General features: G+C 72.2%; 46 protein-coding genes, 5 tRNA genes and 1 other RNA gene (1 of these 52 running past the window's edge). 25 read left to right on the top strand and 27 right to left on the bottom strand.

The features are described 5' to 3' along the window. From ACL03H_RS07550 to ACL03H_RS07520, 7 genes are all read right to left on the bottom strand, one after another. Nucleotides 1-88, bottom strand: partial view of an LGFP repeat-containing protein gene (locus tag ACL03H_RS07550; protein ID WP_412810374.1) — the 5' end (the start) only. It extends 884 nt beyond the left edge of the window; only the first 88 of its 972 coding nucleotides appear in the window; its start codon is at nt 86-88; its stop codon lies beyond the left edge, outside the window. Nucleotides 89-366: 278 nt separating this feature from the next. After that, a complete protein-coding gene (locus ACL03H_RS07545; protein WP_412810373.1) occupies nt 367-1674 on the bottom strand; it encodes an LGFP repeat-containing protein in 1308 nt (435 codons plus the stop codon). Nucleotides 1675-2252: 578 nt separating this feature from the next. Beyond that, nucleotides 2253-2759, bottom strand: coding sequence for a DUF4232 domain-containing protein (locus ACL03H_RS07540; RefSeq protein ID WP_412810372.1), 507 nt, complete (start codon nt 2757-2759; stop codon nt 2253-2255). A 164-nt stretch (nt 2760-2923) separates the two neighbouring features. Beyond that, nucleotides 2924-4810, bottom strand: a complete 1887-nt coding sequence (locus ACL03H_RS07535) for a S9 family peptidase (protein ID WP_412810371.1) — start codon at nt 4808-4810, stop codon at nt 2924-2926. Nucleotides 4811-4909: 99 nt separating this feature from the next. Further along, nucleotides 4910-5410, bottom strand: coding sequence for a DUF1648 domain-containing protein (locus ACL03H_RS07530; protein ID WP_412810370.1), 501 nt, complete (start codon nt 5408-5410; stop codon nt 4910-4912). Between the two features lie 410 nt (nt 5411-5820). Continuing rightward, nucleotides 5821-6585 carry a hypothetical protein gene (locus tag ACL03H_RS07525; RefSeq protein ID WP_412810369.1) on the bottom strand — a complete coding sequence of 255 codons (765 nt, stop codon included), beginning with the start codon at nt 6583-6585 and terminating at the stop codon, nt 5821-5823. Nucleotides 6586-7447: 862 nt separating this feature from the next. Further along, nucleotides 7448-7597, bottom strand: a complete 150-nt coding sequence (locus ACL03H_RS07520) for a hypothetical protein (protein ID WP_412810368.1) — start codon at nt 7595-7597, stop codon at nt 7448-7450. 158 nt (nt 7598-7755) lie between these two features. Here ACL03H_RS07520 and ACL03H_RS07515 point away from each other — a divergent pair, with 158 nt between their 5' ends. Next, nucleotides 7756-8208: a tyrosine-type recombinase/integrase gene (locus ACL03H_RS07515; protein WP_412810450.1), complete on the top strand. Its 453-nt coding sequence runs from the start codon at nt 7756-7758 to the stop codon at nt 8206-8208. Nucleotides 8209-8239: 31 nt separating this feature from the next. On the opposite strand, the gene ACL03H_RS07510 is transcribed toward ACL03H_RS07515, so the two are convergent. The 4 genes from ACL03H_RS07510 to ACL03H_RS07495 all read right to left on the bottom strand — a co-directional run bounded on the left by ACL03H_RS07510 (nt 8240) and on the right by ACL03H_RS07495 (nt 11440). Beyond that, a tRNA-Arg gene (locus ACL03H_RS07510) sits at nt 8240-8312 on the bottom strand. 39 nt (nt 8313-8351) lie between these two features. Continuing rightward, nucleotides 8352-8441 (bottom strand) — tRNA-Ser (locus ACL03H_RS07505). Nucleotides 8442-8518: 77 nt separating this feature from the next. Continuing rightward, entirely contained in the window at nt 8519-10504 is a 1986-nt protein-coding gene (locus tag ACL03H_RS07500; RefSeq protein WP_412810367.1) for an acetoacetate--CoA ligase, read from the bottom strand. Between the two features lie 231 nt (nt 10505-10735). After that, nucleotides 10736-11440, bottom strand: coding sequence for a dienelactone hydrolase family protein (locus ACL03H_RS07495; RefSeq protein WP_412810366.1), 705 nt, complete (start codon nt 11438-11440; stop codon nt 10736-10738). Between the two features lie 492 nt (nt 11441-11932). On the opposite strand from ACL03H_RS07495, the gene hisC reads away from it, so the two are divergent. After that, nucleotides 11933-12991, top strand: a complete 1059-nt coding sequence (hisC, locus tag ACL03H_RS07490; RefSeq protein WP_412810365.1) for a histidinol-phosphate transaminase — start codon at nt 11933-11935, stop codon at nt 12989-12991. Between the two features lie 67 nt (nt 12992-13058). Next, a complete protein-coding gene (locus ACL03H_RS07485; protein ID WP_412810364.1) occupies nt 13059-13820 on the top strand; it encodes a hypothetical protein in 762 nt (253 codons plus the stop codon). 308 nt (nt 13821-14128) lie between these two features. On the opposite strand, the gene ACL03H_RS07480 is transcribed toward ACL03H_RS07485, so the two are convergent. The 3 genes from ACL03H_RS07480 to ACL03H_RS07470 form a co-directional block, all read right to left on the bottom strand. Beyond that, nucleotides 14129-14857 (bottom strand): hypothetical protein, encoded by a 729-nt coding sequence (locus ACL03H_RS07480; RefSeq protein ID WP_412810363.1) that lies wholly within the window; start codon nt 14855-14857, stop codon nt 14129-14131. A gap of 88 nt (nt 14858-14945) precedes the next feature. Beyond that, the gene (locus ACL03H_RS07475; RefSeq protein ID WP_412810362.1) at nt 14946-15455 is read right to left on the bottom strand and encodes a hypothetical protein; all 510 of its coding nucleotides are present in this window, start codon (nt 15453-15455) and stop codon (nt 14946-14948) included. Between the two features lie 149 nt (nt 15456-15604). After that, nucleotides 15605-16324 (bottom strand): L,D-transpeptidase, encoded by a 720-nt coding sequence (locus ACL03H_RS07470; RefSeq protein WP_412810361.1) that lies wholly within the window; start codon nt 16322-16324, stop codon nt 15605-15607. A 1216-nt stretch (nt 16325-17540) separates the two neighbouring features. On the opposite strand from ACL03H_RS07470, the gene ACL03H_RS07465 reads away from it, so the two are divergent. Further along, nucleotides 17541-18296, top strand: a complete 756-nt coding sequence (locus tag ACL03H_RS07465) for a S1 family peptidase (protein WP_412810360.1) — start codon at nt 17541-17543, stop codon at nt 18294-18296. A gap of 137 nt (nt 18297-18433) precedes the next feature. Next, nucleotides 18434-21766: a DUF4132 domain-containing protein gene (locus ACL03H_RS07460; RefSeq protein ID WP_412810359.1), complete on the top strand. Its 3333-nt coding sequence runs from the start codon at nt 18434-18436 to the stop codon at nt 21764-21766. Between the two features lie 381 nt (nt 21767-22147). On the opposite strand, the gene ACL03H_RS07455 is transcribed toward ACL03H_RS07460, so the two are convergent. The 3 genes from ACL03H_RS07455 to ACL03H_RS07445 form a co-directional block, all read right to left on the bottom strand. After that, a tRNA-Ser gene (locus ACL03H_RS07455) sits at nt 22148-22232 on the bottom strand. A 55-nt stretch (nt 22233-22287) separates the two neighbouring features. Further along, nucleotides 22288-22722, bottom strand: coding sequence for a MarR family winged helix-turn-helix transcriptional regulator (locus ACL03H_RS07450; RefSeq protein WP_412810449.1), 435 nt, complete (start codon nt 22720-22722; stop codon nt 22288-22290). A gap of 164 nt (nt 22723-22886) precedes the next feature. Further along, a complete protein-coding gene (locus ACL03H_RS07445; protein ID WP_412810358.1) occupies nt 22887-24356 on the bottom strand; it encodes a M28 family metallopeptidase in 1470 nt (489 codons plus the stop codon). A gap of 139 nt (nt 24357-24495) precedes the next feature. Here ACL03H_RS07445 and ACL03H_RS07440 point away from each other — a divergent pair, with 139 nt between their 5' ends. Continuing rightward, nucleotides 24496-25476 carry an NAD(P)H-quinone oxidoreductase gene (locus ACL03H_RS07440; protein WP_412810357.1) on the top strand — a complete coding sequence of 327 codons (981 nt, stop codon included), beginning with the start codon at nt 24496-24498 and terminating at the stop codon, nt 25474-25476. 101 nt (nt 25477-25577) lie between these two features. On the opposite strand, the gene ACL03H_RS07435 is transcribed toward ACL03H_RS07440, so the two are convergent. Continuing rightward, nucleotides 25578-26777: a cysteine desulfurase-like protein gene (locus ACL03H_RS07435; protein ID WP_412810356.1), complete on the bottom strand. Its 1200-nt coding sequence runs from the start codon at nt 26775-26777 to the stop codon at nt 25578-25580. Between the two features lie 92 nt (nt 26778-26869). Between ACL03H_RS07435 and ACL03H_RS07430 the strand changes: the two genes are divergently transcribed. The 6 genes from ACL03H_RS07430 (at nt 26870) to ACL03H_RS07405 (ending at nt 34419) form a co-directional block, all read left to right on the top strand. Then, entirely contained in the window at nt 26870-27406 is a 537-nt protein-coding gene (locus tag ACL03H_RS07430) for a bacterial proteasome activator family protein (protein WP_412810355.1), read from the top strand. A 242-nt stretch (nt 27407-27648) separates the two neighbouring features. Continuing rightward, nucleotides 27649-28521 (top strand): galactan export ABC transporter permease subunit Wzm/RfbD, encoded by an 873-nt coding sequence (gene wzm, locus ACL03H_RS07425; protein ID WP_412810354.1) that lies wholly within the window; start codon nt 27649-27651, stop codon nt 28519-28521. 13 nt (nt 28522-28534) lie between these two features. Next, on the top strand, nt 28535-29356 hold the full coding sequence (gene wzt, locus ACL03H_RS07420; protein WP_412810353.1) for a galactan export ABC transporter ATP-binding subunit Wzt/RfbE: 822 nt from the start codon (nt 28535-28537) through the stop codon (nt 29354-29356). Continuing rightward, complete coding sequence (gene glfT1, locus ACL03H_RS07415) at nt 29353-30285, top strand: galactofuranosyltransferase GlfT1 (protein WP_412810352.1); 933 nt, start codon at nt 29353-29355, stop codon at nt 30283-30285. Before wzt ends, glfT1 begins: the two co-directional genes overlap by 4 nt. Nucleotides 30286-30700: 415 nt before the next feature. Next, a complete protein-coding gene (locus ACL03H_RS07410) occupies nt 30701-34009 on the top strand; it encodes an arabinosyltransferase domain-containing protein (protein ID WP_412810351.1) in 3309 nt (1102 codons plus the stop codon). Between the two features lie 143 nt (nt 34010-34152). After that, on the top strand, nt 34153-34419 hold the full coding sequence (locus ACL03H_RS07405; protein ID WP_224957152.1) for a hypothetical protein: 267 nt from the start codon (nt 34153-34155) through the stop codon (nt 34417-34419). Between the two features lie 15 nt (nt 34420-34434). Here ACL03H_RS07405 and ACL03H_RS07400 read toward each other — a convergent pair whose 3' ends face one another. Further along, nucleotides 34435-34872 carry a GtrA family protein gene (locus ACL03H_RS07400; protein ID WP_412810350.1) on the bottom strand — a complete coding sequence of 146 codons (438 nt, stop codon included), beginning with the start codon at nt 34870-34872 and terminating at the stop codon, nt 34435-34437. A 168-nt stretch (nt 34873-35040) separates the two neighbouring features. Here ACL03H_RS07400 and ACL03H_RS07395 point away from each other — a divergent pair, with 168 nt between their 5' ends. From ACL03H_RS07395 to ACL03H_RS07385, 3 genes are read left to right on the top strand one after another with little or no spacing between them, the layout of a single operon-like run. Then, entirely contained in the window at nt 35041-36423 is a 1383-nt protein-coding gene (locus ACL03H_RS07395) for an FAD-binding oxidoreductase (RefSeq protein WP_412810349.1), read from the top strand. Nucleotides 36424-36449: 26 nt separating this feature from the next. Next, nucleotides 36450-37784, top strand: coding sequence for an FAD-binding protein (locus tag ACL03H_RS07390; protein WP_412810448.1), 1335 nt, complete (start codon nt 36450-36452; stop codon nt 37782-37784). After that, on the top strand, nt 37781-38536 hold the full coding sequence (locus ACL03H_RS07385; RefSeq protein ID WP_412810348.1) for a decaprenylphospho-beta-D-erythro-pentofuranosid-2-ulose 2-reductase: 756 nt from the start codon (nt 37781-37783) through the stop codon (nt 38534-38536). Before ACL03H_RS07390 ends, ACL03H_RS07385 begins: the two co-directional genes overlap by 4 nt. A 103-nt stretch (nt 38537-38639) precedes the next feature. Here the strand turns inward: ACL03H_RS07385 and ACL03H_RS07380 are convergent, their stop codons facing one another. After that, nucleotides 38640-39824, bottom strand: coding sequence for a cytochrome P450 (locus ACL03H_RS07380; protein WP_412810347.1), 1185 nt, complete (start codon nt 39822-39824; stop codon nt 38640-38642). Nucleotides 39825-39851: 27 nt separating this feature from the next. Further along, complete coding sequence (locus tag ACL03H_RS07375) at nt 39852-40544, bottom strand: TetR/AcrR family transcriptional regulator (RefSeq protein WP_412810346.1); 693 nt, start codon at nt 40542-40544, stop codon at nt 39852-39854. A 255-nt stretch (nt 40545-40799) separates the two neighbouring features. Here ACL03H_RS07375 and ACL03H_RS07370 point away from each other — a divergent pair, with 255 nt between their 5' ends. After that, nucleotides 40800-40988 carry an antitoxin gene (locus ACL03H_RS07370; RefSeq protein ID WP_412810345.1) on the top strand — a complete coding sequence of 63 codons (189 nt, stop codon included), beginning with the start codon at nt 40800-40802 and terminating at the stop codon, nt 40986-40988. 198 nt (nt 40989-41186) lie between these two features. Here ACL03H_RS07370 and ACL03H_RS07365 read toward each other — a convergent pair whose 3' ends face one another. Together ACL03H_RS07365 and ACL03H_RS07360 are read right to left on the bottom strand one after the other, a co-directional pair. Next, on the bottom strand, nt 41187-42386 hold the full coding sequence (locus ACL03H_RS07365; protein ID WP_412810344.1) for a thiolase family protein: 1200 nt from the start codon (nt 42384-42386) through the stop codon (nt 41187-41189). Between the two features lie 52 nt (nt 42387-42438). After that, nucleotides 42439-43410, bottom strand: a complete 972-nt coding sequence (locus tag ACL03H_RS07360) for a prephenate dehydrogenase (protein WP_412810343.1) — start codon at nt 43408-43410, stop codon at nt 42439-42441. Between the two features lie 136 nt (nt 43411-43546). Here ACL03H_RS07360 and ACL03H_RS07355 point away from each other — a divergent pair, with 136 nt between their 5' ends. From ACL03H_RS07355 to ACL03H_RS07325, 7 genes are all read left to right on the top strand, one after another. Next, nucleotides 43547-44035 (top strand): tRNA adenosine deaminase-associated protein, encoded by a 489-nt coding sequence (locus ACL03H_RS07355; RefSeq protein ID WP_412810342.1) that lies wholly within the window; start codon nt 43547-43549, stop codon nt 44033-44035. Continuing rightward, the gene (locus ACL03H_RS07350) at nt 44032-44490 is read left to right on the top strand and encodes a nucleoside deaminase (protein ID WP_412810341.1); all 459 of its coding nucleotides are present in this window, start codon (nt 44032-44034) and stop codon (nt 44488-44490) included. The genes ACL03H_RS07355 and ACL03H_RS07350 overlap by 4 nt, the downstream gene beginning before the upstream one ends. Nucleotides 44491-44565: 75 nt before the next feature. Next, nucleotides 44566-44802 carry a CsbD family protein gene (locus ACL03H_RS07345; RefSeq protein WP_412810340.1) on the top strand — a complete coding sequence of 79 codons (237 nt, stop codon included), beginning with the start codon at nt 44566-44568 and terminating at the stop codon, nt 44800-44802. Between the two features lie 44 nt (nt 44803-44846). Further along, nucleotides 44847-44931, top strand: a tRNA-Ser gene (locus ACL03H_RS07340). Nucleotides 44932-45831: 900 nt separating this feature from the next. Continuing rightward, the gene (locus tag ACL03H_RS07335; protein WP_412810339.1) at nt 45832-46050 is read left to right on the top strand and encodes a hypothetical protein; all 219 of its coding nucleotides are present in this window, start codon (nt 45832-45834) and stop codon (nt 46048-46050) included. Nucleotides 46051-46254: 204 nt separating this feature from the next. Continuing rightward, entirely contained in the window at nt 46255-48120 is a 1866-nt protein-coding gene (gene asnB, locus ACL03H_RS07330) for an asparagine synthase (glutamine-hydrolyzing) (RefSeq protein ID WP_412810338.1), read from the top strand. A gap of 103 nt (nt 48121-48223) precedes the next feature. Beyond that, a complete protein-coding gene (locus ACL03H_RS07325) occupies nt 48224-50029 on the top strand; it encodes an endonuclease/exonuclease/phosphatase family protein (RefSeq protein ID WP_412810337.1) in 1806 nt (601 codons plus the stop codon). Between the two features lie 618 nt (nt 50030-50647). Here ACL03H_RS07325 and ACL03H_RS07320 read toward each other — a convergent pair. From ACL03H_RS07320 to ACL03H_RS07310, 3 genes are all read right to left on the bottom strand, one after another. Then, nucleotides 50648-50733, bottom strand: a tRNA-Ser gene (locus ACL03H_RS07320). 141 nt (nt 50734-50874) lie between these two features. After that, on the bottom strand, nt 50875-51267 hold the full coding sequence (locus tag ACL03H_RS07315; protein ID WP_412810336.1) for a VOC family protein: 393 nt from the start codon (nt 51265-51267) through the stop codon (nt 50875-50877). A 190-nt stretch (nt 51268-51457) separates the two neighbouring features. After that, nucleotides 51458-52102: a superoxide dismutase family protein gene (locus ACL03H_RS07310; RefSeq protein ID WP_412810335.1), complete on the bottom strand. Its 645-nt coding sequence runs from the start codon at nt 52100-52102 to the stop codon at nt 51458-51460. Between the two features lie 106 nt (nt 52103-52208). On the opposite strand from ACL03H_RS07310, the gene ffs reads away from it, so the two are divergent. Together ffs and ACL03H_RS07300 are read left to right on the top strand one after the other, a co-directional pair. Continuing rightward, an RNA gene (gene ffs, locus ACL03H_RS07305) (signal recognition particle sRNA small type) lies at nt 52209-52305 on the top strand. 99 nt (nt 52306-52404) lie between these two features. Then, nucleotides 52405-54627 carry a DNA polymerase III subunit gamma and tau gene (locus ACL03H_RS07300; protein WP_412810334.1) on the top strand — a complete coding sequence of 741 codons (2223 nt, stop codon included), beginning with the start codon at nt 52405-52407 and terminating at the stop codon, nt 54625-54627. Between the two features lie 560 nt (nt 54628-55187). Here ACL03H_RS07300 and ACL03H_RS07295 read toward each other — a convergent pair. Then, complete coding sequence (locus ACL03H_RS07295; protein ID WP_412810333.1) at nt 55188-56999, bottom strand: alpha/beta hydrolase family protein; 1812 nt, start codon at nt 56997-56999, stop codon at nt 55188-55190. Nucleotides 57000-57289: the final 290 nt, after the last annotated feature.

The following is a 57289-nucleotide window of genomic DNA, read 5'->3' as shown; positions in this document are numbered from 1 at the left end:
CCGGCGCCGCGGCGGCGGTGGCCGGACCGGCGAGCGCGATCGGCACGACGGCCGCAGCGAGCATGATTCCCCAGCGAGTGGTCTTCACGACGATCCCCTTTTCTGTTGCCCCACAAGGAATTCTGTCGATGTGGAACACGTCCGACGTCGTCCGCCGGTTGCCGGGGACGGCGACGTTCACCGGTTCGGCCGTACCCGCCGGGGACATCTCACTCGAACGCCGCCACGGCCGATCTCGTGAAACCCGCGTGGTGCGGCGACCCGACGTGGCAGAAAGGAAGAGGTGCGCCTCACGGACCCCACTCCGTCAGGCGCACCTCAGCTCGTCGCGGCCCGCTTTCCGGGCCGCACAGCGGACAACTCGACTCACTTCGGGAAGTCGAAGAACTCCCCGGTGTCGCGGTGCCAGTCGATGAAGCCGAGCTCGAACTCGGTGCTGCGGCCGAGCGGCACGTCGTGCTCGCCGCGCACCGGGTAGCCGAGGTAGGAGCGCTCCCAGCCGAGCTGGGCCCAGCGGGCGCGGATGCCGCCGTAGATCTCCACGGCACCGGTCGAGGGTGACCAGTAGATCGAGGCACCACCGGTCCCGGTGAAGTGCCCGTAGCGGCCGCGGCCGTCGGGAGCGGACAGCTCGTCGGTGGTCGGGTAGCCGAGCAGCCCGTTCGGGCCGCCGAACTCGACGTAGCGGTCACCGATGGCACCGCGCACCGAGTGCGCCCCGGTCTCCGGGCTCCACGCGATCCCCGCGCCGAACTTCCCGTCACCGTCGAACCGCGCGTACCGGCCGCGCCCGTCGGCGGCGGTGAGCTCGTCGGTGGTCGGGTAGCCCAGCGGGCCCGCCTCCCAGCCGGACTCGGCCCACTTGTCCCGGATCGCGCCCTGCACGACGTGCGTCTCGTTGTCCCTGGTCAGGTAGATCGAGGCGCCGCCGGGGCGGGAGAAGTGGTTGTAGGCGCCCAGCTCGTCCGGCGTGCTGGTGGTGTCGGTGATCGGGTAGCCGAGGACCTCGCCGGCGCCCAGCTCCGCCCACTTCTCCAGGATCGGCCCGCGCAGCAGGTGCGCCCCGGTACCGGCGGTGAAGTAGATCGCGGACTCGGTCTTCGCGCCGTCGAGGCTGACGAACTCGGTGTAGCGGGCGCCGGAGCGGTCGACCTCTTCGTCGGTCGTGGGCACGCCGAGGACGTCGTGGCCGCCGCGGGCGACGAACCGGTCCAGGATGCCGCCGAAGACGATGTGCACCCCGGTGTCGGGCGTCCAGTAGAAGCGGGCGTGCTCGTACTCGCGCCAGCGCAGCTCTTCGCTCTCGACCTCTTCGTCGCCGAGCGGGTTGCCGAGGGCGTTCTTCACCTCGCGCGGCAGCGCGGAGTAGCGGGCCTCGATCTCCCCCTCCCCGGGGGCGTCCTGCTCCTCGGCGGCGGACGTGCTCGTCGCGGGCGCGCTCGTGGTCGGTGCGGGGATGGTCGGCGCGGGGCTGGTGGTGGGGGCGCCGGTCGGCCGCACCCCGGTGTCGGGTTCGAGCAGGTCGCCGGGCAGGTCGAGCCCGGACGCCCGCTCACCCGCCGCGGTGCTGGGCGTGCTCAGCCCGCTGATCGGCTGCGCGACGGCGGGCAGCGCGGTCAGGACGCACAGAGCCGCGGTGCTGAGGGCGGCTCCGGCGAACTTGGTGACGGTCACTCCTTACCCCTTTCGAGTCGTCACCTTGTGATCGCCGGAACCGGGCAAAGAGTTGCACTCCGTTACCATTTCGAGTCCGAACTTCCCATCCCGCTGTCTTCGGGATCTTCCGGACGCCGCGGGAGCGGACTCGATCTCACTCGGAGTGATCGACGCTCGGGTGCTCGACGAGCTGGTGGCCGGGGTTTCCCGAGGTCTCCCGGAGCGAGTTCGCGGTCGACCGCGCACGCCGCGTCAGCAGCTTTCCCCGGCAACGGCCCGTGTCCACCCCCGCGCGAGAACCCCGCCCCGACCGCCCCCGCCCCGACCGGAACGCGCCGCCACACCCCCACCGCCACACCCGACCCCGACGTCTCCCCGCGAGGGATGCGCGATTTCGCGAGAAATCGCGCACCCCGGCCAGCACCGCAGGTCAGGCGTTGCGGAATCGGTGCGACTCGTGCGATGCCGATGCGGGGTGCGCGATTTCTTGAGAAATCTCCAGCCCTCGACCGGGGCCGGACAGCCGGAAACCCCCTGCGGCGAGGGGGTTCCAGCGGGCTCGGGGACGACGTCCCCGGCGGATCGGGCGGGTGGCCTCAGCTCTCGTAGACCGGGGTGGCCTGCAGCGAGTTCTTGATCTCCCCGTCCGCGGGCCACGCGACGCGCGCGTAGGAGCCGTCGGCCGAGGGCAGCGTGAAGTCGATGCTGGAGGGCACCGTGGCGTTCGGCTCCGCCGCGAGCTCCTGGATCAGGTAGGAGTGCGCGGGCGAGCTCGCGGTGAGGTTCACCGGGTTGGCGGCGTCACCGGTGGTGGTGACCTCCACGCCGGGCAGCGGCCGGCCGCTGATGCCGAAGACCACGTCGGTCGGCGCCCCCTGGAGCTTGCAGTTGGTGTGCGGCCCGGCCGCGGTGTAGTCGATGCGGAACGCCTCGTGCCCGGCCCCGCTGCCCGGGTCCTTCGTGACGGCGATGGTGACGTCGTCGGCGGTGCACGGCACGTCGCTCGGGTTGGCGGTCGCGACTCCGGCCGTCAGGGCGGAGGCGCCGGCGACGACCCCGGTCACGGCAGCGGCGGCGGCGATGCGGCGAATGTTCGAGATCATGGTGGTTCCTCCTCGCTCGGTCTTTCACCCCTGAAGACGTGCCGCACCGGCCGAGGATGTCTCGACGTGAGGCTCCTCATGCCGGGCAACCTCGGCCCCCGCCGCACGTCACCGCGCCGCTCGCCGCCGCGCCCGGAGGCGGCGGCGCGGTCTTCCGCCGCCGTTCAGCCGTCCTGCCTGCCGCCGAGGTGGCGGGCGAGGAAGCGCTCGGTGGTGCGGTGGTAGTCGATCTGGTTCTCCGGGTTGACGAAGCCGTGGCCCTCGTCCTCCTTGAGCAGGTATTCGACGTCGATCCCGCGTTCGCGCAGCGCCGCGACGATGTTGTCCGACTCCGCCTGGACCACCCGGGAGTCGTTGGCGCCCTGGACGACCAGCAGCGGGGTGCGGATCGCGTCCACGTGGCTGATCGGGGAGCGGGCCAGCATGTCGGCGTGCTGCTCCGGGATGTCCGGATCCCCGATGTAGCGGTACCAGTTGGCGACGAGCGCGGGCCGCACGAACGCGGGCATCGAGCGCAGCACGTTGACCAGGTCGGAGATGCCGACGTAGTCGACGGCGGCGGCGAACACGTCGGGCGTGAAGGTCACCCCGACCAGCGCCGCGTAACCGCCGTAGGAACCGCCGACGATCCCGACGCGGTCCCGATCTGCGTAACCCCGCTCGACGGCCCAGTCCACGGCATCGATGAGATCGTCGTGCATCGCTCCCGCGAACTCGCCGATCGCCGCCCGCGTGTGCGCCGCCCCGTAGCCCACCGAGCCGCGGAAGTTCACCTGCAGCACCGCGTAGCCCCGGTTCGCCAGGAACTGCACGTCCGGCTGGTAGCCCCACGAATCCCGGTACCAGGGGCCGCCGTGCACCAGCAGCACCAGCGGCAGGCCGCGCGGTTCGAGGCCCACCGGGAGCGTGAGGTAGGAGGGCAGTCGCAACCCGTCCCGCGCGGTGATCGTCACCGGGACCATCGGCGCCATGTCCGCCGGGTCCAGGTGCGGGTACGGCCGGAACAGCAGCCGCGACTCCCCGGTGGCGTGGTCGTAGAACCACGTGGCTCCCGGATCCCGGTCGTGCACGAAGCTCACCACCCAGCGCTGCCCGTCGTCATCGCAGGACAGCGCGCCGACGTCCCCGTCCGACAGCGACTCCAGCGCCGTCAGCACCTCGGCGAACTCCGCGTCGAGCGGCCGGATCTCCTGGCGCTCCCCGAGGTAGCGCACGCCCAGCAACCGTCCCGAACGCCGGTGCCGGATCAGCGGTGACAACCCGATGACGGCGCGCCGGTCACCGTCCAGGTCGAGCGTCGGGTGCGAGTCCACTTCGGACTCCTCGCCGGTGATCAGGTCCAGCCGGACCAGCCCCGAGAGGTCGCCGCCCCGGGTGGAGGCCATCCACACCCCGGCCCCGTCGTCGCTCAGCTCGAACGGGTTGATCCCCATCGGGCGGTCGGACCCGTCGAGGGTGGTGATCGACCGCAGCGCGCCGGCCGCCGCGTCCCAGCGGGACAACTCGTAGTCCCCGGACCCGGTGAGGGTGCGGGCGTAGAGCTCCCCGTCCGAGCCCGGCAGCCAGTCGAGCACGCTCCCCGGGTTCTCCGCGAGCACCGTCAGCTCCCCGCTGGCGATGTCGATCTCCACGGGGTCGAATCGGTCGATGGTCCGCGCGTTGAGCTGGACCAGCACCTTCCCCGGGCGTTCCGCGGGCAGCGTCACGCCGGTCGATCGAGCTCCTGGGAACGGGGTGAGGTCCACGGCGGCCGCCTCGGGATCGTCGAGGTCGACTCGGTACAGGTGGTAGTTCTCGTCACCCCCGCTGTCCTGGTCGTACAGGAGCCAGCGCGGGTCGCCGGTCCAGCGGAAGCTGGTCACGCTCCGCGTCTCGTCGGCCGTCACGCACCGCGCCTCCGAGCCGTCCTCGACCCCGCGCACCCACACGTTCAACCGGTTCTTCCACGGCGCCAGGTAGGCGATCCGGGTCCCGTCCGGGGAGATCGACGCCCCCGCCTGCTGCGGATCTCCGAAGAACTCCTCGACCGACATCAATCTGGGAAGCCCCATGACGCATCTCCTCTTCGACGGCTGCTGACCCCAGTCGAACCCGTGCCGCTGCGGCACGCTCAAGAGTGATCTGGGACACGGAGCCGCCGAGGGGTCGCCTCAGCCGTCGTCGCGCGGGCGGTACCGCGCGAGCGCCAGCCACGCCGACCAGCCCAGCACCAGCACCAGCGCGGCGCAGATGAGGACCTGCGCCAGCGAGGACATCCGCGGCGCCGGCTGATCGGCGGCGTGCGCGGTCAGCACGAGCACGCCGAGCGGGATCGCCATGACGAGGCTGGAGAGCGCGTGCAGGTCGTGCACGATCATCCGCCGCGCGCGGGCCTCGCGTTCCGGTGTGGCGAGCCACCACTGCTTGTGCGGCAGGTTCACCCAGGCCGCGCGCAGCGGCAACCGGCCCGAGAACCAGGACAGGCCCCCGAGCAGCACCGCCAACCCGCCGCCGAGGAGTGCCATCGCGGTGAGCAGCTCGGTGCTGCTGCCCCACCGGGCCGGAACGCCGTTGAGGTCGAAGCGCACCGGCACGCGCCCGGGCAACGTCGCGGCCGCCCAGCACCAAGCCGCGACGTACGCGGCGACGACCATCCAGAACAACACGCGCATGGACCGCATTCTCGCGGCCGGATCCGCTCGATCGGGCCCGAACGCTCGAACTCGCGCGGACACGGCGGGCCCCCGCCGAGCAGCCGGGGAAAGCACCCCGGAACCTGACCCCTGGAAAGCAAGAAACCCTACTCGCGGACCTGCACGCGCCCCGTTACTACGAGCCAGGGCGGGCGGTACCCGTCGACCAAGCGAAGGCCGTGATCTGGCAATTCGTCTGCCAACCGAAACGCCGCCCGGACGCCGTGCGCTGGCAGCTCGGCGAGTACGTGTAGGCGGCTCACCCATAGCGATCACTCGAACGCGCGTTCTAGTGTGGCGTCGCGTTCGGGGAGGGGAGTCCCGCGGACGCGCGAAACGCCCCGCACCCGGTCGGGGTGCGGGGCGTCGTGCTGTTCGGTGGGTTTTGGCTAGGTGTTCCGCTTGAACACGGAGATCAGTACGTATCGGCGGAGGCCGGTTGCGTGGGCGGCCTGGGCGATTGCGTCCGTGGTGAATGCGGCCATGTCTGCTGACCATTCCGTGCTCTGGCATCGGAGGTGAAGTTCGGTCAGGTCGTTGCCGAGGAGCCAGCAGCCTTCCAGGCTGCCGGGCTCTGGTGTGCCTTCTGGGCGGTCGGCGATGGTTTCGGTGCTGAGCAGTGATGAGGTCAGCGATCGGAAGGTCTCCGTCAATGCGGCGGAATCGAAGGCTTCCTCGCTGCAGGTGGCCGTGTACAGCGAAATGGTGAAGTGGTGCCTCGGCACGCTGTCTTCCAGGGAGAACCAGTCGACCGCGTTTGGAAGCTGCGAAGCTGCCGGTGCGTCCGCGTGCAGTGGGAGCACGGCGTGGGTTCCGGCGATTTCCAGCGAGCCGATCTTGGCCATGCTGTCCTGGAGGCACGTCAGCGCCGTCCAGACCGGGATTCGCTGCTTGTTGAGGTTCGCGGCCCCGGCCTGCATCCAGGCGACCTGACGAGTGGCGCCGTCCTGGGTCCAGTCCTCACCGGCTTCTTCCTGATGCCAACGAGCCAGTTCGTTTTCCTCGGGAGGGAGTTCGACCAGCCCCAGCGCTGAGCTGCGGGTCAGCATCAGCGAGTAGGTGTCGAATTCGAAAGTGCCTCGTTCTTGCCGCCGCAGTACCCAGGGGTGCAGCCGCAGGACTCCGTGGGTGCCGACGACAAAGGTTGTCGGCACCCACGGCTGTTTCGATGGTGTCAAGGGCGGCACGAGATCACTTGCTCCTGGGTGACCAAAACTCCAGGGCTGCCTATCACCCAGTCGATGTCAACGTCAACTGTGCTGCGCCAGTGTCCTAGTGCGATTTGCCCGCACGGCACCCGCGCGTTGGCTCGCTTTTGGGTCTGGTCCGGATTAATGCTCCGGGAACCCGGTGCCCCGACGGGCTTCCAGCCGTCGGGGAAGAGGTATTCGAGTTGTACGGTGACGGTGGCCGTCTTATCTTTCACTGACGGGTCAATCGCTTCCCGCCAGCCGTGGCCGCTCGCCTCATTCCTGGTGACGTGGACGTAGTCCCCTTTTGTCATGGCCAGGTGGTCACGTTGCAATTGGATGACCGTGAACGACCATCACATCTGGGCGGGACCTCGTCAGCTATTTTCTAGTGATGGCAGCCACATGTCCGGTGGCGGTATTAGGGTCTGACGGTTTCGTGCTTTTGGCCTATTCGGGTAGGCCGCGGGGAATAACTGAGTTCTTCGACGGCACGCTGGAAGGAACAACTACAACCGCCTGAAACGCAGAGATCGCCCCCGCACTGCTGGCCACGAGCGGTCAGCACTGGGGGGCGTCGTGCTATCCGGTGGGCGGGTAGGTCGGTGGCGTGGTGGAGCCCGGGTAGCCCACACCGGTAGGTGCGGTTCGACGGCGCGAAGCAGGGCGTAGCCGGCGCCGAGCGCCAGGGGCACGGCGAGGGTTTGTCCGGCGGCGCCGAGTGGTTCGGTCACCCACTGCGGTGCGCCTGCGGTGATCAACCAGGTAACCAGCGCGGACCAGGCGGCCGGGACGGTGGTGCGCAGCCAGGCGCGGAGCTGGTCGTTCACGCGGCGGCTCCGGAGAGGCGGGCGGCGATGCGTTCGACCATCGCGTCGGCCTGGTCGGTGTTGTCGGCGCCGAGCTGTTCGCGCACGACGTCGCCGACGACCGGGCCGACGACCGGGCCGACGACGTCGGCGACGATCGGCCGCAACGCGGCGGCGGCTTCGGCCGGGTCGGTCTGGCCGGCCGCCGAGATCAGGGCGGGGAGCTGGTAGGTGATGCCGTCGACGTTGCGGATCGCGGGAGACGGCGCCGAAGTCCGAAGCGGGCGAACGCACGACCGCTCTCGACCCCGGCACGGCGGCGGCGCTGAAGGCTCACCGGAAGCGGCAGGCCGCCGAACGGCTCGAATGGGGTCCGGCGTGGGGCGGGACGGTCAACCGGGTTTTCACTCGCGAGGACGGGGCAGACCTGCACCCGGCGTCGGTCTCCGATCGGTTCGCCGAGCTCGTGTCGGCAGCCGACCTGCCGCCGGTGCGGCTGCGCGATCTTCGGCACGGTGCCGCGTCACTCATGTTGGCCGCAGGAGTCGACATGAAGGTCGTCCAGGAGACGCTAGGGCACTCGCGGTTGGCGATCACGGCGGACACCTGCACGTCGGTCCATCCGACGGTTGCCGCCGAAGCTGCGGCGGCTGCGGCGGCGCTGGTTCCCCGGTCGTCCAGGACAGGACTCGACACATCCTCGACACACGCGGCAGAGGGGGTAGTGATCATGGCCGACTTCACGACCCCCGGAAAGCAAGAAACCCCCTGCGACTAAGTAGGGGGTTTCCAGCTGTCTCGACCAGACGTGCGCCCGAAGGGATTCGAACCCCTAACCTTCTGATCCGTAGTCAGATGCTCTATCCGTTGAGCTACGGGCGCTTGTTCAGTTGTGGGTCACCGCCTGGGCGGTGACCCCTGCGGAGGCTCCGGGATTTGAACCCGGGAGGGGGCGTGACCCCCAACCGCATTAGCAGTGCGGCGCCATAGACCAGACTAGGCGAAGCCTCCCGGTGTCCTCTCGGCCACTGCGGAAAGACTACACGGCTCGCATCAGCCCCGGAGCAGGGGGGTCGTTTTGATCTAGATCAGCCGTCCGAACCCCGCGCGAGCTGCACGAACGGGTTCAGCGCCGCCGGGTTGCGGAGCGCGTCGCGGCTGACGGCGCGGTCCGGGTCGGCCCCGGCGAGGATCTTCTTCACCGGCACCTCCAGCTTCTTGCCGTTGAGGGTCTGCGGGACCTCGTCGATGAGCAGGAAGCGGTTCGGCACGTGCCGGGGCGAGAGCTGGTCGCGCAGGCGACCGCGCAGCTCCGGCTCGAGGTCGTCCAGTCGCGCCCCCGGCGACAGGACCAGGAAGCACAGCAGCTCGCCCTCACCGCTCGCCCCGGAGGTGTCGATGACGAGCGAATCCGCGACCTCGTCCAGCGCCTCGACGACGCGGTAGAACTCGGCGGTGCCCATCCGGATCCCGCCCCGGTTCAGCGTCGAGTCGCTGCGGCCGTGGATCACCAGGCTGCCCCGCTCGGTGATCTCGATCCAGTCGCCGTGGCGCCAGATCCCCGGGTAGGTGTCGAAGTACGCCTCGCGCAGCCGGGAGCCGTCGGGGTCGTTCCAGAAGAAGACCGGCATCGTCGGCATCGGCTTGGTGAGCACCAGTTCGCCGACCTCGCCGTGCAGCGGGGTGCCGTCCTCGGAGTAGGACTCGACCGCCGCGCCGAGCAGCGGGCAGGAGATCTCGCCCAGCCACACCGGCACGTCGGGGGCGGCACCGACGATCGCGGTGCACAGGTCGGTTCCCCCGGAGACGCTGGCGATCTGCACGTCGGCGCCGACGTGCTCGGCGATCCAGCGGAACCCGTCCGCGCTCAGCGGGGACCCGGTCGAACCGAGGGTGCGCAGCGCACCCAGGTCGAAGGACTCGGCGGGGCGCAGCTCCTTCTTCAAGCAGCTCTGCACGAACGGTGCCGAGGTGCCGAAGTAGGTGACCCGGTACCGCTCGGCCAGCTCCCACAGCGCGGACAGCGACGGGTATCCGGGGCTGCCGTCGAACAGCAGCAGCCGGGCGCCGGTGAGCAGCCCGCCGACCAGGAAGTTCCACATCATCCAGCCGGTGGTGGTGAACCAGAAGAACGTGTCACCCGGCCCGAGGTCGGCGTGCAGGCCGATGGCCTTGAGCTGTTCGAGGACCATCCCGCCGTGGCCGTGCACGATCCCCTTCGGGAGCCCGGTGGTGCCGGAGGAGTACAGCACCCACAGCGGGTGATCGAACGGCACCGGCTCGAAGGCGAGCTCCGCGCCGCGGTGCCGCTCCAGCAACCCGGACCAGTCGTGCGCGCCGGCGAGACCACCCGCGCCGACGTAGTCCACGAGCACCGTCGCCGCGAGGTTCGGCAGCTGCGCGCGCAGCTCCTCCAGGGTGGAGCGGATGTCGAAGGTGCGGCCGCCGTAAACGTAACCGTCCACCGCCACCAGCACCGTCGGCTCGATCTGCACGAAGCGGTCGGCGACCGCCCGCACCCCGAAGTCCGGCGAGCAGGACGACCAGGTGGCGCCGAGGCTGGCCGCCGCGAGGAAGGCGATCAGCGCCTCCGGGCAGTTCGGCGCCAGCGCCGCCACCCGATCGCCGCGGCCGACGCCGAGCTCGGCGAACGCCGCGCGCATCGCGGCCACCCGGGCGCGCAGCTCGCCGAAGTCCAGTTCCGCGCCGACCCCGTCCTCGCGGGCGAACACCACCGCGGGATCCCCGTCCGCCTTCCCGGGGCCGGAGCGCAGCGCGTGCTCGGCGTAGTTCAACGTCGCGCCGGGGAACCACCGCGCACCGGGCATCACCTCGGCCTCCAGCACCCGCTGCGGGCGCTCGTGGAAGGCCACCTCGAAGAAGTCCGCCACGGCACCCCAGAACCCGGACAGGTCCGAGACCGACCACTCCTGGAGGGCGCGGTAGTCCGGCAGCTCCAGGCCCCGCTCAGCGCGCAGCCACTCGCGGAACTCCGCGATGCGGGTCGCCGCCACCTGTTCCGGGGTGGGCTGCCAGAGGAGTTCGGGCTGACCGGCGTCGGTGCTCGATGTCATGGGTTTTTCCTAACCCACGACACCGGTGCCGCGCCATAGCCGGACCGATCACCGCGACCGCCCTCGCGGCGCCGCCCACAGGCTGTGGATGAGTTGTCCACAGCCTGTGCGCAACTCACTGCGCGCTGTGCGCGCGCGTGCGGGGAGAGCTATCGGCGAACTCGGTGCCGCGCCGGGGCGGCCGCGGAAGCACCGTCGTCCCAGCGGCAGCCGGCTTCCCCCTCAGGACGGTCAGCGCAGGTGGGTGTCGAACCAGTTGCGGGCGCGCTGCCAGGCCTCCGCGGCCGCGTCCAGGTCGGTGTCGAAGCGGTGCTCGCTGCGGGGGAAGTGCACCACGTCGGTGGCCACCGGGGCGGTCGCGGCGGCCTCCCGCAGCTTCTCCACCTCGGCGGTGGGGATGCGGGTGTCCAGTTCGCTGTAGATGCCCAGCCACGGGCCGGCGAGCTCCCCGGCGATCTCGACGAGGGCGGGCAGACCGTCCGACAGCGGGCTGAGGATCCCGCCACCGCCCACGGTCACCGCCGCGCCCAGGCTGCGGCTGGCCGCCACCACCAGCGCGGCCGAGCCCCCGATGTCGAAGCCGATCACGCCCTGGCGATCGTCCGGCACCCCCTGGTCGGCCAGCCAGACGAAGGCGGCGTCGGAGTCGGCCAGGATCGACTCGCCCGAGAGCCGCTGGACGTGGTCGATCACCTGGTCCTCGGCGTGGTCGTCGGAGAACTCGTCGGCGCCCTCGCGGTGGTAGAGGTGCGGTGCCACGGTCAGCCAGCCCTCGTCGGCGAGGCCGTCGACCAGCGCGCGCACCCGGGGGGTCACGCCGCGCGCCTCGTGCAGCACCACCAGCCCGCCGCGCACGACGTTCTCCGGCTCGGCCACGGTCAGGCGCAGCTCCGTGCCATCCGTCAGCGCGAGCGTCTCGGTCCGGGTTTCGGTCATGCCGTTCAGGTAATCAGGGATGGGTGAACAGCAGTCAACGTGATCAACCGGATGGCGGAGCGCGGTTGACGCACGGTCGCGATCATCGAGTGACCCGCGCCGGGCTCCCTCCGGGGCGGGTCGACGGCGCGGGCCGCGCGCGGTGACGGCCGCGTCACGTGCGGTGATGCCGGATCATCGCGATCATGCCGGGCCCGGCGGCCCGCGCGCCCAGCGCTGCCGCCGCCGCACCTCCCGACCGTGATGAGTGGGCGGCATCACACTCGATCGGCTCTGCGGCGCCCGCTCGTCCGTGCACCGGCCCGACGGGGGCCGTCGTCGCCGGGAGCAGTCCGAGGGGTGCCGCGCGGGGGCCGCGGCCCGGTCCGCTCGGGCTCGACCGCAGGGATTCTGGGGCCCGCCGTCCGGGTCCCGGGAGCAGGCAGTTCTACAGTGGTCAGGCGGTGTCCGCAGGTGGGACGCGGTACCGCCCGAGCGACAAGGGAGCCGTGCATGACCGTCCGCATCCGCGCCGATCTCGACCAGCTGCCCGCCTACGTCGCCGGGCGCACGGTGGCGGGCTCGCTGAAGCTCGCCAGCAACGAGGTCTCCGCCGGGCCGCTGCCCGGTGTCCCGGAGGCCATCGGGCGCGCGGCCGCCGACGTGCACCGGTACCCGGACATCGGCGCCGGGCTGCTCACCGACGCGCTGGCCACCCGCCTCGACGTGGACCGGAACCGCATCGCCATCGGCTGCGGGTCCGTGGCGCTGTGCGAGCAGCTGGTCCAGATCACCTGCACCGCCGAGGACGCCGTGGTCTTCCCCTGGCGTTCCTTCGAGGCCTACCCGATCATGACTCAGATCGTGGGAGCCACCCAGATCCGGGTGCCGCTGACCGCCGGGCACGCCCTGGACCTCGACGCGATGGCCGCCGCGATCACCCCGGAGACCCGCCTGGTCTTCGTGTGCACTCCGAACAACCCGACCGGCCCCGCCGTGCGGCGCGCCGAGCTGGAGCGCTTCCTCGACTCGGTGCGCGAGGACGTGCTCGTGGTGCTCGACGAGGCCTACCGCGAGTTCGTCACCGACCCCGAGGTGCCGGACGGGGTCGGCCTCGCCGGCCGCTACGACAACGTGCTCGTGCTGCGCACCTTCTCCAAGGCCTACGGCCTCGCGGGGATGCGCATCGGCTACGCGGTCGGCCCGGCGCACGTGGCGGAGGCGCTGCGCAAGGTGTCCGTCCCGTTCAGCGTCAACGCCGTCGGCCAGGTCGCCGCGCTGGCCTCCCTCGACGCGCAGGACGAGCTGCGCACCCGCTGCGCCGCCGTCGCGCGCGAGCGGGTCCGGGTCCGGGACGAGCTGCTCGCCCTCGGCTACGAGGTGCCCGAGACGCAGGCCAACTTCGTGTGGCTGCCGCTGGCGGACCGCGCCCTGGAATTCAGCGAGCACTGCCTCGACGAGCGCGTCGTGGTGCGCGCCTTCGCCGGTTCCGGGGTGCGGATCACGGTCGGCGACACCACCGAGAACGACGCCCTGCTCGCGGCCGCCAAGTCCTTCCCGCTGAACGGCTGACGGCGCTCGATCCGGGGCCCGCCCCGTTGCTACCGTCCGGTCCGGTGGAACGGGACGGGGGCGGGCGATGACAGCGGATCGGGGAGCGGACGAGCGCGGTTCCGGCAGCGGCCCGCGCACTGCGCGGTTGCTGGCGGACGCCGCGACCGGCGAGGTGCTGCGCGGGCACGACGCGCGGCACGCCTTCCGCTCCGCATCCCTGGTGAAGCCGCTCATCGCCCTGGACCACCTGCGCCGCCGCGGCGAGCCAACCGCGGCCGATCGCGCGCTGCTGGAACCGATGCTGCGGGGGAGCGACGACGCCGCGGCGAGCGAGTTGTGGGATCGCGGCGGGCGGGAGGCGATCGTGCGGCGCGCGGCCGCCGAGATCGGCCTCACCGGAACCGAGCCGCCCCGGGACCCGGACATGTGGGGCTACGTTCCGCTCACCGCCGAGGACCAGGTCCGCACCTACCGCCACCTGCTCGGCGCCGGAGCCCCCGGGGACTACGTGCTGGCGAACCTGCGCCGCTACGAGGTGATCGCGACCGACGGCTTCGACCAGTCCTTCGGCCTGCCCGCCGCCGGAGCCGAACCGGTCGCGCTCAAGCAGGGCTGGTCCGGATTCGGGCGCGGCCCCGCCGAACCGGAGCCGGAGCCGGGGCCGCCAGCGGAGAAGATCCCGGACGAGCGGATCGACCTGGAGAGTCCCGCGATGCACACCACCGGCCTGATCCGGCGGGACGGTCGGCTGCTGGTCGTCGTGGTCTGCACCCTGCACCCGCCGGGCACGAGCTGGGCGGCCGCCGCGGAGCGGATCACCGGTCTCACGGCCGAGCTGCTGGGCTGAATCCCGTTGCCGTGCCGGGAGAACCGGCCGGAGGAACGCGGAAAACCCTGCGGCGACGGGGTTTTCCGGAAGGAGCGGTGATGCCCGGCGGAGAGAGGGGGAGTACTCCGCCGGACACCCCGCGAGGAGTGACCGCTGGTCGGACCGGGGCGACCACACCGCCCGCGTGGCGAACCACGCGCACGAGAATCTAGCCGTGCGACGGGAAAACCCGCCGAGCGCAGCAGCCATGATCGCTCGTTCGAGTGGAAGATCCCGCCGGTTCGGTGCCAGGCGCACCGGTCTCGCCGAACCGCCCCGAGCCGGGCTCACCCGAGCGACTTGACCTCGTCGGCCGACGCCTGCCGGGCGCCGTCGTCCTCCTCGGAGACGCGCTCACCGCCGCGTCGCCGGAAGAACTGGAAACCGGGGATGCCGATGATGGCCCGGCGCACGTCGTGGGTGACCTCGAGCAGCTCGTGGATCTCCGGGCCGACCTTGTCCAGGGTGCGCAGGATGGGCAGCACGTCGGAGAGCACGTGTTCGGTGAGCACCGGGAGTTCGTCGACCAGGCGGATCGCCGCGTCGACCTCCTTCTGCGAGAGCTCGTCGACGAACAGCTGCGCCATCGGTGCGGCCTTGCGGGCGACGGGCTCGTAGGTGGCGAGCAGCTCGTCGGCCATCGCGGCGGTCTTGCGGACCTCGACGACGGTGCTCGCGGCGGTGTCGCTCACCGAGCCCGCCGCGTCGACCAAGGCGCGGGCGTCGGCCGAGATGGCTCCGGCGGTCTCGACGGTGCGGGAGGCCTCCGCGGCGGCGGCCTTGGCCTCCCGCAGCACCTCCTCGACCTCGTCGATGGTGCGTCCGGTGCGCAGCAGCAGCTCCTCCGCGCCGTCGACAAGGGAGTTCACCCTGGCGAGCAAGGTCTCGACGCCGTCCACCATGCCCAGCACCCGGGCCGGTGCGCTGGCGACGGCGGTAGCGGATTCCACCGCCCAGCCGACCGTGGATCGGGCCATTCCGAGTACGTCCCCGGGCGTGGGGATGCGGATCAACATGACCCCACTGTGCACGTGCCCGCACCCCGCCGACCACAGCGAGGGTCGAACGGGGTGCGGGCGCGGTGCGGAATTCGGTGGATTCCGGTCAGCCGGTCACGGCCGCGTGGCCGGCCACGGCCACCGGGCTCGGCGCGGCGGGCAGCTCCGCCGGCGAGACCTGCTGGGGCGCGCTCGGCGCCGGAGCGGGACCGCCACCGGGACCGCCACCGGGGCCGCCGCCCTCACCGCCCTCACCACCCTCACCGTGTTCGCCACCGCCACCGTGCTCGCCGCCCCCACCGTGCCCGGGGTGCTCGGGCTTGGGGTGCTCGGGCTTCTCCGGCTTGTGGTGCTCGGGCTTCTCCGGCTTGTGCGACGGGTGGTCGACGACCGGCGCGTTGACGCACTCGCTGGTCTGCGGAGATAGCACGGGGACGACGGCCCCGACGACGGCGACGTTGTTGCCGCACAGCTGGATCGGAACCAGGCTGATGTTGTTGTCGTTGCCGACGTTGACCCCGTCGTTGTCCGCGCTGTCGGCGAACGCGGGGGCGCCTGCCAGCAAGAGGCCGGCGGTGGCCGTGATGACTCCCGCGAAGCGTGCCTTCTTGTGCACTGTCGCACTTCCTTCGTGTCGATTTCCGGGGTTGCTGTGAGCCCGGGGCCGCCGAACGTCGTCCGGTTGCCGGGTTCGTCTCGGCGGTGCCCGTCAGGAGCCCGGTTCCCGCCGCTTTCCCACCACGTGCTGAGCGCCACCGTTCGCCATCAGTGCAGCGACACGATCGTTCCCAGTGGCAGCGTGCTCAGCAGCTGTAATGCGTCGGGTGGGACCCGGACGCATCCGTCGCTGGCTGCCTTGCCGAACACGTCCGCGGTGGGCCAGCCGTGCAAGGCGACGGTGCCCGGCCCGCCTCCGTAGCTGTTGAAGGTCTCGGAGTGCGTGCCGAGGGGAAGGATGATCGGGCTGAACTCCGTCACCGTCTCCTCGATCGCGGCCATCAGGTAGGTCCGGCCGCGCGGGGTTGGCGATTGCTCCTTGCCGACCCCCACGGTCCAGCTCCCGATCTCCTGCTCGCCCTGCCACACCACGAGCCGCCGCGCGTCCACGTCGACGTCGATCCGGTAGGGCGTGCGGGCCTGGCTGACCGGATCGGTGGGGCGGACGCGGATCCACCCGGTCCCGCTGTTCGGGCGGGAGGGCAGCAGCACCTGTGCCCACTCGCCCCGGCGGGCGAGCACCGGGACCCAGGTCGGGTTGCCGAGCTGGGCGGCGGGCAGCCGCGCGAACGCGGTGCCGCCGGGGGCGTCGTGCACGCCGACGTCCTGGTCGATCCGCAGCACGACGCCGTCGGTGCCTCCCCGCGGATCGGGATCGGGCACGGCACCGTCGAGGTCGCCGAAGGTGGTCGCCTCCGGAAGACCGGTGAGGTCGACGCGATCGGCCTGCCCGGCAGCGGGCGGCGGAGTCGCGGCGGGGTGCGCCACCGGAGCAGCTGGTGGCGCACCCCCTCCGCATCCGGCGAGCAGTGCTGCGAGCCCGCCGGCCAGCAGCGACGTCCGCGCACTGCCGATCGCCCGGCGTCGAGCCGGGACGATGCGTGCGGATCGGGATCGCGCTGCCATGCCTCTTCCTCGGTTCCTGATCCGGGCGTGCCGGTTCGGGTGTTGAAAGGAATGCCACTTGCCGCATTCGGGGAAAGGCCGATCGGAGCAACGCCGTAGCCGGGGTACCGCCGATCAGGTGCCTGCCGGACGCTAACCCACGGGGAAGAACCGTCCAAACGCGATGCCACGCGCAGGTGTGCCATCGCGAGGGCGTCAATCTGCCCTCTGAACAGCGAAAACCGGCGATTCCGGCGGGAATTGCAGTGGGGGCGGGCATCGGTTGTCACACGATAAGGTTGCTTAATTCACCCTTTGGAGTGGTGTCCGGCAGGTTTGAGAATAGCTATTTCCGCTTCGAAATTCGGCGATCTAGCGGGAGTCGGATCAGTGCGTTCCGGAAGCGCGGACGTGTGAGCGGGAGTCCGCCGGGAGGGACCTCCGGAGCGCTCCGCGGGCGCGGAGGGCAGGCCCGGGCGGCCGGCTCCTGCGCACGGGGTGCCCTGGGCGCGGAGGCGCGAAGGCGGAGCGCGCGCCAGCGCGACCGGCTCGGTGGTGCGGGCGGGCCGCCGGGCCCGCGCTCCGCGTGGTCGCGGGACCGGGAGTTCCGGTGCGCCACCAGCGCGGAAGGCGGCGTCCCGGGGGCGATCCCGGTGCGGCCGCGCCGTGGGATCTCGCCGCGCTCCACGCCTCCGCGGCCGCGCACCCCGCGGACTTCTCCGCCGCTGAGCTCCGGAAACCGAGCGGCCGGGCGCGCGAGTGGCGCCGCCGAACCGGAACGCGCGCATCGCCGCCTCGCGTTCGAGGATTCGGGCGTCACCGATCGCCGACGTGCTCGCCTTTTCGCTTCGAGGGATTTCCCGTCGTTTCCCGCTCGTCGAACCGCTTTCTGAAAACGGATTCCGCGCGTTCCCGATTCCTCGGCCCGGGCGGTGCTGATTCCTCGCGGAACGAGGTGTCGCGCGTGGTCGGCCGGACGGCCGAGCGGCCCTTGGCCCGAGGTCGTACCCCGCGCTGCCCGCTCGATGGATCTCCCGCCCCGGGCACCGCTCGTAGCTTGACCAGCGACCGGATCAAGGACGTTCTCTGGAGGAATCGGATGGTCAAGATCGGGACCGCGTTGGGCGCGGCGGCAGGAGCGATCGCGCTCACCGCTGCGGTGGCGTCGCCGGCCTCGGCGATCATCGGTGGCCACGACGCCACCGCGGAATACCCCTTCATGGTGAGCCTGCGGAAGGACGGCCACCACTACTGCGGGGCATCCCTGATCAAGCCGGACTGGATCGTGACGGCGGGGCACTGCACGGTGGGCGTTGAGCCCGGGCAGCTCTCGGTGCGGATCGGCGATCACGACCGCACGAAGGGCGTGGAGGCCGGGGTCACCGAGGTGATCGCGCACCCGGAGTTCTCCTACGAGCCGTTCCACGACGACGTGGCGGTGTTGCGGCTGGATCACGCGGTGGACGTGCCGCCCGTCGAGATCGCCGCGGAACCCGGACCGGCGGGCACCGCGAGCCGGATCCTCGGGTGGGGGATGACCTGCGAGGACGGCAGCGAGTGCCCGCACCCGCCGATCACCTTGCAGGAGCTGGACACCGAGCTCGTCGCCGACGACAGGTGCGGCGAGAACTACGACCCCGGCAACGAGCTGTGCACCGACAGCCCCACCGAGGACGCGCAGGCCTGCATCCTGGACTCCGGCGGGCCGCAGATCACGGGGCGCCCGGGGGAGTGGCGGTTGATCGGGGCGACCAGCCGCGACGGGGACGCCGACCCGGCGTGCGCCACCGGACCCGGCATCTACACCGACCTGACCGCGCACCGGGACTGGATCGAGCGCACCACGGCGGGTTGATGCCCCGGCCGGCGCCCGGGACCGCAGGTCGCCGCGCGATCGCCGGGAGTTGTCGGTGCCCCGATCTACCGTGGCCCGCAGCGCCCGGCTCGCGGGCGGGTGCGCGCCGAGACCGGCGCCGATCTGGAGGAGCGGTCGTGCGGGATGTTGACGAGGACGCGGGGAACGTCGTGGGGCCGGACGAGAACTCCTTCACGATGCCCGAATCCTGGCAGCTTCGGCTCCGCCCGCGCTGGGGCGGCCTTCCCCAGTACCAGCACTCGCCGCACGGAGCGGCGCTCGACAGCTGGGACCGGCGGGTCGCGCTGGCGGCGGCGCAGGACTGGTCCGATGTGGACGTCGATCCCGAGCTGGTGGCGGCCGCGCGCCGTTACCTGGACGGGCAGGCCGATCCGCTCGGCGCCGCGATCCTGGCCGCGGTGACCGATCGCGGGAAGGTGCTCTACGAGGAGGTCGCCGACGCCTGGGACCTGCGGCACGGGCAGGCCTTCGCGGCCCGCGTCGCGGTGGAGCTGTTCGGGCTCGACCTGCGGCGCGAGGACGGCGAGCTGACCCGGCTCGCGGTGCTGCCCGAGGGCGGCCCCGCGCCGGGGCTGTGGTTGCGCCGGGGCGCCGCCGACCGGGTCCGGACGCGGCTGTCGATGGCCAGCGCGCACGAGTACCGCGAGGTGGTGGACGCCCTGGCCGAGCACCGCGGCGGGGCGCGCAGCCGCATCGTGGTGTCCTACATGGTCCCCGCCGAGACCGATTGGCTCGCGGAGTGCTGCGCGGATCCGGGGGAGAGCGGTCGGCAGGACCGCGTCGTGCGCGCGATGCTGCTCGAATCGCTGCGGGACGAAGCGCAGCTGCGTGCGCTGCTGCGGGAAGGCGGCGCGGTCGCCTTCGACGGCACGCTCCACACCACGGCCACCATCGCCGAGGGCGTCGGCCCGGCCGTCGCGGCGCTCATCGCGGAGGTCTGGCGCAACCGCACGCCCTCTCGCGGGGATTCCGCGCAGCTGGCGGAGATCCTGGTCGAACTGCCGACGGACGAGGCGTTCGAGCTGCTGGCCTCGCACGCGGACGACAAGCACGCGCGGCCCGCACTGCTGGACGCGATCCGCCGGTACCCGGTGCGCGCGGCCCGTCTGCTGGCCCTCCGGGCCGCGCACGGGCGCGGTCGCAACGCCCACCTGCTGCACCAGCTGCTCCGCGAGCACGTGCTCGCGCACCGCGAGCTGCTGCGGGCGCGGTGGGCGGAGCTCCCGTCCCGGGCGGCCGAGGTGGTGCGGGGGTTGCTGGAACCGCCCGCCGAGGCGTCCGCCGAGGCGCTGCCCCGGTTGCTCGTGAGTCCACCGTGGACGGAGGGGAGGACGGGGACGCCGCCGCTGATCGTCGACGGGCTCACCGTCGGGGACGAGGCCGAGGTGCGCTGGCTGCCGGGCGAGCGCGAGGCCTGGGCGGCTGAGAACCCCGAGCGGTGGCAGCGGCCCTCGGAGCGGCCCGACGTCTCCGATCTGCGCGAGCGCTTGACCGAGCTCGATCCCTTCCACCTGGTCGCCCTGTTCTCCGACGGCCCGGACGCCTACCGGCCGTTGCTGGCGCAGTGGAAGCCCGGGTACATCTGGGGGATCGAGGAGGAGCTGCGGCCGGTGGCCGCCCGGTGGGAGGCGGACGCGCTGCCGCCGCTGCTGTACGCGGCGAAGCGGGAGCCGGCTGTCGCGGGCGGGTTGCTGCTGCCCTTCCGCCAGCGGGAGGTCGCGCGGTTGATGGCCGACTGGCTGGTGCGTCTCAAGTCCGTCGCGGCCACCAGCCGGGCCTGGTTCTCCCGGCACGGACCGGAAGCCGTCGCGCTGCTGGTGCCCGACGCCGCCGGACCGGTGGGCGCGGCCCGCCGCGCCGCCGAGCACGCGCTGCGGACCATCGCCGCCGCGAGCGGTTCGGACGTCGTCCTCGACGCGGCCTCGGTCCACGGGCCGGAAGTGGTCGAGGTCGTCCGCCACCTGCTGTCGGACGAAGCCCTGGAACTGGCGCTGCCTCCCGTGATCCCGACGCCCGCGGACTGGGTGAACCCCCGGTCGCTGCCGCCGGTGCTGTTGCGCGGACGGGACTCGGCGCTGCCCGTCCGATCGGTGTGCCACCTGCTGACGATGCTGGCCGTCTCCCGCCCCGACGCGGTCTACCCGGGGGTCGACGCGGCACGGGAGGCGTGCGATCCCGAGTCGCTGGCCGAGTTCGCCTGGGCCCTGTTCGAGCACTGGCGGCTCGACGGGATGCCGCCAGCGAACAGCTGGACGCTGCACGCGCTCGGCTGGCTCGGCGACGACGACACGGCGAGCAGGCTGGCGGCGGTCCTGCGCGAGTGGCCGGGCGAGGGCGCGCACAAGCGGGCGGTGGAGGGCCTGGACGTGCTGGCGGTGCTCGGCAGCGACGCGGCCCTCGCGCAGCTGCACGGTGTGGCCCGGAAGGTGCGGTTCAAGGGGCTCCGGACCCGCGCCGAGGAGAAGATCGAGCAGGTGGCGGTCGATCGCGGCCTGACCGCCGAGCAGCTGGCGGACCGGCTGGTGCCGGAGTTCGACCTGGAGGCCGACGGCACGACCGCCGTGGACTACGGATCCCGGAGCTTCACGGCGGGCTTCGACGAGCAGCTGCGCCCGTACGTCCTGGACGAGGACGGCAAGCGCCGCAAGGACCTGCCCAAGCCGGGCGCCCACGACGACCCGGAGCTGGCACCCGCCGAGCGCAAGCGCTTCACGGCGCTGAAGCGGGACGTGCGGAACACGGCCGCCGACCAGACCCGCCGGCTGGAGTCCGCGATGGTCGAGGGACGCACCTGGACGGTGGACGAGTTCCGGCAGCTGTTCCTCGCCCACGTGCTGCTGCGGCGGCTGGCTCGCCGGCTCGTGTGGCTCCGGTCCCCTGGGGAGGGGCCCGCGACGGCGTTCCGGGTGGCGGCGGACGGTTCCTTCGCCGACGTCCGGGACGAGGAGTTCGCGCTGCCCGGCGACGCCTCGGTGCGATTGGCGCACCCGCTGCACCTCGGCGACGACCTGGCGGCGTGGGCCGAGCGGTTCGACGCGCACGGCATCGCGCAGCCCTTCCCGCAGCTCGGCCGCGTCGTGCACCGGCTCACCGAGCGGGAGGCGGCGGGCGATCGGTTGCCGCGCTTCGAGAAGCTCACCGTGCCGACCGCCGCTCTGCTCGGCCTGGAGCGGCACGGCTGGGAGCGGGACGAGCCGATGTTCGCGGGGATCCAGCCTCACCTGGCGAAGCGGGTCGGGAAGAACAGGTGGCTCGTGATCGGCCCGTCGGAGGGCTTCCGGCTGGGCAACATCGACCCCACCGTCGAGCAGACCCTGGACTTCGTCGGCCTCGCCGATCACCCGAGCAGCTGGGGCCCGTCCGGCGACACCCCGCTCAGCTTCACCGAACTCGACCCGGTCACGACCTCGGAACTCCTCGCCGAGCTGGCGGCACTGGCGGAGCGGTGACACGCCTGGCGTGCGCCGCGCTGAGCTCGGCCCGATGAGCACCCGAGCCCCGGGACGCGGCGCCCGCCGATGCCGCGAGGGGGTCCCGCGCGCGGGGGGCTGCCCGGTGAGCGCGGGGTGGTCGCGGCGTCCGGCCAGCGCGGCGAACTCGGTCGGGCCGACTAGCGAGGCCGAGAGTTCGGGCCTGGGCGGCCCAACACCCACCGTCGCCGAGCGCTCCCAGCACGTCGGCGGTGCCGTGCACGGCGACATCGCCGTCGGGAGCGGCTCGCAACGGCGGGAGGCGTCCACGGACGTCAACTGAGACTAAAACTGAGACCAGACGCAACGGAGCCCGGCGGGATCATCCTCGCCGGGCTCTGTTCGTGCTGGTCAAGAGAGCGGAAGCGGGGGGATTCGAACCCCCGGTCCCTCTCGGGACGCTCGCTTTCAAGGCGAGTGCATTCGGCCGCTCTGCCACGCTTCCAGGGCGGAAGCCTAGCCCGAGGCGCGTGCCGGAGGACAGCGGGGCGGGGCGCGGATCAGGGGGCAGGGGGGTCGATCAGCCTGGTGCGGACGCGGTCGAAGACGGCCGTCAGCAAGCGCTTCTCGGCGGGCTCCAGCAGGTCGATCAGGTGCAGCCGGACTCCCGCGAGGTGGGTGGGGGCAGCGGCGCGGAGGGCGTCGGCGCCGCGGTCGGTGAGGGTGGCGAGGACCCCTCGGCCGTCCTCGGGGCACTCCTGCCGGTTGACCAGGCCCGCGCGCTCCAGGCGCCGGATCTGGTGCGAGATGCGGCTCTTCGAGTGCGCGACGTCGCGGGCGAGTTCGCTCATCCGCAGCCGCCGCTCGGGCTGTTCGGCGAGGCGGACGAGGATCTCGTAGTCGGAGATCGAGAGGTCGTGCGCGGCCTGGAGCTCCCGGTTGAGCCGGTTCTCCAGCAGGGCGCTGCCCTCGATGTACGAGCGCCAGGCGGTCATCTCGTCCTCGTCGAGCCACCGGATCCGGCCCTCGGTCCCGTCGATCACCTGTCGCAGGGTAGTCCTGTTCGCCCGGTTCGGGGGCCATCCGGTCAGGTGAGGCCGGTGCTCGGTGAGGTGCGGACCGCTCGCCCGGAGCGGGCGGGGCGAGCGGTCCGGCGGGCTCAGATCCGGTCGTGGTCGCCGAGCTTGGGCAGCGGGGCGACGGCGGTGGTCGCGGCGGGGCGCCGCACACCGTTGACGCCCTCGGTGCTCCGGGCGTAGTGCCCGATGGTGGTGGCCAGCGCCTTCGCGTTCCGCTCCAGCGCCACGCGGTCCACATTGGACAGATTGTCCTGCGGGGTGTGGTAGTTCGGGTCGAAGGTCTGCCCGGCGGTGCCACCCCACTTCGCGGCCTGCTCCTCGGTCTTCGTGCCGTCGCCGCCGGTGAACAGGCCGCCCGACGGGATGCCGTTCGCGATGAACTCGCCGTAGTCCGAGCGCCCGTCGAAGTCGGTCCCCTCGGCTTCCACGCCCTGCTGGCCGAGCGCCGCGACCAGGTCCTGCTCGATGACGCCGGAACCGTGCGGGCCGGGGCCCGCGCCGACGCCGTCCGAGTCGTCGCCGTCGTAGGCGAAGTACCCGGCGTTCGGCGAGCCGATCATGTCGAAGTTCAGGTACAGCGCGATGTCCAGCCGCTGCTCGGGGCTGAGGCCCTGCACGTACTTCGTCGAACCGACCAGGCCCGATTCCTCCGCGCCCCAGAACGCGAAGCGCACCGCGTTCGGCGTGCCCGGGTTGCCGCCGAGGGCCAGCGCGGTTTCCAGCAGCCCGGCCGAGCCGGTGCCGTTGTCGTTGATGCCCGCTCCCTCCGCGACGCTGTCCAGGTGCGCGCCTGCGGTCACGACGTTGTCGGTGCGGCCGCTGCGGGTCTGGGCGATCACGTTGCGGGTGGTGACGTTCTCCAGCCGGGACCGCACGTCCAGGTGCACCGGGGCACCGGCCTTCGCGGCGAGCTGCTGCCCGGTCGCCTGGTCCACGCCCGCGCTCGGGATCTTTGCGTCGGCGGGGTCGCCGAGGGTGCCGTTCAGCGGGCCTTCGACGTTGTTGTAGATGATCGTGCCGACGGCGCCGAGGTCGGCGGCGATCCGCTGCTTCTCCGCGAAGGTGCAGGAACCGCGCTGGACCAGCGCCACCGAGCCCCGCACGTCGGCGGGGAAGTCGCTCGCCTCGCAGCCGGGGGTCTCGTCCACGGCGGCCACCGAGAGCGGCGCGGTGAGGCCGCCCTGCGGTGTCGCGGGCGAGTACTCCAGCGCGTCACCGGGCACCGGGGAGCCGTCCACGTCCAGGGCGAAGGAGTCCAGGAAGTAGGCCTGGTAGTCGAACTCCGGCGTGCTCACGTCGAATCCGGCCGCGCGCAGCCGGCCCGCGACGTAGTCCACGCTGGCCTCGTAGCCGTCGGTGCCCGAGGCGCGGTTGCCGTCGTGGGTGTCGGCGATCCGCTGCAGGGCGATCAGGTGCCGGTGCACGGCGTCGACGTCGACCCGATCCCCCAGGTCTGCGGGCGCGGCGGAGGCGGGGGCCGCGGCGATCAGCGCGGCGGCGAAGGTGGCGAACACGGCGGTCGCGCGGCGCCCAGAACTCACAGCACTCATTCGGTTGTCTCCCCAAGGTGAAGTTCGTGGGGGACAGCTTCGTGAGGGGCGCCCGGCGAGTCAAGGACGTCCGGGGTCTCGAGACGGTGTCCGGTTCTTCCCGTTATTGCCGAAGCTCCCCGGCGACTACGGTCGGGGCATGTACGCCATCGCGATCCGTGAGCCGGGTGACCCGGAAGTGCTGGAGTGGACCGAGCAGGCCGAACCGCGGCCGGGCCCGGGGGAGGTGCTCGTCGAGGTCACCGCCGCCGGCGTGAACCGCGCGGACCTCTCGCAGCGGCAGGGGAACTACCCGCCGCCGAAGGGCGCCAGCGAGATCCTCGGCCTGGAGTGCTCCGGCACCATCGCCGAGCTCGGTGAGGGCGTCACCGGCTGGCGGGTCGGGGACGAGGTGTGCGCGCTGCTGGCGGGCGGCGGCTACGCGGAGCGGGTCGTCGTGCCCGCGGCGCAGCTGCTGCCGGTGCCGGCGGGGGTGGACCTGGTGGACGCGGCGGGCCTGGCCGAGGTCTCGTGCACCGTCTGGTCGAACGTCGTGATGGAGGGCGGGCTCACCGAGGGGAAGCTGCTGCTGGTGCACGGCGGCTCCGGCGGCATCGGCACCAGCGCCATCCAGATCGGGCGCGCGCTGGGTGCGCGGGTGGCCGCGACCGCGGGCGGCCCGGAGAGCCTGCGGTTCTGCCGCGAGCTCGGCGCGGATCCGGTGATCAGCTACCGGGACGAGGACTTCGTCGAGGTGGTGAAGGGGCTCGGCGGGGCGGACGTCGTGCTGGACAACATGGGCGCGTCCTACCTGGACCGGAACCTCTCCGCGCTCGCCCCGGACGGGCACCTCGCGGTGATCGGGATGCAGGGCGGCCGCAAGGCGGAGCTGGACCTGGGGCGGATGCTGGTGAAGCGGCTGCACCTGTCGGTGCTCGGGCTGCGCGGGCGTCCGGTGGAAGGGCCGACCGGGAAGGCCGCGATCGTCGCCGACGTGCGGGAGCGGTTGTGGCCGCACGTCGTGGCGGGCCGGGTCCGTCCGATCGTCGCGCACCGCGTCCCGCTGCCGGAGGCGGCCCGCGCGCACGCCCTGCTCGAAGCGGGCGGAGTCCACGGCAAGATCCTGCTCACCCGGAGCTGACCTCCGGCGGACCGGCCCGCGCGGTGCCCCCGCGCGGGCCGGTCTCCGCTCGGCGCCGCCGCGGACCGGGGGAGGGGCGCGCCGCACGGCACGGGGACCGGTCAGCTCAGGGCCGCGACGGCTCGGAGGAGCTGGTCGACCTCGTAGCTGTTGGTGTAGTGGGTGAGGCCCACGCGGACCGCGCCGCCGACCTCGCCGACGCCGAGCACCGCGAACACCCCGTGCGATCCGGGGTCGGCGAAGGCGCACACGCCCTGCTCGGCGAGGTGCTCGATCGCGTCGGAGGCCTTCACCCCGCTCACGGTGAACGCCATCGACGGCACCCGCCGCATCGCGTCGCCGATCACCATCACGTGTCCCAGCCCGCGCAGCCCGTTGGTGAGGTTCGCCAGCAGTCCGGCCTGATACGCCTTCACGGAGCTCAGCGAGGTGTGCAGCCGCTCGCGGCGCGGCCCGGTAGCCGCGTCGTCGAGCGCCGCCAGGTAGTCGATCGAGGACACCAGGCCCGCCAGCAGCGGGTAGGCGTGCGGTCCGAGCTCCATCCGGTCCGGTCCGCGCCAGCCCGGCTCCAGCGCCGCCGAGGGCAGCTGGTCGATCATCGCCGGATCCCGGAACACCAGCGCTCCCACCGGGGGCCCGCCCCAGGCGGAGGCGTTGAGCGCGAGCACGTCGGCGCCCAGCGCGGTGATGTCCAGCGGCAGGAACGGCGCCGCCGCCGAGGCGTCCACGACGACCAGCGCGCCGTGCGCGGCGGCGGTACCGGCGATCTGGCGCACGTCCGGCCGGGTGCCCACGGCGCCGGAGGCGGCGGTGACGGCGACCACCTTGGTGCGCTCGTCGATCAGGTCCTGGTACTGCCAGGCGGGCAGCTCGCAGGTCTCGATGTCCACCTCGGCCCAGCGCACCTGGCTGCCGGAGCGCTGCGCGGCGCGCTGCCAGCACGCCACGTTCGACGGGTGGTCGAGCCGGGAGACGACGACCGCGTCACCGATCATCCAGCCGTCGCCGAGCCCGTCGGCGAGCCGTTGCAGCAGCACGGCCGAGTTCGGCCCGAGCACCACGCCTGCGGGGTCGGCACCCACGAGATCGGCCAGTGCGCGACGGGCTGCGTCCACGATGGCCTCGGCGCGCTGCGAGGCGGGGAAGATCCCGCCGGGTCCGGAGACGGGCGCGCGCAGCGCGGTGGAGACCGCGGTGGCGACCTGCTCGGGGACCTGCATTCCCGCCGGGGCGTCCAGGTGCACCCAGCCGTCGCCGAGCGCGGGGAACAGCCCGCGAACAGCAGCGACGTCGAACGCCATGGTCATACCGTACGGAGCGGGCGGATTCCGGGATCCGCCGGGTGGCCCCTTCTGCCGTGCCTCGCGGGTCCGGGGTGCGCGGACCCGTCAGGATGGAGGGCATGAACCAGAACGAGCAGGACCAGCAGCGCGAGATCTTCGTGGTGGGCGAGGGAACGCCGCTCGGCTCCGGCGCGGTCGCCGCGGGCGACGGCGCGGAGGAGCGGGAGAACGTCGGCGAGCTCGTCGAGCAGCCCGCGAAGGTGATGCGGATCGGCACGATGATCAAGCAGTTGCTGGAGGAGGTGCGCGCCGCTCCGCTGGACGAGGCCAGCCGCAGCAGGCTCAAGGAGATCCACCAGTCCTCCATCCGGGAGTTGGAGGAGGGCTTGGCGCCGGAGCTCATCGAGGAGCTGGAGCGGCTCTCGCTGCCGTTCGCCCAGGACGCCACCCCCTCCGAGTCGGAGCTGCGGATCGCGCAGGCCCAGCTGGTCGGCTGGCTGGAGGGCCTGTTCCACGGCCTGCAGACGGCGCTGTTCGCGCAGCAGATGGCGGCCAGGGCCCAGTTGGAGCAGATCCGCCGCGGTCTGCCCGCCGGAACCGAGGGCGAGCACGCCACGCCCTCGCGCGGAACCGGTCAGTACCTCTGAACCGCGGGATCCGGTGGCGGTGCCCCATCGCCCGCGGTGGAACCCGGGCGGGGTGGGTGCCGACCGCGTCCTGTCAGCGGTTCCGCCGCTGGTGAGGGACGGTCCGGAACCGGGCTCGCGCGCCGGTCCGCGGTGGACCGGTTCGGGGCGCCGCGCCCGAGGTGTCCGGATTGTGCGCCCGCGCGGTGGCCCGCACCGCCCTCTCCCCGATGACCAGGGCCCAGTCGGTACTCTTACGCACCGTGCAGGCCACGAGCACGATCGAGAGACCTACGGCTCCGCCCGAGACTTCGTCGCGGTCTTGGCGGAAAGCGTTCAACGACATCGTCGAAGGTGCCCAGCAGCGTCAGCTGTGGGCGCACCTCGGCTGGCAGGACATCAAGCAGCGGTACCGGCGATCGGTGATCGGCCCGCTGTGGATCACCATCAGCATGGGCGTGATGGTGACCGGGCTGGGCATCCTCTACGGGAGCCTGTTCGGCACGGACCTGCGGGAGAAGCTGCCGCACCTCGCGGTCGGCTTCATCATCTGGGAGTTCATCCGCAACTGCGTGACCGAGGGCACCGAGGTGTTCATCCGGAACGAAGGGCTGATGAAGCAGCTGCCCGCTCCGCTGAGCGTGCACATCTTCCGGCTGGTCTGGCGGCAGACGCTGTTCTTCCTGCACAACTTGATCATCTACTTCCTGCTGCTGGCCATCTTCGCCATCGCCGGAACGCCGATCCCGGTCGACTGGACGATCATCGTCGCGATCCCGGCGCTGCTGCTGATCATGATCAACGGCATCTGGGTGGCCACCCTGTTCGGCGTGATCGCCACCCGCTTCCGGGACATCCCGCCGGTCGTGCAGAGCATCATGACGATGGCGCTGTTCATGTCCCCGATCACCTGGGGCATGTTCGAGTTCGAGCACAACGACCAGAACGCGTGGCGGCAGATCTTCGTCGACGGCAACCCGCTGTCGCACTACATCGCGATCTTCCGGGACCCGTTGATCGGGTTCGACCAGCACCTGTACCACTGGTACTGGGTGCTCGGCTGCACCGTCGGCGGCTTCCTGCTGGCGGCCGTGGTCCTGCGCAACTACCGCGCCCGCGTCCCCTACTGGGTCTGAGGGAGATCGAACGATGGTCAGCATCGACGTCTGGAACGCGGCGGTCGACTTCCCGATCTTCGACGCGAAGTCCCGCTCGCTGAAGAAGGCCGTGCTCGGCAAGGCGGGCGGCAAGATCGGCACCGACAGCAAGGTGCCGATCATCGAGGCCCTGCACGACATCGACCTGCACCTCAAGCACGGCGACCGGCTCGCGCTGGTCGGCCACAACGGTGCGGGCAAGTCCACGCTGCTGCGACTGCTGGCGGGCATCTACGAGCCGACCCGGGGCAGCGCCCGCGTGGTCGGCAAGGTGGCGCCGGTGTTCGACCTCGGCGTGGGCATGGACCCGGAGATCTCCGGGTACGAGAACATCGTCATCCGCGGGCTGTTCCTCGGCATGAACCGCAAGCAGATGGAAAAGCGGATGGACGAGATCGCCGAGTTCACGGAGCTCGGCGACTACCTCGACATGCCGCTGCGCACCTATTCGACGGGGATGCGGGTGCGCCTGGCCATCGGCGTGGTCACCTCCATCGACCCCGAGATCCTGGTGCTGGACGAAGGCATCGGCGCGGTGGACGCGGACTTCCTGGAGAAGGTGCGCGACCGGCTCAAGGAGCTGGTGAAGCGCTCCGGGATCCTGATCTTCGCCTCGCACTCCGACGAGTTCCTCATGGAGCTGTGCAACACGGCCGTCTGGATGGACAAGGGCGGGATCCGGGAGCACGGTTCGCTGCGCAGCGTGCTGACGTCCTACAAGGGCAAAGACCCGTTCGAAAACCTCAGTCCGGAAATGCTGGCGCAGGTCAGTGACACGGCCACCGCCACGATCGGGAGCGACGAAGGACCATGACCACCGACTCCGCCGAGCAGCCGCAACTCCCCGCTGATTCCGTCGTCGCGGTGATCGTCACCAGACATCGCCGCGAGCTGCTCGCGGAGTCGCTGAAGGTGATCGCCACCCAGACCCGGGTGCCCGACCACCTGGTCGTCGTGGACAACGGTCCCGATCAGCCCGCTCGGCAGATCGTGGCGGACTGCCCGATCCCGTCCACCTACCTGCCGTCGCAGCGCAACCTCGGCGGCGCGGGCGGGTTCGCGCTGGGGATGCTGCACGCCCTCGCGCTCGGCGCGGAGTGGGTGTGGCTCGGCGATGACGACGGCAGGCCCGCCGACGATCAGGCCCTGGCCACCCTGCTGGAGGTGGCCCGCGCCCGCAGGCTCGCGGCGGTCTCGCCGGTCGTGGTGAACATCAACCACCCGGACAAGCTGGCCTTCCCGCTGCGCCGGGGCCTGACCTGGAAGCGGCACCCCGAGGAGCTCAGCGCTCCCGGCGGGGACGCCGACTTCCTGCCCGGCATCGCGTCGTTCTTCAACGGGGCGCTGTTCCGCGCCGCGACGCTGGACGTGGTGGGCGTGCCGGACTACCGGCTGTTCTTCCGCGGCGACGAGGTGGAGCTGCACCGGCGCGTGGTTCGCTCGGGGCTGCCGTTCGGCACCTCGCTCAAGACCCGGTTCGTGCACCCGGACGGCTCCGACGAGTTCAAGCCGATGCTCGGCGGCCGCTTCCACGCGCAGGACCCGTCGGACGCGAACAAGCGCTACTACACCTACCGCAACCGCGGCTACCTGCTCTCCCAGCCGGGGATGCGCAGGATCGGGGCGCTGGAGGTGCTGCGGTTCGGCCTGTACTTCGTGGGCCACCGCCGCGACCCGAAGGCGTTCCTGGAATGGCTCCGCCTGGTCCGGCAGGGGCGTAGGGAGCAGTTCTTCCGCCGCTGAGCGGATCCGTTCGCGTCCCGCCGTTCGGCGGGACGCGAACCGGTGCGGCGCGTTCGCCGAGCGCGGCGTCCGGTGGGAGCCGCGCTCGGCGCCAAGTCGGCGACGGGTGCTTCGCGCGCCGCGCCGGGGCAGCTCCACGCGCTCGCGACGGGCTCGCACCGGGTGCGGCCGGTGCGCTGCCGAGGTGGCCGGATCGGCTCCGTCGGGCAGGGCGGGCGCCTGCTCACGCGCGTCGAAACCGCCCCGATCCCGCCGTCCCGGTGGGTCACCGGGCGGTCACCGGCGAATCACGGCAGGCTGAGAGCGGCCTGAGAATCACTCGATCGGGGCTGCTCATGGCGTCGGCGAACATCTCGGCGAGGGCCGCACCGAACGCGCCGGACGCCCCCGGACCAGCGACTACTATTCTCCTGGCGTGCTTAAGGGGCAGGAAGACAGCAGTCGCAAGGACGACCCGGCAGAGTCGTCCTCCGACCAGGCGGCGGACTCTCCGGCAACTTCCGCGGGCGACCGGCGCGACCCGTCCGCCAGGCGGCTGAGGTGGTTCGCCTCCGTGCTGGGCCTGCTGGGAGCGGTCCTGGCGCTCGCGGTCCCGTTCCTTCCGGTCGAGCACGACATCAACACCCTGCGGTGGCCCACCGCCGAGGGCACCAAGCCGGTGTCCGCGCCGCTGGTGAGCTTCTCGCCGCTGTGGATGGACGCCAACGTCCCCTGCCAGGCGGTGCGCAGCGTGGACGCGCGCACCCAGGGCCCGGCGACCCTGCTGAGCACGAACCCGCCGAACTCCGACTACGGCAACCTCACCGGGATGACCCTCCAGGTCGACGGCGGCCAGGTCACGCTGCTGTCGAAGGGCCAGCAGGTCGGCACCACCCCGGTCCCCGCGGGCGACTGCGCGATCACGGTGCACTCCGACGCGGTGGGCACCAAGGTCGAGCTCGGCGACGAGTCGCTGGCGAACCTGCGCGGGGACCAGCGGCCGCAGCTGACCGGGATCTTCTCCGACATCGACGCCGCCCGGGACGACATCACCGGGCTGTCCTTCGAGGCCCGGATCGACAACCGCTACGAGAGCCACGCGACGCCGATCAAGCTCGTCGTGATCGGGCTGGCGCTCGCTGCCTTCATCGGTTCCGTGATCTGCCTGCGGCGGCTCGACGTGCGGGCGGGCCGCCGGCCCCCGCGCCTGGTGCCGCGCGGCTGGTGGAAGCCGACGCTGCGCGACCTCGCCGTGTTCGGCTCATTGATCGTCTGGTGGCTCGTGGGGGCGATGACCTCCGACGACGGCTACATCCTCACCATCGCGCGGGCGCGGGAGAGCGCCGGGTACATCAGCAACTACTACCGCTGGTTCGCGGTGCCGGAGGCGCCGTTCGGCTGGTTCTACGAGCTGTACTCGCTGTGGGTGCAGGTCTCCACGGCGACGCCGTGGGTGCGGCTGCCCGCGCTGCTGATGGGTGCGGTCAGCTGGCTGCTGATCAGCCGCGAGGTGCTGCCCCGGCTGGGGCAGCAGGTCCGGCGCAGCAACGCGGCCGGCTGGGCCGCGGCCGCGGTGTTCCTCGCCTTCTGGCTGCCCTACAACAACGGCCTGCGCGCCGAGCCGGTCATCGCGCTGTTCTCGCTGCTGGCGCTGTGCGCGGTGGAGCGCGCGGTGGCCACCGGCCGGTTGATGCCCGCCGCGCTCGGTCTCGTCGTCGCGGCGCTGGCGCTGGGCGCGGGCCCGCACGGCCTGGTCGCGGTGCTGCCCTACATCGCGGCGCTGAAGCCGCTGCTGCGGCTCGTGCGGCAGCGCGCCAGGGACTACGGCTGGCTGCCGGTGCTGGCGCCGATCGCCGCGTGCGGGTTCATCATCCTCACCGCGGTGTTCTCCGACCAGACCTGGCAGTCGATCATGGACGCCACCGAGCTGCGGACCGACCTCGGCCCCAGCGAGGACTGGTACCAGGAGCTCAACCGGTACAACCTGCTGTTCAGCCCCACCCCGGACGGCTCGCTGGTGCGCCGGTTCCCGGTGCTGCTGGTGATGCTGTGCCTGGCCACCTGCGCGGTGGTGCTGCTGCGGCGCGGGCGGATTCGCGGAGCCGCGCTCGGCCCGAGCCGGCGGCTGCTGGCCGTGGCCGCGCTGTCCTTCGTGGCGCTGGCGCTGACCCCGACCAAGTGGTCCCACCACTTCGGCATCTTCGCGGCCGTGGGGGGCGCGCTCGCCGCGCTCACGGCCCTGGCCACCAGCGGCACGGTGCTGCGCTCCCGGCGGAACCGGGCGGCGTTCTTCTCCGGGCTGATGGTGATCTGCGCGTTCGCCGCGACCGGGCCGAACGCCTGGTGGTACGTCTCCGGTTGGGGCGTGCCGTGGTTCGACAAGCCGCCGTCGTTCGAGGGCCGCAACGCGAGCACGCTGCTGCTGGGCGTGGCCGCGATCGCGGGCATCGTGGCGTTCGTCGAACACCTGCGGCTGGACGAGAGGAACCCGAAGGTCGTCGAGCCCGGGATGGAGAAGCGCAGCCGGGCGCTGCGGCTCGGCACCGCGCCGCTGGCGATCATCTGCGCGCTGCTGGTGCTCGGTGAGCTCGCGACCTTCGGCAAGGTCATCCAGAAGCAGGCGGGCAGCTACAGCCTCGGCATGGACAACATCAAGCAGCTCGCGGGCTCCAGCTGCGGGTTGTCCGACTACGTCTACGTGGAGACCGATCCGAAGGCGGGGATGCTGCCGGTCTCGGCCCAGCAACCGGACATCGCGGCCCCCGGCTTCGAGGTGCCCAAGCGCAGCGCCGACGAGGAGGACGCGGGGCAGTACCTCGGCGCCAAGATGGAGGGCTTCCGCCGTCCGGGCCTGCCGCTCGGCGACGGTTCCGACCCGGAGGAGCCGGACTGGCGCCCGCCGCACCAGTTCGGCGACGACCAGGCGCCCGTCTGGGGCAGCTACGACGAGGCGGGCACCGGTACCGGTGAGCTGCGCACCCAGTGGTACGACCTGCCCGAGCGCGCCGCGACCGGCGAGGTGCCGGTGGTGCTGAGCCTCGCGGGTGCCGAGGGCGGCGCGAACGCGCTGGTGCTGGAGCTCGGGCGGGACACCCCGCAGGGCTTCGAGATGATGCACCGCGAGTTCGTCGGCCAGGGCCCGGCCCCGCAGTGGCGGGACTACCGGTTCACCGTCGGCGGCGAGTCCGAGGGCGCCACCAAGGTGCGCGTGGTGGCCGTCGACCAGGCCGTCTCGCCGAACGGCTGGCTCGCGGTGAGCGCCCCCCGCGCGCCGCAGCTGTCGAACATGACCGACGTCGTCGGCGACGCGCCGACCTTCGTGGAGTGGACGGCCGCCCTGGTGCACCCGTGCCTGCAGATCTCCGGCATCCGCAGCGGTGTCGCGGAGATGCCCCGGTTCCGGGTCTCGGCGGGCGCCGAGGTCCGGGACATCGGCGCGGGCTGGTCCTCGCCGGACGCGGGTGGGCCGTTCGGCTGGATGAACGTCGCCGCGAGCGTGCGGGAGCTGCCGACCTACATGCGCGGTGACCTGAACCGGGACTGGGGTTCGCTCTACGAGGTGGACCCGTACCAGCCGGACGCGCTGCCGGTGGAGGCGGCGATGGAGGTCCACACCGAGACCCACTCGGGCCTGTGGACGCCGGGGCCGCTGACCAAGACGGTCCAGCTGCCCGGCGACGTCCCCAGCTCGGACGACCGCAACGACGTCAAGCAGCTGGAGGGGGAGCCGGACTCCCAGCAGTAGCGCGGCGCGGCGACGGCCCGTCCCCGGTGATCACCGGTGGGCGGGCCGTTCCCGTGTCCGCCGAGGGTGAAAAAGCCTGGTGGCGCGTCCGCTCACGGTGAAAGCACCTGTCGCCGGGGGCCGGGCGGTGGTGCGCTGGGCGCATGAGTGAGAAGCGACCGGGACTGGTCCTGCACCTGGCTGGTGTGTCCCAACCCCTGCACATCGCACTGGACGCCACGGAGGCCGAGACGCTGGACGGGCGGCTGGCGGAGCTGATGGGCTCCGGCGGTACGACGTTGCTGACCACGGCGGACGGCGGCAAGTTCGCGGTGAACTTCGCGCACGTCGCGACCGCGCACGTGGAGAGCACCCGATCGGACAGCAACGCCTACGGGGCGCCGAACCGGCCCGCCGGATTCAGCCGCTGACGGGCCGCTGCCGCGTCAGTCGCGGAAGACGACCCACTTCAGCATCACGAAGTTGATCATCGTTCCCAGCCCCTGCGCGATCACCCAGATCAGGGTGAACTGCCAGGCCTCCCGCGCGTCGAACAGCAGCACCAGCAGCTGGTTCGAGCCCATGTTCACGAAGAAGGTGGTGGTGTAGACGATCGCGAACGCCCCGGCCTTGGCCGTGGAGTTCCCGGAGCTGGCGCCGCTGAAGGTGAACTTCCGGTTGATCAGGTAGGAGGCGGTGGTGCCGAGGATGAACGAGATGGACTTGGACAACCACACCGGCCAGCCGAGCACGCCCAGCAGCAGCGAGTACGTGCCGAAGTCGATCACCGCGCAGAAGCCGCCGATGGCCACGAAGCGGAACAACTGCTGGAACAGCCCGAGCTTCTCGACCTCGGAGTCTGCTCCGGATTCGGCCACGGCCACTGGTTCACCTCACGTGTCGGCAACAGCGTCGGAACGGCAGTCCGGAAGCGGAGACCGCGATTCGCCCCGAAAAGTGTAGCGGTGATCCTCCGCGACACCCGGGTCACCTGTGCTAGCGGGGAGCTACCCGAAGGTCCCCGCACGTGCGGCGCGGATAGACTCGGCTGAGTGGGATCGGGACAGCAAGATCAAGCGAGCGCCCAGCCGACTCGGCAGCTGACCGGCTGGGGGCGCACCGCGCCGACCTCGGCTCAGCTGCTGAGCACCCCGGACGTGGACGCGATCGCCGAGGCGGTCCGCGGCGCCGGGCCGCGCGGCGTCATCGCCCGCGGCCTCGGCCGCAGCTACGGCGACCCGTCGCAGAACGCGGGCGGCACCGTCATCGACATGACCGCGCTGAACCGCGTGCACCAGGTCGACGCCGACGAGGCCACGGTGGTGGTCGACGCGGGCGTCTCGCTGGACGAGCTGATGCGCCGCCTGCTGCCCTACGGCCTGTGGATCCCGGTGCTGCCGGGGACCCGGCAGGTCACGGTCGGCGGGGCCATCGGTTCCGACATCCACGGCAAGAACCACCACTCGCAGGGTTCGTTCGGCAGCCACGTGCTGTCGATGGACCTGCTCACCGCCGACGGTTCGGTGCGCACCCTGGCGCCGGAGGGCGCGGGCTCGGACCTGTTCTGGGCGACGGTCGGCGGCATGGGGCTGACCGGGATCATCCTGAAGGCGACGATCAGGCTCAAGCGCGTCGAGACGGCCTACTTCCTGGTCGACAACGTGCAGACGAAGAACCTCGACGAGCTGATCGAGCACTTCACCGACGGATCCGACGAGAACTACATCTACTCGGTGGCCTGGTTCGACTCGCTGGCGCGTGGCGAGCAGCTGGGCCGCGCCCTGCTGACCAGGGGCAACTCCGCGCGGCTGGAGGACCTGCCGAAGCGGTTGCGCAAGGACCCGTTGAAGTTCAACGCCCCGCAGCTGTTCACCGCCCCGCCGATCTTCCCGAACGGGCTGGTGAACAAGTACACGATCACCGCCTTCAACGAGGTCTGGTACCGCAAGGCGCCGACGAAGTTCGGGATGGTGCAGAACATCACCCAGTTCTTCCACCCGCTCGACCTCGTCGGTGAGTGGAACCGGGTGTACGGGCCGAACGGGTTCCTGCAGTACCAGTTCATGGTGCCGTTCGGGCAGGAGGCGATGTTCCGCCGCGCCATCGACCGGATCAGCGCCAGCGGGCACGTGTCGTTCCTCAACGTGCTCAAGACCTTCGGCCCGGGCAACGAGGCCCCGATGTCCTTCCCCGGCGAGGGCTGGACGCTGACCGTCGACATCCCGATCACGGCCGGCCTGGACCGGCTGTGCCGGGAGCTGGACGAGATGGTGCTCGGCGCGGGCGGCAGGTTGTACCTGGCCAAGGAGTCGCGGACCTCGGCCGAGATGATCGAGCGGATGTATCCCCGCATCCACGAGTGGCGCAAGATCCGCGCCTCGGTCGACCCCGAGGGCGTGTTCCATTCCGACCTGTCCCGGAGGTTGAGCCTGTGACCGCTGCGTTGCAGAACCGGAAGCTGATGGGGTGGGCGCGCACCGCGCCGACCCACGCTCAGGTGCTGAGCACCCCAGACGTCGACGCGATCGCCCGCGCTGTCCGCGAGGCCGATGAGCGCGGCGTCATCGCCCGCGGCCTCGGCCGCAGCTACGGCGACGTGTCGCAGAACGCGGGCGGCACCGTCATCGACATGACCGCGCTGAACCGCATCCACGACATCGACCAGGACAACGCCGTGGTCGACGTGGACGCGGGCGTCAGCCTGGACCAGCTGATGAAGGCGGCGCTGCCGCACGGCCTGTGGGTCCCGGTGCTGCCGGGCACCCGCCAGGTCACCATCGGCGGGGCCATCGGCTGCGACATCCACGGCAAGAACCACCACTCGCACGGCAGCTTCGGCAACCACGTGCTGTCGATGGACCTGCTCACCGCCGACGGCGAGGTCCGCACCCTGACCCCGGACGGGGAGGGCTCGGACCTGTTCTGGGCGACCGTGGGCGGCGTCGGGCTGACCGGCATCGTGCTGCGCGCGAAGGTGCGGATGAAGCGCACCGAGAGCGCGTACTTCATCGTCGACGCCGACCGGACCAAGGACCTGGACGAGACGCTGGAGCTGTTCTCCAACGGCTCCGACATGAACTACGACTACTCGATGGCGTGGTTCGACGCGATCTCCACCGGCCCGAAGCTGGGCCGCTCGGCGTTCTCCCGCGGCTCGCTGGCCAAGCTCGACGAGCTGCCGCCGAAGCTGCGCGAGAACCCGCTGAAGTTCGACGCCCCGCAGCTGCTGACCTTCCCGGACGTCTTCCCGAACGGGCTGGCGAACAAGCTGACGTTCAGCACGCTCAGCGAGGTCTGGTACCGCAAGACGCCGAAGGCGGGGCGCGGCCAGGTGCAGAACCTGACGGCCTTCTACCACCCGCTCGACATGTTCGGCGAGTGGAACCGCGCCTACGGCTCCAAGGGCTTCCTGCAGTACCAGTTCATCCTGCCCTTCGAGCAGCACGAGGCGCTGCGCGCGCTGGTGCAGCGCATCGCCGAGTCCGGCCACGTGTCGTTCCTCAACGTGCTCAAGCGGATGGGCGACAGCAGCCGCGCGCCGCTGTCGTTCGCGATGCCGGGCTGGACGATCACCGTCGACTTCCCGATCAAGGACGGCCTGAACCGCTTCTGCCAGGAGCTCGACGAGCTGGTGCTCGGCGCGGGGGGCCGCCTGTACTTCGCGAAGGACTCGCGGACCACCCCCGAGATGATCCAGCAGATGTACCCCCGCCTCGACGAGTGGCGCGCGGTGCGCGCCGCCGTCGACCCGCAAGGAATCTTCCACTCCGATCTGTCCCGAAGGTTGGCCCTGTGATTGACGCGGTTGGAAACCCCCAGTCCCTGCTGGTGCTCGGCGGCACCTCCGACATCGCGCTGGCGACCGCCGAGAAGTACGCCGAGGCGCGCCCGCTGCGCATCGTGCTCGCCGCGCGCGAGGGCGAGCGGCTGGAGGCGGCCGCGGAGCGGCTGCGCCTGACCGGCAGCACCGTCACCACGGTGCCCTTCGACGCCCGCAAGCCGGAGACGCACGAGGCGGTCGTGGACAAGGCGTTCGCCGAGGGCGACGTCGACATCACCCTCGTCGCGTTCGGCGTGCAGGGCGACAACGAGAAGGGCTGGACCGAGGTCGAGGCCGCCCGCGAGGTCGCTGAGATCAACTACGTCGCCCCGATCACCCTGGGCGTGCGGCTGGCGAACCGGCTGCGCAAGCAGGGCCACGGGCACCTGGTCGCGATCGCCTCGCCCGCCGGCGAGCGCGCTCGCCGCTCCAACTTCGTGTACGGGTCCTCGAAGGCCGGGCTGGACTCGTTCTACACCGGCCTGACCTACGCGCTGGCCGACGCGGGCGTGAAGGTGACGGTCGTGCGGCCGAACTTCGTGCACACGAAGCTCACCGAGGGCCTCAAGGCCGCTCCGATGGCGCAGACCCCCGGCCAGGTCGCGGACGTGATCGTGGACGCGGTGCGCAAGGGCAAGGAGTCCGTGTGGGCCCCGGCGCAGATGCGCTGGGTGATGACCGTGCTGCGGCACCTGCCGCGCGTGATCTTCCGCCGCCTGCCGTTCTGATCCGGCGCGGTACCGCGGAGGGCCGCCGGGGAGCACCCCGGCGGCCCTCCGCGCGTTCGTGGCCCGGTACCGCCGCGTCGGCCCCGCGCTGCGGAGCGGTCGGTCAGCTCGTCCGCAGCGGGAGCTTCCGCACTCCGGTCATGTTGGGGTTGGGCCGGAACCTCGGCGGGTCGGCCGGGTCGGTGGCCAGCACCGGGAACCGGTCCAGCAGCATGTTCAGCGCGACCCTGCCCTCCAGCCGCGCCAGCGGTGCGCCCACGCAGAAGTGGATGCCGCGCCCGAAGGCCAGGTGCGGGTTCGGATCGCGGGTCGGGTCGAAGACGTCCGGGTTCGCGAACTGCCTCGGGTCCCGGTTCGCCGCCGCCATCCACACCATCAGCAGCTGGTCGGCGGGGACGTGCTGGCCGCCGAGCTCGACGTCCCGCGTGGTCACGCGGGCCATCGCGGCGAACGGGCTGAGGAACCGCAGCGACTCCTCGATCGTCGCGGGCAGCGCCGAGCGGTCCGCCCGCACCCGCGCGGCGTGCTCGGGGTGGGCGTCGAGGCAGAGCACGGTGTTGCCGAGCAGCATCGTGGTGGTGATGTGCCCGGCCACCAGCAGCACGTTCGCGAAGTTGGTGATCTCCTTGCGGCTCAACCGCTCGCCGTCCACCTCGGCCTCGACGAGCTTGGTGAGCAGGTCCTCGCGCGGGTGCGCGCGGCGCTCGTCCACGTGCTCGCCCAGGTAGTCGGTGAGGTTGCGGACCTGCGCCAGCACTTCGTCGAGCTCGCGCCGCTGCTCGGCCGACGGGTTCGTCAGCGCGCCCCGGAGGTCGCGGTCGAACAGCGAGTCCACCCACTGCTTGAACAGCCCGCGGTCGCTGGCGGGGACCCCGAGCAGCTCGGCGATGACGATCACCGGCAGCGGGTAGGCGAGGTCGGCCACCAGTTCCAGCCGGTCCGCGCCGTCGACGGCGTCGAGCAGTTCGCCGGTGAGCGCCGCGATGCGCGGTTCCAGCCCGGCCACCACCTTCGGCGTGAAGGCGTGGCTGACCAGCTTGCGCAGCTTCTGGTGCTCGGGCGGGTCCATCCTGGTGAGGCTGCCCTCGGCGAACTCGCTGCTGTCCGGGACGATCCTGGTGGTGTCCGAGGAGTACGTCGCCGGGTCGCCGAGCACCTCCAGCGCCTCCGGGTAGCCGTAGACGTTCCACACCCCGTAGGTGGCGTCGTGCTGCACGGGACCGCTCGGCCGTTCGCCGCGCAGCCAGAACTGCGAATCGGGTAAGCCCCAGCTCTCGGTGGTGGTCATGATGTCCCCTTCATCATCCGCGGTGATTCATCCCCCGGGGTTCGCCGCGTCGAGCGCGTCGAGGAGCTCCCGGTAGCCGGTGATCAGTTCGGTGAGCAGCCGGTCGATCTCGTCGGCGGCGGCCCGGAGGGCCGTCTCGGACGGTTCCGCCGCCGGTTCGAACGAGGTCCGGACGACGTGCGCGAGCAGATCGGCCTTGCGCTCCCGCGCGAGCGCGTCGAGCCCGGGCTCGAAGTCGTCGACGAGGAAGAAGCCCAGCGCCGCGGCGTGCATCCCGTAGCCGAGATCCGGCAGGTCCGCGCGCAGCAGGCCGGTGCGGGCCAGGACCGCCATGAAGTCGTGGCCCGTCCGGTCCTCGTGCTCGCGTTCGGCGTGCTGGCGCAGGTCGCCGAGCACCTCGGTGTCCCGGGTGGTCAGCGCCAACACCAGCGGTCGCCGGAAGCTCGCCAGGTACGACATCCGCAGCAGCCGGTGCGGCCGCACCTCGGTCGGCTCCGCCCGCACCGCCGCGCGCATCTCCTCGGTGAGTTCGAGGGATTCGCGCACCAGCAGGCTCTGGAACAGCGCGAGCTTGGTCTTCCAGTGCAGGTAGACGGTGCCCTTGCCGACGCCCGCCTGGCGGGCGACGTCGTCGATGGTCACCTTCCGGTAGCCGTGGCGCAGCAGCAGCTCTCCCGCCGCGTCCAGGATGCGGTCGGCTCGTTCGGTGTCGCGGGGCACGGACGTCCTCTCCTGCGCCGGACGAGCCGACTCGTCTCGACCACGTGACCGATTTTGCTCATCTGGTCACGTGGTGACGCTAATCCTCACGGAGGGGCGGGGCAAGCCCCGTGCCGGTGCCTCGCGGGGCCTTGTCACTCGAACGTGCGGGATCGAGGTCGTTGACCAGTGCGAAGACCCCGATCAGCGCGCAGGCGCCCGCCAAGAGGTCTAGGTTCGGACTCGCCTGAGGAACGTCGCGAGAAGGGAGCCGTCATGGGACTCGGCAGCCTCAAGGACAAGCTGATGAACATGGGCAAGCAGCACAGCGACAAGGTCGAACAGGGCATCGACAAGGGAAGTGACGCGGCCAAGAAGAAGTTCGGCCACGAGCAGCAGGTCGACCAGGCCGCCGAGAAGGGCAAGGACTACTTCCGCAACGAGGGCTCAGGGCCGCAGCAGTAGCCCGGCTCCGCTGCTCGGCCCACGCCGTCCGGCGCGCGGACCTGACGAGGGTGGTCCAGCGCCCGGAGGTGGCCGGCAGCGCCCTGGAAAGGGGTCGTCCCGATCGTGGGACGGCCCCTTTCCCGCTGTTCGTCACCCCGTCGCGGACCGCGCCGCGCAGCGGGCGACGAGCCGCCCGGCGGATCCGGCGGCGGGCGATCAGGCCCGGACCGCGAGGGCGATGCCCTGGCCGACCCCCACCGAAGCCGCGGCGACGCCCAGCCCGCCGCCCCGGTGGCGCAGGTGGCGGCACAGGTCGAGCACGATCCGCGGCATCGACGCTCCCAGCGGATGCCCGTAGGCGAGCGCCCCGCCGTGCACGTTGACCCGTTCGGGAACGACGCCCGGCAGGTGCTCCAGGACCCCCAGCACCACCGCGGCGAAGGTCTCGTTGATCTCCCACAGGTCCACCTCGAACGCCTCGGCGCCCAGGCCGCGCAGCAGCTTCCGGATCGCGGGCACCGCCGAGAGCGCGAAGTGCTGCGGCTCGGTGCCGGTGCTCGCCGCGCCCGCGAGTTCTCCCCACGGCCGCACGCCGAGCCGCTCCGCCTGCTCCTCGGTCCCGACGAGCGCCGCCAGCGCGCCGTCCGAGAGCGGTGCGGAATTGCCCACCGTGACCGGCCCCCCGGCGGAGAACGCCGAACCGAGATCGCCCAGCTTCCGCAGGTCGGTGTCGGGGCGCACCGACTCGTCCCGGCGCAGCACCGCGCCGTCGGGCGTGGTCACGGGGAAGGCGAACCCGTCGTGCAGCCCCGCGTCCCAGGCAGCGGCCGCCCGGCGGTGCGAGCGCAGCGCGCAGGTGTCGAGCTGCTCCCGGGTGAGGCGCAGGTCGAGCGCGGTGCGCTCCGCCGCCTGTCCGAGCGGCACCGTCCACGCCGAAGGCATCCGCGGGTTGACCAGCCGCCAGCCCGCGGCCGTGGACACCGCCTCCATGCGGTCCGGCATGGCGCGCTCGGCGCGCGGGACCACGAACGGGGCCCGGCTCATGCCCTCCACGCCACCCGCGACGAGCAGCTCGGCCTCGTCGGCCTTGATCGCTCGTGCCGCCTGCACCAGGGCCTCACCGCCGGAGCCGCAGAGCCGGTTCACGGTGACGCCGGGGACGGTCGGGGGCAGACCGGCCAGCAGCGCCGCCATCCGCGCCACGTTGCGGTTCTCCTCGCCCGCGCCGTTGGTGTTGCCGTAGAGCACGTCCTCGATCCGCGCCGGATCGAGCCGCCCGCTGCCCCCGGAGCCGTGCCTGCGCAGCAGCTCGGCGAGGGGGAGCGCGGCGAGGTCGTCGACGCGGACCCCGGACAGCGCTCCCCGGTAGCGGCCGAAGGGGGTGCGGGCGGCGTCGAGGACGAAGGCGCGGGCCATGCCTCCATGCTGGCCGAATCCGGGCCCGCTGCCCAAGGTCCGCTCGGGGGGCCTATCCGGACCCGGGCAGTTCCGCGGTGGCCGACGCTTCGTCCAACGCGGTGACCCGGCCGCCGCGCGCGCCGAGGTCGCGCAGCTTGCGCAGGTCCCGGTCGGAGCGCAGCGGCACCGACCGCGCGCTCCAGTCGCCGCTGCCGAGCCGCTCCAACTCCCCGCGCGCCGCGTGACCGCCGTCCACGGTGGTCTTGAGCGCTCCGGTGGAGGCCAGCGAGCCGCGGGCCGCGCCGAGACGCCCCAGCGCGTCGTCCACGGCGTCCAGCAGCGCCACCCGGTTGCCCTCGGTCATGGCCCGCACCAGCTCCGGTTCGGAGGCCGCCACCCGGGTCGCGTCCCGGAAGGACCCGGCGGCCAGCGAGAGCGCCAGCGGGCCCCCGTCCGCGCCGACCGCGGCGAGCACGTTCGCGAACACGTGCGGCAGGTGCGAGATGCGGGCCACGGCGGCGTCGTGCTCCCCGGCGGAGGTCACCACCACGTGCGCACCGCAGTCCAGCGCCAGCTCGGCGGCCGCGCGCCAGGCCGCCAGCGTCGTGCCGTCCTCCACGACCACCGCCCACGGCGCGCCGCGGAACAGCTCGGCCGATCCGGCGGCCCAGCCGGCGGCGGCGGTGCCCGCCATCGGGTGACCACCGGCGTAGCGGGCGCCGGGCAGCAGGGCGCGCACCTCGGCGTCGACCGGGTCCTTCACGCTGACCACGTCGGTGAGGAGGGCTTCCGGCGCCTGCCAGGCGATCGTGCGCAGCACGCCGCGAACCGAGGTCAGCGGGGTGGCGACGACGATGAGCGCGTCCTGCTCGGCGGCGCGGCGCACCGCCTCCTCGGTGCTGAGCACCTCGTGGCCGTCCGCTCGGGCGAGCTCGGCGTCCTCGCCGGTGCTCGCGCCCCAGCAGGGACGCCCCGCGGCGGTGGCGGCGCGCAGCACCGAGCCACCGATCAATCCCAGTCCGATCACGCACACGGCACGCATGACCACATCCTGCCCGACCGGGCGGGCCCGCCGGACCACCCGGTCGTGCGGTTCACCACCCCCTTTCGCGGTGCTGAAGGTCACGAGCGCGCAATAGTGCTTTCGGGTGGCACCGGCACGCTCTACCGTTGGTCGCATGACAGGGCAGGAGCCGGACGGGGGCTTCGCCGTCGCCGTGGTCCGCGAGGACGGCCGGTGGCGGTGCAGCGAGCTGGACGGCTCGGTATTGGGCGGTCTCGACGCGACGATCACGGCGCTGCGCGCGCTGCGCTCCACCGGGGCCGTGTTCGGCATGTGCAACGTGGACGACGAGTTCTTCGTGCTGATCCGGCCGGTGCCCGGCGGGGTCGACCTGCTGCTCTCGGACGCGGCGGCCGCGCTGGACTACGACATCGCCGCCGACGTGCTCGACCTGCTGCGGGTGGATGCGCCGGACGAGGACGACGACGAGGTGTGGCCGGAGGGCAACCTGTCGATCCTCTCGGACATCGGCCTGCCCGAGGGCGAACTGCTCGTGATCATCGAAGAGGTCGACCTCTACCCCGACGAGCAGCTGGAGATGATCGCCCAGCGCTGCGGGTTCGGCGACCAGTTCTCCGGCGTGCTGGAGAAGCTGGCGCAGTGACCGACCGCGACGCGGAGCTGGTGCGCGCGGCCCTGGAGATCGCCCCCGGCGCCTTGGCGGCCGGGGACGTGCCCGTCGGAGCGGTGGTCGCCGGTCCCGACGGCCGGATCCTGGCCCGCGAGCACAACCGGCGCGAGGAGCGCGGTGATCCCACCGCGCACGCCGAGGTGCTGGCCCTGCGCGCCGCGGCCGCGGTCCGGGGCGACGGGTGGCGCCTCGCGGACTGCACGCTCGCCGTCACCGTCGAGCCCTGCACGATGTGCGCGGGAGCCCTGGTGCTCTCCCGGATCGCCCGGGTGGTCTTCGGCGTGTGGGAGCCGCGCACCGGCGCGGTCGGCTCGCTCTGGGACGTGGTGCGCGACCGCCGGAACAACCACCGGCCCGAGGTCGTCGGGGGAGTGCTCGCCACCGAGTGCGCCGCGCTGCTGGAGGGCTTCTTCGGCTCGCACCGGTGATCTGAGTCACCAGTGCGTGAGATCCACTGCCGCTGGGTACTCGGAGAGGCGACGAACCCTGCGGAAGGAGTCACGATGGGTGTGTTCGACAAGGTCAAGCACCAGGCCCAGCAGCTCACCGGCCGCGCCAAGGAGGCCACCGGTAGCGCGACCGGGAACGACGAGCTGCGCGATGCGGGCAAGCGCGATCAGGTCGAGGGCCAGGTCAAGGAGAAGGGCCAGGACCTCAAGGACAAGGCCGCGGGCGCGGCGGAGGACGTCCAGGACAAGCTCAAGGGCGAGGGCGGGACCAGCGGCTCCGCTGATCGCTGACCCCGTCTGCGGGCTCCGCTGAGGCGTCCAGTAGCCTTGTCGGCGGTAGCGTGTCCGAGCGGCCGAAGGAGCGCGCCTCGAAAGCGCGTGAGGTGAGAGCCTCCGTGGGTTCGAATCCCACCGCTACCGCCGGTCAGAGCCGGTTCCCCCAACAGGGGGAACCGGCTCTTTGGCGTTCAGTCTCAGTTGTGGTCTCAGCGGGCCGCGCCGTGCGCCGTGGAGCGCATCGCGGTGCGCCTCCGCGCCGGCGGCATCTTCCGCGCGGGCCGTCCCGCACCGCGAGGTGCTTCCGGCGCGGGCCGCGGTGTCCGGCCGGGGCTCGGGCTCCGGGATGTTCGGGACCCGGGACGTCTCGGAATGATGCCCGTTGGTGAAGCAATTCCCGGGTTCGGGCTCTGGAACGTGACAGTCCACATCGAACGGGAACGAACGGGAGAACCGCGTTGCGCGTTCGGGAGGGGCGAGTCCTTCGGGGCGTGTCGAGGTGGGGCGGGATCCGGATTCCCGGAGAGGGATTCCGCCTGGATTTCTCCGGAATCGAGCGGAACGCGGAAATGGGGCGCGCCGCTCTGATCGCCGTCGCGGGCGCCCCCGGCTCGCAGCGCTCCGGCCTCGGCTCCGGTCGAGGTCTTCACCGGTGTCCACCCGCCCCGCGGGTCGCTTTCGACGCCTGCGGTGCGGTTGAGGCGCAGGGCAGTTGGCGAAGCCGCTCCTTCCGGACCCCGGCGCCGGGCCCGCGGACAGAGTTGCGGGTCCGGGTCTGATCGGGGGAATCCGCTCCGGCGGGTCACCGCCGATCGGGGGAGGGCCGCTCACGATCGGCCGTCCCCTTCCGGCGGTACGAGACCGGTGCGGGCCGTTCCGTGCCGTTGCGGCACAGTTCTGGGCGAAACCCGCTCGTGGGGGAGGATTTCCCTGCGTCTTCGGATGCGAATCTCTGGCAGAACCGATCGGGGCCAGCCGGGCACTAGGTTCTTCAGTCGAAGAACTTCTTCCTGGATTCTTCACGGAATTGAGAGGAAATCGAACATGAGGCGCACTGCCATCATCGTCGCGTCCGTCGCGACCGGTCTGCTGGCCCTGGCGGGCCCGGCCTCCGCCGCCGGCACCTACGCGGGTGTGTACCCCTCGCACGCCGCCGCCTCGAAGGCCTGCGCCGACGGCAAGGCCCAGGGTCGCTGGAGCAGCTGCATGTACCGCGCCGCCGTGCCGGGCCCGAACCCGCCGGTCGAGCTCTGGGTCTCCTGATCTCCCCAGGACCGGCTCGATTGCCGGGCCCGGTAGCGCTGCCGGTGTCCTGATCAGCGATCCCGATCGGTCCGATGTGGACGCCCTCCGCGCACGCGCGGGGGGCGTTCGCGCGTTCGCGCCCCGCCCAGGTGTGGTGATTTTCCGCACCGATCGCCGGGAGGCTCCGAGGTGGCCGGTCGTCTCGGGCAGGAGGAGCGCGGAATGTGTGGAATCGCCGGAGTGGTGGCGTTCGACGAGGACGTGACCCGCAAGCGCCCCGTGGTGGAAGCGATGGCCGAGACGATGTCCTGCCGCGGGCCCGACGCCGGCGGGCTCTGGCTCGACCGGCACGTCGGCCTCGGGCACCGCAGGCTCGCGGTGATCGACATCGAGGGCGGTCGGCAGCCGATGGAGGTCCGCACCCCGGACGGGCCGGTGGTGCTGACCTACAGCGGTGAGGCCTACAACTTCGTCGAGCTGCGCGAGGAGCTGCGCGGGCGGGGGCACGAGTTCCGGACCGCCAGCGACACCGAGGTGGTGCTGCGCGGGTACCTGGAGTGGGGCGAATCCCTCGTCGACCGGCTCAACGGCATGTACGCCTTCGCGGTCTGGGACGGCCGGGACGAGAAGCTGGTCATGGTCCGCGACCGGCTCGGCATCAAGCCGTTCTACTTCAAGGAGACCGGCGACGGCGTGCTGTTCGGCTCCGAGCCGAAGGCGATCCTGGCCCACCCCGGCGTGCGGGCCGTGGTCGAGGCCGACGGGATGGGCGAGCTGCTCGGCGGGATCAAGACGCCCGGGCACGCGATCTGGTCGGGGATGCGCGAGGTCGTGCCCGGCACGCTGGTCGTGGTGGACCGCTCCGGGCTGCGGGAGCGCACCTACTGGACGTTGCGCACCGCCGAGCACACCGACGACCTGGACACCACGATCGCGAACATCCGCGAGCTGCTCGACGACTCGGTGAACCGGCAGCTCACCGCGGACGTGCCGCTGGGCGTGCTGCTCTCCGGCGGTCTGGACTCCAGCGCGCTGACCGCGCTGGCCGCCCAGCAGCTCGCGGCGCGGGGCGAGCGGGTGCGCAGCTTCTCGGTGGACTTCGTGGGACTGGCCGACAACTTCCGCCCCGACGACATGCGCGCCACCCCCGATTCGCCGTTCGTGCACGACGTCGCGAACCACGTGGGTTCGGTGCACCGGGACATCGTGCTCGGCGAAGAGGCGCTGTCCGACCCGGCGACCCGCCGGAAGGTGATCACCGCGAAGGACTTCGCGGTCGGCGCCGCCGACGTCGACGTCTCGCTGTACCTGCTGTTCCAGGCGATCCGCGAGCACTCCACGGTGGCGCTGTCCGGGGAGACCGCCGACGAGCTCTTCGGCGGCTACCCCTGGTTCCACGACCCGGCGACCCAGCAGGCGGAGATCTTCCCGTGGATGGTGCCGGTGCTCGCCGCCGGGGAGGCCTCGCCGGACGACGGCGGTCCGCCGGTCTCGGAGTTCTTCGACCCCGACCTGGACGCCGGCATCGACCTGATGACCTACCTGAAGGACCGCTACCACGACGCGGTCGCCGAGGTGGAGCCGCTGCCCGGCGCCGACCCGCACGAGCAGCGGATGCGGGTGCTCAGCCACCTGCACCTGACCCGCTTCCTGCGGGCGATGCTGGACCGCAAGGACCGGATCAGCATGGCCGTCGGCCTGGAGGTCCGCGTCCCGTTCTGCGATCACCGGCTCGTCGAGTACGTCTACAACACACCGTGGGCGATGAAGAGCTTCGACGGCCGGGAGAAGAGCCTGCTGCGCGCGGCGGCCGCGGACGTGCTGCCGGACTCGGTGCTGGAGCGGGTGAAGAGCCCCTACCCGTCCACCCAGGACCCCGCGTACGCGGGGAAGCTGCAGGCGTTGGGCCGGGAGATCCTGTCCGACCAGGACCACCCGATGTTCCAGGTCATCTACCGCAAGTGGTTCGACGCCACGGTGAACACGCCGCCGGAGGCCCTGCCGGGCTACGAGCGGGAGAAGCTGGACCGAGCCCTCGACATCGCCACCTGGATGGACGTCCACCGCCCGGAGATCCGGGTGGGTTAGGGCCGCGGCGGCACCGGTTCGTCGTGCGAAGCGGGGTCACCGGTCGTCCGGGCGCAGTACCGTCTGCACTCGACTGATCGTCGAGTGACAGGGGTGCGAGCTCGTGGGCGGATCGTCGAGGGTGCTGGCGGGGTCGTTGGCCGCGTGCGGGGTGCTGGTGGTGCTGCCGGGTTCGGCGCTCGCCGCCGAGGTGCGGATCCACGACGTGCAGGGCGTCGGCCGCGTCTCCCCGCTGCTGGGACAGCAGGTCAGCGGGGTGCCCGGCGTGGTGACGGGAATCCGCGCTGCGGGGACCTCGCCCGGGTTCTGGTTCCAGGACCCGGAGCCGGACGACGACCCGCGCACCAGCGAGGGCCTGTTCGTCTACACCCCGGGCGAGGCGCCGGCGGTGGCGGTGGGCGATGTGGTGTCGGTCTCCGGCACCGTCGCCGAGTACTACGCGGTCGGCGAGGGCGAGGACCCGGAGACCACGCCGAACCAGTCGCTCACCGAGCTGTCCGGGGCGACCTGGCAGGTCACGGGCACCGCGCCGGTCCCGGCGGCGGAGCCGCTCACCCCGGACTCGGTGCCGGAGGCGTACGCGCCGGAGGGCGAGCTGGACGCGCTGCCGCTGGAGCCGGCCCGGTTCGCGCTGGACTTCTACGAGTCCCGCGAGCACATGACCGTCGGCATCGCGGACGCGCGGGTGGTCGGACCGACCGACTCCTACGGCGCGCTCACCGTCACCTCGAAGCCCGAGCAGAACGCGGGTGAGCGCGGCACCACCACCTACACCGGTTACGACCGGCCGAACTCGGGCCGGTTGAAGGTGGAACCGGTGGGCCCGCCGGTTCCCGCCGCGAACGTGGGCGATGAGCTGTCCGGGCGCACCGAGGGGCCGCTGGACTACAGCCGGTTCGGCGGCTACCTGCTCGCGGCCACGACGCTGGGCGAGCACCGGCCGGTCGGGGTGCGTCCGGAGACGACCCGCGCCCAAGCCGAGGACGAGCTCGCCGTCGCCACCTACAACGTGGAGAACCTGGCCGCCACCGACGAGCAGCGGAAGTTCGACCGGCTGGCGCGGGGCGTGGCCGAGAACCTGGCCGCCCCCGACGTGATCGCACTGGAGGAGGTGCAGGACGACACCGGTGCCACCGACGACGGCGTGGTCGCGGCGGGCGGGACGCTGGAGCGCTTCGCGGCCGCGATCGAGGCAGCGGGCGGACCGCGCTACGAGTGGCGGCAGATCGACCCGGTCGACGGTGCCGACGGCGGCCAACCAGGTGGCAACATCCGGGTGGCGTTCCTGTTCAACCCGGCGCGGGTGTCCTTCGCGGATCGCCCTGGCGGGGACGCGGGAACACCGGTCGAGGTGGTGCGCGGGGAGTCCGGACCCGAGCTGAGCTCCTCCCCGGGCCGGATCGCGCCGGGCGACGAGGCGTGGCGGGCGAGCCGCAAGCCGCTGGCGGGCGAGTTCACCTTCCGGGGCGCTCCGGTGTTCGTGGTCGCCGATCACTTCGCCTCCAAGGGCGGCGACCAGCCGATGCACGGCCGGTTCCAGCCGCCGGCGCGCGAGTCCGAGCGGCAGCGGGTGGCGCAGGCGCGGCTGGTGCACGACTTCGCCGCCGAGCTGCGCGCGGCCGACCCGGACGCGAACGTCGTGGTGACCGGCGACTTCAACGACTTCGGCTTCTCCCCGGCGTTGCGGGTGCTGACCGGTGACGGGGCGCTGTCCTCGCCCGCCGAGGCGCTGCCGCCGACCGAGCGCTACAGCTACGTCTACGAGGGCAACGCGCAGGCGCTGGACCACGTGCTGCTCTCGCCCGGCGTCGGCCCGGCCGAGTACGACGTCGTGCACGTCAACGCGGAGTTCGCCGACCAGGCCAGCGATCACGACCCGCAGGTGGTGCGGCTGCGTCCGGCCCGGTGATGGCCCGGCTCCGACCCGCCGGTTCGGCCCCCGGGGCTCCCGGTGGGTCGAATCGTCGATCTGGGCCGCGACGGTTCTGGCGCTGACCAGCTGGCGCGCCGGGGCGGCGGTCTCGCGGGTGCGGTCGCGGGCGGCCGCGTTCCCGCCCCGCTGCCCCGATCCGGCAGGAGATCCATTCATTCGGCGGAATCGTCGAACCGACGGAGTTTCTGCGTAGGAATGCCGGGATTGGTTGAGGAATTCTGCTCATCTGCCGGGGAAAGCGTTGCGCCGTCGCGCGCGTGCTGGGGATGCTCGTGCGGGTACTGCTGTCCGCGAGGAGCGGGAACACGATCGAGAATGGTCCCGGCGTGCGAGCGAGAGCTGGTCGCGGTCGCGCTGGAGTGGGCGACGACTCCGCTGGTAGCACTCCTGGTTGTCACTCAAGGTGAGTACGCTGGGGCTCTGGGTGACGAAGGGGGGAGTCATGGGAGAGCCGCGGCGGAACGCCTCGAAGGGCGAAGTGCAGGAGCTCGGCGACTGCAGCTGACGGGTCCCGGGAACGGGGCCGGATTCCCCGGAAACGGGGTGGAACGACAGCGGCCCCGGTGCTCATCGAGCACCGGGGCCGCCGTTCCGCGGAGGATACGGGATTCGAACCCGTGAGGGCTATTAACCCAACACGATTTCCAATCGTGCGCCTTAGGCCGCTCGGCCAATCCTCCGTGCGGAAGCCTAGCAGGAGGGTTCCGACTCCCCGGAAAGGGGTCCTGACCAGCCGGTACGCTCCGAATTCCTGATCAGCGGCGCGCCCGCGCGGACGGGATGGCGGCGCACGCGACCCGTCCCGCCGAGCCGCCCGGATGTCAGCCGGTGCTGGAAGGGGAGTGCACGAGCTCCCAGACGTGCCCGTCGGGGTCCCGGAAGCTCCCGCCGTACATCGGGCCCATCTCCGAACTCGGCTTCCAGGCCGAGCCCCCGGCCGCGACGGCCTTGGCGACGAGCTCGTCGACCCCCTCGCGGGTGTCCACGCTGAGGCAGTTGAGCACCTCGGTCGTCGCGGGATCGGCGATGTCGCCGTTGATGAACTCGGCGAAGCGGTCGCGCTCCAGCAGCATCACCATGATGTTCTCCTCGACGACCACGCAGAGCGTCTTCTCGTCGGAGAACTCGTCGTCGAACTCGAAGCCGAGTTCCGCGAAGAACGCCTTCGACCGCCGCACGTCCTGGACGGGCAGGTTCACGAAGATCATGCGCATGGGGCCTCCTGAGGCCGGTGGACGTTCCGCCCGGTACGTCCTGCTAGCGCGTCGGCGCCCGTTCGCGTTACCGGCGCGGCCCGCGCGAACGCGGCGCCGCCGGAGGCGAGCGCCGGCCCGGCGTCCCCGGCCATCGAGGTGAACGGCCCGCCCGGTGGGAGCGGGCCGTTCACCGGAGATCGCCCTCGGGTCAGGGCTGGATGTTCAAGCAGGCGGCCCGGGCGCCCGCGGTGCCCGCCTGGCCCGCGGCGGTGTTGGTGTTCGAGGCCTCGTGCACGACGATCGACTTCGGGGTGCGGTCACCGGTGATGTCGAACGGCACGTTCGCGGAGGCGCTTCCCGCGCCCCGCGCGTCGGTCTGCAGGTCCAGCCAGATCTCGTTCTGCGGGTTCGCGTAGGCCGGGTCCGAGGACGGGTTCTGCGGCGAGGCCGCCGGGTCCTGCCGGTTCTGGAAGTGCGGCCCCGCCGCGTCGCCGGTGGCGCCGCAGGCGTTGGTGTGCGCGTGCACCGCGTAACCGCGGTTCGGCAGCAGGCCCGTGACCTGGAAGTTCACCACGCTGGACTGCTCGGAGCCCTCGACGGTGGCCTTCACCGTGGCGCCCTCCGGGGCGACGGCCTGGTTGTAGGTGAACGCCGAACCCTGGCCACCGGGCGCCTGGAGGGTGCCCTCGAACGAGCCGGTCTGGTTCTGCTCGCGCGGCGGCGGCGGGGTGCCCGGGCCGGGCGGCTGGGAGGACGGCTCGCCAGGGGGCGTGCACGCGGTCAGGGCGAGGGCCGCGACGGCTCCGGTCAGCGCGAGAGCCCGGCGACCGGCGAAGGAGATCCGCAGAGACATGCACCAGATGATGCCGGAAGCGGGCGAAACAGGCGATCACCGGCCCAGGTGGCGGGGCTCGCACGGGGCGGGTGTCGAAGCCCGGGACGAGTCGCGTTAGACTTTCGGCGGGACTCCGTGCGGCGTCCATCCTGTGAACTCCCCCAGGGCCGGAAGGCAGCAAGGGTAAGCGGGCTCTGGCGGGTGCACGGGGTCCCGCTTACTGTCCGCACCCGGGTGGGCCCGGATGCGTCCCCGATGTCGCCCTTCCGATCGGACCGCCCCGATCCGGGCTGTCGGTCCCACCGCGTAGGGTTTCGGCCGTGGCGCTCGCCCTCTACCGCAAGTACCGTCCGGCGACCTTCGCTGAGGTCGTCGGCCAAGAGCACGTCACCGAACCGCTGCGCACCGCCCTGTCGGCGCAGCGGATCAACCACGCCTACCTGTTCTCCGGGCCTCGCGGCTGCGGGAAGACCTCCAGCGCGCGCATCCTCGCCCGGTCGCTGAACTGCGCGCAGGGGCCGACGCCGGACCCGTGCGGGGAGTGCGACTCGTGCGAGGCGCTCGCCCCCGAGGGCTCCGGCAGTGTCGACGTCGTCGAGCTCGACGCGGCCAGCCACGGCGGTGTGGACGACACCCGCGAGCTGCGGGACCGGGCCTTCTTCGCGCCCGCCCAGTCGCGGTACCGGATCTTCATCATCGACGAGGCCCACATGGTCACCACGCAGGGCTTCAACGCCCTGCTGAAGATCGTCGAAGAACCGCCCGAACACCTCATCTTCGTGTTCGCGACCACCGAGCCGGACAAGGTGCTCACCACCATCCGGTCCCGGACCCACCACTACCCCTTCCGGCTGATGCCGCCCGGCGTGATGCGCGAGCTGCTGGAGCGGATCTGCGCCGACGAGGACGTGCGGGTCGAGCCCGCCGTGTACCCGCTGGTGATCCGCGCCGGCGGAGGTTCGGCGCGGGATACGCTCAGCGTGCTCGACCAGCTGCTGGCCGGGGCGAGCGAGCAGGGCGTCACCTACGAGCGGGCCGTCGCGCTGCTCGGGGTCACCGACGTCGCGCTGATCGACGACATGGTCGACGCGCTCGCCGCCGGAGACGGCGCCTCCGTGTACGGGACGGTCGACAAGCTCGTCGAGGCCGGGCACGACCCGCGCCGCTTCGCCTCCGACCTGCTCGACCGGCTGCGGGACCTGGTGCTGCTGCACGCCGTCCCCGACGCGGGAGATCGCGGGTTGATCGACGCGGCGGGGGACGAGCTCACCAAGATGCAGACCCAGGCCGAGCAGCTCGGTGCCGCCACGCTGTCCCGGTTCGCGGAGATCGTGCACTCCGGGCTGCAGGACATGCGCGGGGCGACCGCGCCCCGGTTGCTGCTGGAACTGCTGTGCGCGCGGATGATGCTGCCCGCGGTGGCGGAGTCGGAGGCCGCGCTGCTGCAGCGGCTGGAGCAGGTCGAGCGGCGGATGACGCTCGCCCCGCCCGCCGAGACCGGTGGTGCCGCGCCCGACAGCGGTGGCCCGAGCGCTGCTCCGGCCGCTCCCTCCGCTCCGGTTGCTTCGGCCGCTCCGACTGGTCCGGCTGCTCCCGCCGGGGAGTCGGCGTCCGCCGGGCGGCGGGTGTTCCAGCGGCCCAGCGATCGCGGCTCCGCCACCCCCGCTGAACAGGCTCGTCCGGAACCGGCTCCCGCGGCGGAGCAGCCGCGGCCTGCTGCCCCGGCGGCTCGGCCCGCCCCGCAGCGCTCCGCTCCCGAGCACTCCGCTCCGGCCGCGACCGAGCCGCCCGCACCCGAACGCCCCGTGCCGGCGGCGCCCGAGCGGCCCGCCGCGTCCGAACCGTCCGAGCCCGCCGCCGCCGAGCCGGGCGCCGCGCACTCCACCGGCTTCGGCGCCGCCGACGTGCGCCGGGTCTGGACGGACGTGCTGCGCGCCGTCGCCCAGCGGAACCGGCCGACGCAGGCGCTGCTGCTCAACGCGACGGTGCACGACTACGCAGACGGCACGCTGGTGCTGACGATGCCGACCTCCGGGCTGGTGAAGCAGTTCTCGCAGCAGCGGCGCATCGACTTCGTCCGGGAGTCGCTGCGGGAGGTTCTCGGCTCCGGTGCGGAGTACGACGTGCGCTGCGTCGAGGCCGGGGCCGCCCCGCCGCCGCAGGCACCCGGGCAGTCGGGATCCCCGGCCCAGCCGAGCAGGCCCGCTCCGTCGCGGCCGCAGCCCTCCTCGCGCACCGAGGGAGCGGCGCAGCGCAAGCCCGCGACGGACTGGTCCGCGCGCCGTCCCGGCGGCCAGGCGGCCGGCCGGGCGCGACCCGCCGCCGACGACATCCCGCCTCCGCCGGAGCCGCCCCCGGAGGACGAGCCTCCGCCGGAGGACGCGCTCCCGCCCGCGCCGCCGCCGGACGAGGAGGACGAGGAAGCCATGATCGTCGGCTCCTCACCGGCCTCGGCCGCCGAGGCCGTCCCGCGTCGCGACCGCGAGGAGGAGGCCGTCGAGCTCTTCGCCGCCGAACTCGGCGCCCGCAAGATCGACGACTGACGCGCTCCGGCGCGCGTTCCCACCACCCGCACCCTCCCGCGGCGGGAGGAGCCCCCGCTCGCGCCGCGCGCCGCACCGGTCCCGGCCGATGCCGCGCCACCCACCCCGGCGCGGCCGCCCCCGCAACTTCCCGCGAAATCTCCCCTCCCCGCCCGGACCGGGGAGATTTCTCGCGAAATCGCGCCCCGACCATCGCCGCAGTTCACACGCTGCCCCTCGGCGCAGACCGGCACGATTGGTACACCCACCGCGATTTCTCGCGAAATCGCGACGCCTCGGTCCCGCCGCTGGCTGGCCAGGGCTGGGGCAGGGGACGCGATTTCGCGAGAAATCTCCGTCCGCTCGACCAGGTGGGGTGGGGAGATTTCTCGTGAAGTTGCGACCCCCGGGCATCGCCGCAGGTCAGGTGTTGCGCCCTCGGTGCAGGCCGGTGCGAGTGGTGCAGGCACCGCGATTTCTCACGAAATCGCGGTGCCTCGGCGGTGCGGCTGGTGGGGCAGGGGCGGTGCGGGGCGCGCGATTTCTCGCGAAATCTCCGGAGCTCGGGCGCTGGGGCGAGGTCAGATGAGGTGACGGGTGAGGAAGCGGAGGGCCCGCGGATAGGCGTCGAGGCGGTTGGAGCGCTTCGCGAGGCCGTGGCCCTCGTCGTCGAAGACGAGCAGCTCGCACTCCACGCCGTTCTCCCGCACCGCCGTCGCCAGCTGCTCCGCCTCCGACAGCGGAACCCGCGGGTCGTTCGCCCCGTGGATCACGAACAGCGGCGCCGAGATCTCCGCGACGTGCGTCAGCGGTGAGGCCTGCCGCAGGAAGTCGAGGTCCTCGGCCAGCGACCCGTATTCCCGCTCCCGGTGCGCCCGCCGGTACGGCGAGGTGTTCTCCAGGAAGGTCACCAGCGAGGAGATGCCCACGATGTCCACCCCGGCCGCCCACCGCTCCGGCTGGAACGCGAGCCCGGCAAGCACCATGTACCCGCCGTAGGACCCGCCCCACAGCGCCGACCGCTTCGGGTCCAGCCCGAGTTCCGGCAGCCAGTCGTGCAGCGCGGCCAGGTCCCGCACCGAGTCCAGCCGCAGCCGCCGGTCGTCGGCGCTGTACCAGGCCTTCCCGTAGCCGGTGGAGCCGCGCACGTTGGGCACGAGCACGGTGTGCCCCTGCGCGGCGAGGGCTTGCACGACCGGGTTGAAGGTGCGGACCGACTGCCCCTCGGGCCCGCCGTGGATGATCAGGACCGAGGAGCCGGTGGGGTCCTCGGGCTGGTAGGCGAAGCACGGCACCCCGGCCCCGTCCGGTGCGGGCACCCGGTGCGTGGTCGGCGTGACCAGGCGTTCCCCGGCGAGCGCGGCGGCCGAGTCCGTCCTGGCCCGAGGTTTCCCCTCCGCCACGTCGAGCACGAGCACGTCCCCGGGCACCTCGGGGGAGCTGAACGACAGCGCGACGAGTCGCGAGTTCGGCGACCAGACCGGTGAGGGGAGCGGGAAGGCGCACCAGCCGTCCCCGGGCAGCGCGATCTCGCGCCGCAGCTCCCCGGTGCGGGCGTCGTGCAGCGAGAGCCGGCCCGCGCCGTCGTCGTTGGTCTGCACGAGCAGCGCGCGGCCATCGGGGGAGAGCCAGCCCAGCAGGTCGTGCTCCTCGGAGGTCACCAGCCAGCTGCGGTCCCCGGTGCGCGGGTCGAGGCGGGCGATCCCGATGCGGTCCCGCCCGGCGTTGGTGTTCACCACCAGACCGGAGTCGTCGGGCAGCCAGCGGATGTGGGTGTTGCGGGTGTGCTCCCGGGGACCGCTGAGCGTCCGCACCCGCTCGTCCTCGGTGGCGGGCATGGTGTTGACCAGCAGGATCTGATCGGACATCGGCTGCTCGCCGGGCAGCGTGAGCGCGACGTAGTGGCTGTCGGGGGAGGCCACGACCTCCTGCACCATGCCTCCGCCGTCGTAGACGACGCGCTCCTCGCCGGTGAGCGCGCTGCGGATCACGACGTCGAAGTCCACCCCGTTGCGCCGGTTCGTGGCGTAGACGAGCCGCCCGGGCAGCACGTCCAGCAGCCGGTGCACGTAGCGCGCGTCCCGCACGAGGGGTTGCAGGTCGTCGAGCCCGGCGGGGTGGGTGCGGCGGCGGTCCAGCCGCATCAGGGAGAGCTGGCCGCGCTCGTTGCCGCCGGTGTCGTGCTGGATGACCGCCGCCCGCTCACCCGGCAGGTACCGGCCGGTGACGGCGCCGGAGAGCGCGGTGAGCGCGGTGACGCCGCCGTTCGGGGAGAGCTCCACGAGCTGCGTCGAGCCGGACTCGTCGGAGCCGGCGAGCACGCGCCCGGCCTCGTCCACGTCGAACGCGCGCCAGCTCGCCAGTTCCAGTAACCGCACCATGTCCACCGCCATGTGATCACCTTGTCACGCGGTCACGGGCGGCGAACCGGCCGGGAGGCGCTGCCGGTGCGGGTGAACGCGGCTTCGCGCTGGACCTTGAAGCGGTACGAGCGGAAGGCCCGACCGGTCCTGCTCGTCGCCTCCGCGAGGGGCCCGGTGCCGGTTCCGCCCGGTGGGGCAGCCGGGGCGTCGGCCCAGCCTTCGCCGGTGTCCGCCGCGGTCCGACTACCCTGGAGGAGTGCCCGGTTCGGGCACGTGCCCGAGCTGGGTTCGAGCCGGTCGCGCGGCCGGGAGCGCCGGGC

The sequence above is a fragment of the Saccharopolyspora antibiotica genome (genome assembly GCF_047200635.1).
Lineage (GTDB): Bacteria > Actinomycetota > Actinomycetes > Mycobacteriales > Pseudonocardiaceae > Saccharopolyspora_C.
Note: the sequence above shows the minus strand (reverse complement) of the source record. Positions and strands in the feature narration are given on the sequence as shown.

Excerpts from the sequence above, each read along its gene's own strand:
- ACL03H_RS07540 (WP_412810372.1), bottom strand. The coding sequence starts at position 2,759 with ATGATCTCGAACATTCGCCGCATCGCCGCCGCCGCTGCCGTGACCGGG.
- ACL03H_RS07535 (WP_412810371.1), bottom strand. The coding sequence starts at position 4,810 with ATGGGGCTTCCCAGATTGATGTCGGTCGAGGAGTTCTTCGGAGATCCG.
- ACL03H_RS07530 (WP_412810370.1), bottom strand. The coding sequence starts at position 5,410 with ATGCGCGTGTTGTTCTGGATGGTCGTCGCCGCGTACGTCGCGGCTTGG.
- ACL03H_RS07500 (WP_412810367.1), bottom strand. The coding sequence starts at position 10,504 with ATGACATCGAGCACCGACGCCGGTCAGCCCGAACTCCTCTGGCAGCCC.
- ACL03H_RS07495 (WP_412810366.1), bottom strand. The coding sequence starts at position 11,440 with ATGACCGAAACCCGGACCGAGACGCTCGCGCTGACGGATGGCACGGAG.
- hisC (WP_412810365.1), top strand. The coding sequence starts at position 11,933 with ATGACCGTCCGCATCCGCGCCGATCTCGACCAGCTGCCCGCCTACGTC.
- ACL03H_RS07485 (WP_412810364.1), top strand. The coding sequence starts at position 13,059 with ATGACAGCGGATCGGGGAGCGGACGAGCGCGGTTCCGGCAGCGGCCCG.
- ACL03H_RS07480 (WP_412810363.1), bottom strand. The coding sequence starts at position 14,857 with ATGTTGATCCGCATCCCCACGCCCGGGGACGTACTCGGAATGGCCCGA.
- ACL03H_RS07465 (WP_412810360.1), top strand. The coding sequence starts at position 17,541 with ATGGTCAAGATCGGGACCGCGTTGGGCGCGGCGGCAGGAGCGATCGCG.
- ACL03H_RS07450 (WP_412810449.1), bottom strand. The coding sequence starts at position 22,722 with ATGACCGCCTGGCGCTCGTACATCGAGGGCAGCGCCCTGCTGGAGAAC.
- ACL03H_RS07445 (WP_412810358.1), bottom strand. The coding sequence starts at position 24,356 with ATGAGTGCTGTGAGTTCTGGGCGCCGCGCGACCGCCGTGTTCGCCACC.
- ACL03H_RS07440 (WP_412810357.1), top strand. The coding sequence starts at position 24,496 with ATGTACGCCATCGCGATCCGTGAGCCGGGTGACCCGGAAGTGCTGGAG.
- ACL03H_RS07435 (WP_412810356.1), bottom strand. The coding sequence starts at position 26,777 with ATGGCGTTCGACGTCGCTGCTGTTCGCGGGCTGTTCCCCGCGCTCGGC.
- ACL03H_RS07430 (WP_412810355.1), top strand. The coding sequence starts at position 26,870 with ATGGAGGGCATGAACCAGAACGAGCAGGACCAGCAGCGCGAGATCTTC.
- wzt (WP_412810353.1), top strand. The coding sequence starts at position 28,535 with ATGGTCAGCATCGACGTCTGGAACGCGGCGGTCGACTTCCCGATCTTC.
- glfT1 (WP_412810352.1), top strand. The coding sequence starts at position 29,353 with ATGACCACCGACTCCGCCGAGCAGCCGCAACTCCCCGCTGATTCCGTC.
- ACL03H_RS07405 (WP_224957152.1), top strand. The coding sequence starts at position 34,153 with ATGAGTGAGAAGCGACCGGGACTGGTCCTGCACCTGGCTGGTGTGTCC.
- ACL03H_RS07390 (WP_412810448.1), top strand. The coding sequence starts at position 36,450 with ATGGGGTGGGCGCGCACCGCGCCGACCCACGCTCAGGTGCTGAGCACC.
- ACL03H_RS07380 (WP_412810347.1), bottom strand. The coding sequence starts at position 39,824 with ATGACCACCACCGAGAGCTGGGGCTTACCCGATTCGCAGTTCTGGCTG.
- ACL03H_RS07370 (WP_412810345.1), top strand. The coding sequence starts at position 40,800 with ATGGGACTCGGCAGCCTCAAGGACAAGCTGATGAACATGGGCAAGCAG.
- ACL03H_RS07365 (WP_412810344.1), bottom strand. The coding sequence starts at position 42,386 with ATGGCCCGCGCCTTCGTCCTCGACGCCGCCCGCACCCCCTTCGGCCGC.
- ACL03H_RS07360 (WP_412810343.1), bottom strand. The coding sequence starts at position 43,410 with ATGCGTGCCGTGTGCGTGATCGGACTGGGATTGATCGGTGGCTCGGTG.
- ACL03H_RS07355 (WP_412810342.1), top strand. The coding sequence starts at position 43,547 with ATGACAGGGCAGGAGCCGGACGGGGGCTTCGCCGTCGCCGTGGTCCGC.
- ACL03H_RS07345 (WP_412810340.1), top strand. The coding sequence starts at position 44,566 with ATGGGTGTGTTCGACAAGGTCAAGCACCAGGCCCAGCAGCTCACCGGC.
- ACL03H_RS07335 (WP_412810339.1), top strand. The coding sequence starts at position 45,832 with ATGAGGCGCACTGCCATCATCGTCGCGTCCGTCGCGACCGGTCTGCTG.
- asnB (WP_412810338.1), top strand. The coding sequence starts at position 46,255 with ATGTGTGGAATCGCCGGAGTGGTGGCGTTCGACGAGGACGTGACCCGC.
- ACL03H_RS07315 (WP_412810336.1), bottom strand. The coding sequence starts at position 51,267 with ATGCGCATGATCTTCGTGAACCTGCCCGTCCAGGACGTGCGGCGGTCG.
- ACL03H_RS07310 (WP_412810335.1), bottom strand. The coding sequence starts at position 52,102 with ATGTCTCTGCGGATCTCCTTCGCCGGTCGCCGGGCTCTCGCGCTGACC.
- ACL03H_RS07295 (WP_412810333.1), bottom strand. The coding sequence starts at position 56,999 with ATGGCGGTGGACATGGTGCGGTTACTGGAACTGGCGAGCTGGCGCGCG.